Raw genomic sequence first — 55,750 nt, forward strand, 5'->3', positions numbered from 1 at the left:
CACCAAGCTGGGCGCCTTCGAGGCCGTGCTGAGCAAGACCCTGGAGGCGGTCGGCCGCGGCCGCCAGAAGCTGCACGGCCGGATCGCCAGCGACGCCCTCGGCGAGCACATGGCCGCCCAGGACGCGGCCGGCCCGGGCGCCCGGCACACCAGCGACGCCGACTACCTGGCCGGCCTCGCGGAGCTGGCCGACCCCGAGCCCGTGTCGATCCCGGCGCAGCAGCAGGCCGTCCCGCCGCAGCCGCAGCACCAGCCCGACCCGTACGGCTACCAGCAGCCCGCCCAGGACCCGTACGGCTACCAGCAGCCGGTCCAGGACCCCTACGCGTACCAGCAGCCGCAGGCCGACCCCTACGCCTACCAGCAGCAGTACGGCTACGAGCAGCCGCAGCACCAGCCCCAGCAGCCCCACCCGCACGCGCAGCCCCAGGCCGCCTCGCTCGACGAGACCAGCTTCTTCGACACGAGCATGATCGACCTGGAGCAGCTTCGCCGTTACGAGCAGGGTCACGGGTGACCGGATTGGGCTGTGAGCGAAGCGTCCAGTATCCTGGCTGTTCGGTCGCGCTATGTCCGCGATCAGTGCTGCCCACGTCAGGGCGGCCCTCCACCTCGTGAACGATCCGAAAGCAGGAAGAGCCCTGAGCACGCGCCTCGACCATCGCAACCCCCTCGTGTTCGACACGCACGAGCTGGGGCGGCGTCCTGGTGCCATGCAGCGGATCTCCCGCACGGTCGACGCCCCGGTCGACCTCGGCATCGCCGGGGTCGTCGCGGTGCCCGAGGGCGCTCCGGTGGAGATCGAGCTCCGTCTCGAGTCGGTCATGGAAGGGGTGCTTGTCACAGGCACCGCCCGTGCATCGGCCGAGGGGGAGTGCGTAAGGTGTCTGGAGCCCGTCGAGCTTGATGTCGACGCGGACTTCCAGGAGATGTTCTCGTACCCCGACTCCGACGACCGGGGCCGCTCGAAGGCGGCCGCGGACGACGAAGCCGAGGACGACGAGGACATGATCCCCCTCGAGGACGGCATGTTCGACCTCGAGCCCGTGCTGCGTGATGCGGTGGTGCTCGCACTGCCGATGCAGCCGGTGTGCCGGGAGGACTGTGCGGGTCTGTGCTCCGAGTGCGGAGCCAACCTGAACGACGACCCGGACCACCACCATGACGCCGTCGACGCACGTTGGGCGGCACTGCAGGGACTCGCCGGTTCGCTGGGAACCGACGAGAAGGACAACATGAGCGATGCCGCATCCGGTGTCGACGAGAAGCAGGAGAAGTAGCCGTGGCTGTTCCGAAGCGGAAGATGTCGCGCAGCAACACGCGCCACCGCCGGTCGCAGTGGAAGGCTGCGGTCCCCACCCTGGTTTCGTGTGAGCGTTGCCAGGAGCCGAAGCTGCAGCACATCGCGTGCCCGAGCTGCGGCACCTACAACAAGCGCCAGGTCCTCTCGGTCTGAGGGGCTGGTGAGAGGCACGATGTCTGACCACGTCAGTTCAGCCTCGTCCCACACGCTTCTGGAAGGGCGGCTCGGGTATCAGCTCGAGTCCGCCCTTCTGGTGCGTGCGCTCACCCATCGTTCCTTCGCGTACGAGAACGGCGGTCTGCCCACCAACGAGCGGCTGGAGTTCCTCGGGGACTCCGTGCTCGGCCTGGTGGTCACGGACACGCTGTACCGCACCCACCCCGACCTGCCCGAAGGCCAACTGGCCAAGCTGCGGGCCGCGGTGGTCAACTCGCGTGCGCTGGCGGAGGTGGGGCGCGGCCTCGACCTCGGCTCCTTCATCCGGCTCGGCCGGGGCGAGGAAGGCACGGGCGGCCGGGACAAGGCGTCCATCCTCGCCGACACCCTCGAAGCGGTGATCGGCGCGGTCTATCTCGACCAGGGCCTCGACGCGGCGTCCGAGCTGGTGCACCGGCTCTTCGACCCGCTGATCGAGAAGTCCTCGAACCTCGGTGCGGGCCTGGACTGGAAGACCAGTCTCCAGGAGCTGACCGCGGCCGAGGGTCTGGGCGTTCCGGAGTACCTCGTCAGCGAGGAGGGTCCGGACCACGAGAAGATCTTCACTGCTGCCGCCCGCGTCGGTGGTGTCTCGTACGGCACCGGCACCGGCCGCAGCAAGAAGGAAGCGGAGCAGCAGGCGGCGGAATCCGCGTGGCGCGCGATTCGCGCGGCCGCGGACGAGCGCGTGGCGGCGGCGGCCCAGGCCGCCGTCGAGAACGCGGTCGAGAACGCCGTCGCGGGTGACGGGGAAGAGGTCGCCGACCCCTCTTCCGCCAAGGACCAGGCCACGGCCTGACCCTTCGCTTCCCGGTGCCCCCGCCCTCTCCAGGGACGGGGGCACCGTCATGTCCGGGGCGCGGCGGGCGGAGGTAGGCTGCGAGCATCATCCGTCCCGGGCGTCATCCGCCCAGAGAAGCCGCCGGAGGAGTCACGTGCCCGAGCTGCCCGAGGTCGAGGTCGTACGACGCGGTCTCGAGCGATGGGTCGCGGGGCGGACCGTCGCCGAGGTCGAGGTCCTGCACCCGCGGGCCGTGCGCCGTCACCCCGAGGGCGCGGCGGACTTCGCCGCCCGGCTCAAGGGGCAGCGGTTCGGGGTGGCGCGGCGGCGCGGCAAGTACCTGTGGCTGCCGCTGGCCGACGCCGGCGCCTCCGTGCTCGGCCACCTCGGCATGAGCGGCCAGCTCCTCGTGCAGCCCGAGGGCGCGGCCGACGAGAAGCACCTGCGGATCCGGATCCGCTTCGGTGACGCCGCGGGCACCGAGCTGCGCTTCGTGGACCAGCGGACCTTCGGCGGGCTCTCCCTGCACGACACGGCGCCGGAGAGCACCGACGGGCTCCCGGACGTCATCGCGCACATCGCCCGCGACCCGCTCGACCCGGCCTTCGACGACGCCGCCTTCCAGGCCGCGCTGCGCCTGCGCCGTACGACGATCAAGCGGGCGCTGCTCGACCAGTCGCTGATCAGCGGCGTCGGCAACATCTACGCCGACGAGGCGCTGTGGCGGGCGCGGCTGCACTACGACCGGCCGACGGCCGCGCTGCCCCGGCCGCGCTCGGCCGAGCTGCTCGGGCACGTGCGGGACGTGATGAACGCGGCGCTGGCGGCCGGCGGCACCAGCTTCGACTCCCTGTACGTCAACGTGAACGGCGAGTCGGGGTACTTCGACCGCTCGCTCGACGCCTACGGGCGGGAGGGCGAGCCCTGCCGCCGCTGCGGCACGCCGATGCGCCGGCGCCCCTGGATGAACCGCTCCAGCTACTTCTGCCCGCGCTGCCAGCGCCCGCCGCGCGCCACCGCCGGAGGAGTGGCGCTGCCGGTCTGACGGGCGGCGGTGGGGGGAGCGGGCCGAGGAGTGCTCACGGCGCCACGGGCGCGGCGCGCTCCGCGTCCGCCTCGCGGGCGGCGTCGTACGCCTCCCGGGCCGCGAGGACCTGGTCCATGCGGCCCTCGACCAGGTGGATCAGGCCGAGAAGCCGCTCGGCGACCTCCTCGCCCAGCGGCGTGAGCCGGTAGTCCACGCGCGGGGGATTGGTGGGCTGGGCCTCGCGGTGCACGAGGCCGTCGCGCTCCAGCGCGTGCAGCGTCTGCGACAGCATCTTCTCGCTCACGCCGTCGACCCTGCGCCGCAGCTCGTTGAAGCGGAACGAGCCTTCGTGGAGCGCGCCCAGGGTGAGGCTGCCCCACCGGCCGGTCACGTGTTCCAGCGTGCCGCGCGAGGGACATGCCTTGGCGAACACGTTGTAGGCGAGGTCGTCGGTCATGCCCTCCACCATACTCCCGGACAGCGCTGCGCACGGGGTAGCGCTAACCAACAGGTTGCACTTTCTAAAAGTTAGTGCTCTACTTCTGGACGTTCCCCCTGCCGATTCATCGCACCGCCGAGGAGTCCTTCCATGACCACGCCCGTCGTCTCCATCGCGTACCACTCCGGCTACGGCCACACCGCCGTCCTGGCCGAGGCCGTCCGGGACGGGGCCGCCGACGCGGGCGCCACCGTCCACCTGATCAAGGTCGACGAGATCACCGACGCCCAGTGGGAGCTCCTCGACGCCTCGGACGCGATCGTCTTCGGCTCGCCGACCTACATGGGCACCGCGTCCGGCGCCTTCCACCAGTTCGCCGAGGCCACCTCGAAGCGCTGGTTCGCCGACGCCTGGCTCGACAAGCTGGCCGCCGGCTTCACGAACTCCGGCTCCAAGAGCGGCGACAAGCTGCACACCCTCCAGTTCTTCCAGACCCTGGCCGGCCAGCACGGCATGACCTGGGTGAACCTCGGCCTGAAGCCGGGCTGGAACCACAGCGCGGGCTCCGAGAACGACATCAACCGGCTCGGCTTCTTCTCCGGCGCCGGCGCGCAGACGCCCAGCGACCTGGGCCCCGAGGCCGTCCACAAGGCCGACATCGCCACCGCCGAGCACCTCGGGCGCCGCGTCGCCGAGACCGCCCGCACGTTCGCACGCGGCAAGGCCGCCGTCTGACCCTCGGTTACGCGGAAGGGCCCCGTCACCGGTGCGGTGACGGGACCCTTCCGCGGAGCGTGAGGAGGAGGACGCGGGGAGGCTCTAGAAGCCGAAGTCCTGGGTCCACCACGGGCCGCCGTCGGCGAAGTGAACGCCCACGCCCAGCTCCTTGTAGTCGCAGTTCAGGATGTTGGCGCGGTGGCCGTCGCTCGCCATCCAGGACTTCATCACCGCGACCGCGTCGACCTGCCCGCGGGCGATGTTCTCGGCGCCCAGGTTGGTGATGCCGGCCTTCGCGGCCCTGCTCCACGGGGTGGCGCCGTCGGGGTCGATGTGGTGGAAGAAGTCCCGGGCGGCCATGTCCGCGCTGAAGGCACCGGCCAGCGCCGCGAGCCCGGCGTCGGAGCGGACCGGGGCGCAGCCCACCTGGGCGCGCTCGACGTTCACCAGCCGCACGACCTCCGCCTCGGCGGCGGTCGCCCGGCCGGCCAGGGAGCGGGTGACGGCGGAGGGCGAGGAGACGGGGGCCTCGACGGCCGGAGCCCGGGTCGGGCGGGCCGTCCTCGTGGGCTCGGACTCCGGCGTCTTCGTGGTCTTCGTGACCTCGGGGGCCGGCTTCGAGGAGGGTGCGGACGAGGGCTTCGCCTTCGTCGCGGAGGGCTTCGGCACCGGCTTCGTCGAAGGGGTCGCCGACGGCTTGGCCGACGGGGGCGGCGGCGTGGCCCTGCCGGCTCCGGAGGGGGTGCCGTCGCCCGTACGGGCCGGGTCCGCCGAGGAGCCGCCCTGCGTCGTCAGACTCGGAGCCTGCTGCGCCTCCGTGCGCTGGCCGCCGGTGCCCGTGCTCCCGATCGTGAACGTGTCGCCGCCGGGCAGCAGACCCGAGGCGACCGCCATCGCGCCGACCGCGACCGCCGCGGAGACGCCGAGCAGTCCGGTGCGCACGGGTGCGCCGCGTCGTGCGCCGCGATGACGTCCCATCTCCTCCGCCTCCCTGACGGCCTCGACCGCGCCGGCCGGCCGGGGCCGACGGGAACCGCGATCTTTGCTGAACTTTGCTTCTGTGGATGCTGTCGAGCGGGGCGGGGCCATACGGGTGAGCCCCGTTCCGTCGGGACTGTACGCCATGACACGCCGGGCCGACGTGCCCCTTTCGTAATTCGCCCGTTAGCGTGCAGCCATGAGCGACGACGTACGGATGACCGCCTGGGTGCGCGGCCGGGTACAGGGAGTGGGCTTCCGCTGGTTCACCAGGGCAAACGCACTGGAGATCGGCGGCCTGGTCGGCTTCGCCCTGAACCTCGACGACGGCCGGGTCCAGGTCGTGGCCGAGGGGCCGAGTGAGAATTGCCACCGTCTGCTGGACTGGCTCCGCTCCGGCGACACGCCCGGCCGCGTCGACGGCGTCACTGAGATCTGGGACACCCCGCGCGGCATCTACGACACCTTCTCCATTCGCTGACGATCTTCCCGGCCGCGCTCCGCCCGGTGACCGGAACCGGCCTCGGGCGGACGTTCGACGAACGGTTCGCGAAGGGGAAAAAGCCTGGTGATTGCCAAGAAGCACTTGCCGTGCCAGGCTGCGCGAGGAAGGATGATCTCCAGAGCCCCTCGGGCACCGAGTTGCGAGGCGCCGCCGCCCTGCGTAGGGCCGTGGACCCCCCGGTGACCCGCCGATGCGGGGCGTGATCGTGTTGACCGTCAAACTTTTTGGTGAGACTCTGGAAGCCCCGCGCACCTTAGCTGTTCGAGCGTGAGAACGGGCACGACAGAAGAGCACGGTCGAGCATCGCGGGTGCGAAATCCCTCACGACCCAACCGCATCGGTCGGTCACTCATTGTGGAGGACCATCCATCATGGCAAAGGCGCTTCTCGGTTACGTCGGCGGCTCCGACCCGCGACTCCTCGCCGAGATGCGACGGCTTCAGCAGCGCGTCCAGGACCTCGAGTCCGAGCTGACTCGGATCCAGTCCGAGAACGACGCGCTGACCGCCGCCGCTCACCAGGGAGAGTCGCTGCTCGACAGCATCGATCTCGACGTCACCAAGGCGGAGCCTGCGCTCACCTGAGGTCTCGGCCGAGACCTCGGCCCCGAAAGGACAGAGGTGTCCCCGAGGGGTTCAGGTGAGAAACTCATTCGCCGACACAGTCAGCCAGGCGCTGGCTGGATATGCAAGGGACGCTTCGGCGTCCCTTCTTTCTTGCCCCCCGTCCGACCCTCCTTGGGGGAGGGTGTGCCCTGCGTCTTCACAGGTGAAACCCACGGCCCCGGGTAGAGTCCCCAGGCGTGCATCTCAAGGCCCTGACGCTCCGCGGTTTCAAGTCGTTCGCCTCCGCCACCACGCTGCGGTTCGAACCGGGGATCACCTGCGTCGTCGGCCCCAACGGCTCGGGCAAGTCCAACGTCGTGGACGCCCTGTCCTGGGTCATGGGAGAGCAGGGCGCGAAGTCGCTGCGCGGCGGCAAGATGGAGGACGTCATCTTCGCCGGCACGACCGGCCGGCCCCCGCTCGGCCGCGCCGAGGTCTCGCTGACCATCGACAACTCCGACGGCGCCCTCCCCATCGACTACGCCGAGGTCACCCTCACGCGGATCATGTTCCGCGGCGGCAGCAGCGAGTACCAGATCAACGGCGACACCTGCCGCCTGCTCGACATCCAGGACCTGCTGTCCGACTCCGGCATCGGCCGCGAGATGCACGTCATCGTCGGCCAGGGCCAGCTCGACTCCGTCCTGCACGCCGACCCGATGGGCCGCCGCGCCTTCATCGAGGAGGCCGCGGGCGTCCTCAAGCACCGCAAGCGCAAGGAGAAGGCGCTCCGGAAGCTGGACGCGATGCAGGCCAACCTGGCCCGCGTCCAGGACCTCACCGACGAGCTGCGCCGCCAGCTCAAGCCGCTCGGCCGGCAGGCCGCCGTCGCCCGCCGCGCCGCCGTCATCCAGGCCGACCTGCGCGACGCCCGGCTGCGCCTGCTCTCCGACGACCTCGTACGCCTCAAGGAGGCACTGAAGGCGGAGATCGCCGACGAGGCCGCGCTGCTCGCCCGCAAGGAGGCGACCGAGGCCGACCTCAGGGCGGCCCTCGCGAAGGAGGCCGCACTGGAGGACGAGGTCCGCCGCCTCGCCCCGCGCCTCCAGCGCGCCCAGGAGACCTGGTACGCGCTCTCGCAGCTCGCCGAGCGGGTGCGCGGCACGATCTCGCTCGCCGACGCGCGCGTGAAGAGCGCCGGCGACCGGCCCGTGGAGGAGCGGCGGGGCCGCGACCCCGAGGACATGGAACGCGAGGCCGCCCGCATCCGCGAGCAGGAGGCCGAACTGGAGGCGGCCCTGGAGGCCGCCGAGCGCGCCCTCGACGACACGGTCGCCCACCGCGCCGAACTGGAGCGCGCCCTCGCCGTCGAGGAACGCCGCCTCAAGGACGTCGCCCGCGCCATCGCCGACCGCCGCGAGGGCCTGGCCCGGCTGCACGGCCAGGTCAACGCCGCCCGCTCGCGCGCCGCCTCCGCCCAGGCCGAGATCGACCGCCTCGCCGCCGCCCGCGACGAGGCGCAGGAGCGGGCTGCCTCGGCGCAGGAGGAGTACGAGCGGCTGAAGGCGGAGGTCGACGGGCTCGACGCGGACGACACCGAACTGGCGGAGCGCCACGAGGCCGCCCGGCGGGAGCTCGCCGACGCCGAGACCGCGCTCACCGCCGCCCGCGACGCCGCCGGCGCCGCCGACCGCGCCCGCGCCGCCACCCGGGCCCGCCACGACGCCCTCGCCCTCGGCCTGCGCCGCAAGGACGGCACCGGCGCCCTCCTCACCGCCGGCCTCTCCGGCCTGCTCGGCCCGGCCGCCGAGCTGCTCACCGTCACCCCCGGCTACGAGGTCCCGCTCGCCGCCGCCCTCGGCGCCGCCGCCGACGCCCTCGCCATGACGGGCCCGGCCACCGCGGCCGAAGCCCTCCGCCTCCTCCGCAAACAGGACGCGGGCCGCGCCTCCCTCCTCCTGGCCGACGCCCCACCGGAGGCCGAGGCCCACGGCACCACCGGCTCCGGTGACACCCCCGGCTCCCCGGCCGGCGGACCCGTCGTGGTCGGTGCCGTCACCGTCGTGCCCGCCGTCGGCCTGGTCTCCGGGCCGGGCGAACTCATGGGCGCCGTACGGCGGTTGCTGCGGGACGTCGTCGTGGTCGGCACGCTCGACGAGGCGGTCGAGGTGGTGCGGGCGCGGCCCGGACTCACGGCGGTGACGGCCGAGGGGGACCTGCTCGGGGCGCACTTCGCGCAGGGCGGGTCGGCCGGGGCGCCCAGCCTCCTGGAGGTGCAGGCGTCCGTCGACGAGGCGGCGGCCGAGCTGGCCGGGCTGGAGGTGCGCTGCCGGGAGTCGGCGGCCGCGCAGGAGGAGGCCGCCGAGCGCCGGCGGGAGGCGGCGCGGCTGGTCGAGGAGCTGGGGGAGCGGCGCCGTACCGCCGAGCGGGAGAAGTCGGCCGTGGCCCAGCAGCTCGGCCGGCTCGCCGGGCAGGCGAGGGGCGCCGCCGGGGAGGCCGAGCGCACCGCCGCCGCCGCGGCCCGGGCCCAGGAGGCGCTGGAGAAGGCCCTGGTCGAGGCGGAGGAGCTCACCGAGCGGCTGCTCGTCGCCGAGGAGACCCCGGCCGACGAGGAGCCCGACACCTCCGTACGGGACCGGCTCGCCATCGACGGCTCCAACGCGCGCCAGACCGAGATGGAGGCCCGGCTCCAGGTCCGCACCCACGAGGAGCGGGTCAAGGGCCTGGCCGGACGGGCCGACTCCCTGGACCGGGCGGCCCGCGCCGAGCGCGAGGCCCGGGCGCGCGCCGAACAGCGCCGGGCGCGGCTGCGCCACGAGGCCGGGGTCGCCGCCGCCGTCGCCTCCGGCGCCCGCCAGCTCCTCGCCCACATCGAGCTGTCCCTGGTCCGCGCCGAGCGGGAACGCGCCCTCGCCGAAGCCGACAAGAGCGCCCGCGAGCAGGACCTGGCGGCCGCCCGCACCCGGGGCCGGGACCTGAAGGCCGAGCTCGACAAGCTCACCGACTCGGTCCACCGGGGCGAGGTCCTCGGGGCGGAGAAGCGCCTGCGGATCGAGCAGCTCGAGACCCGCGCGCTGGAGGAGCTCGGCGTGGAGCCGGCCACCCTCGTCGACGAGTACGGCCCCCATCAGCCCGTACCGCCGTCACCGCCCGCCGAGGGGGAGGAGCTTCCGGACGACCCGGAGCATCCGCGCAACCAGCCGCGCCCCTTCGTCCGTTCGGAGCAGGAGAAGCGTCTCAAGGCCGCCGAACGGGCCTACCAGCAGCTCGGCAAGGTCAATCCGCTCGCCCTGGAGGAGTTCGCGGCCCTGGAGGAGCGGCACCAGTTCCTCTCCGAGCAGCTCGAGGACCTGAAGAAGACCAGGGCCGACCTCCTTCAGGTCGTGAAGGAGGTGGATCTGCGGGTCGAGCAGGTCTTCACCGAGGCGTACCGGGACACGGCCCGCGAGTTCGAGGGCGTGTTCTCGCGGCTCTTCCCCGGCGGCGAGGGCCGACTGGTGCTCACCGACCCGGACGACATGCTCACCACCGGCGTCGACGTCGAGGCCCGCCCGCCGGGCAAGAAGGTCAAGCGGCTCTCGCTGCTGTCCGGCGGCGAGCGGTCGCTGACGGCGGTGGCGCTGCTGGTGTCGATCTTCAAGGCCCGGCCGAGCCCGTTCTACGTGATGGACGAGGTCGAGGCGGCGCTCGACGACACCAATCTGCAGCGGCTGATCCGGATCATGCAGGAGCTCCAGGAGTCCTCGCAACTCATCGTGATCACGCACCAGAAGCGGACCATGGAGGTCGCCGACGCGCTGTACGGCGTTTCCATGCAGGGCGACGGGGTATCGAAGGTCATCAGCCAGCGACTGCGCTGAGACATGTCACTTCAAGTTCTGAATGCAAGGTGCCATGCCGTGCGTTTCAAGTCATACGACATCCCCTCTTGACTTCGAAACCTGAAGGCATAGTCTCTGCAACGTTGCTTTTACCTTCAAGTGGTGGGCGGCGTGAAGTTGTGCGCCACTGGAAGGGCTCGCCCCCCACCGCACCGGCGACGCTGCCGGAGCCCCGAGGAGTCCCCGTGACCAGCACCGCGCAGGCGCCCACACCGCCTCCGTCCGAGGGCCGTTCGGCCCATCCGGACCACATCGGACACGTCATCTTCATCACGGCCTCGGCCGCGATGGGCGGCTTCCTCTTCGGCTACGACAGTTCCGTCATCAACGGCGCCGTCGAGGCCATCCGCGACCGCTACGACATCGGCTCGGGCACGCTCGCCCAGGTGATCGCCATCGCCCTGATCGGCTGCGCCATCGGCGCCGCCACCGCGGGCCGCATGGCGGACCGGATCGGCCGCATCCGCTGCATGCAGATCGCCGCCGTCCTCTTCACCATCAGCGCCGTCGGCTCCGCGCTGCCCTTCGCGCTGTGGGACCTGGCCTTCTGGCGGATCGTCGGCGGCTTCGCCATCGGCATGGCCTCCGTGATCGGCCCCGCCTACATCGCCGAGGTCGCCCCCGCCGCGTACCGCGGCCGCCTCGGCTCCTTCCAGCAGGCCGCCATCGTCATCGGCATCGCCATCTCCCAGTTGGTCAACTACGGCATCCTCCAGCTCGCCGACGGCGACCAGCGCGGCGAGATCGCCGGCCTGGAGGCATGGCAGTGGATGCTCGGCGTGATGGTCGTCCCCGCGCTCCTCTACGGCCTGCTCTCCTTCGCCATCCCCGAGTCCCCCCGCTTCCTGATCTCCGTCGGCCGCGTCGACAAGGCCAAGGAGGTGCTCGCTGAGGTCGAGGGCCACGGCGTCGACCTGGACCGCCGGGTCGCCGAGATCGACCAGGCCATGCGCCGCGAGCACAAGTCCACCTTCAAGGACCTGCTGGCCGCCGGCACCAAGTCCAAGCTGCTCCCCATCGTCTGGGTCGGCATCGGACTCTCCGTCTTCCAGCAGCTCGTCGGCATCAACGTCGCCTTCTACTACTCCGCGACGCTCTGGCAGTCCGTCGGCATCGACCCGTCGAGCTCCTTCCTCTACTCCTTCACCACGTCGATCATCAACATCATCGGCACCGTGATCGCGATGGTCCTGGTCGACCGGGTCGGCCGCCGGCCGCTCGCCCTCGTCGGCTCCGCCGGCATGGCCCTCGCCCTCGCCGTCGAGGCATGGGCCTTCTCCGCCGACCTCGTCGACGGCAAGCTGCCCGAGACCCAGGGCGTCGTGGCGCTCGTCGCCGCCCACGTCTTCGTGCTCTTCTTCGCCCTCTCGTGGGGTGTGGTCGTCTGGGTCTTCCTCGGCGAGATGTTCCCCAACCGCATCCGCGCCGCCGCCCTCGGCGTCGCCGCCTCCGCCCAGTGGATCGCCAACTGGGCCATCACCGCCAGCTTCCCGTCCCTCGCGGACTGGAACCTCTCCGGCACCTACGTGATCTACACGATCTTCGCCGTGCTCTCGATCCCCTTCGTGCTCAAGTTCGTGAAGGAGACCAAGGGCAAGGCGTTGGAGGAGATGGGCTAAACCCCGCTGCCCCGCTCCTCGGAACGCGAGACTGCCCCGGCCCCGGGCTCATGCCCGGAGCCGGGGCAGTACGACGTCACAGAACAGCCGCACGCTCCGCCACCCCTCCTCCACCGGCATCCCGCCGCACAGGGGATGCAGCACCAGACTGCCGAGCTCCCGCCCGAGCGCCACGCACTCCTCGGGCGTCACCACCCGGTACACGCCCTCCGCCCGCAGGTCCGCCACCGTCCGCGCGCCCGACCGCACCGCCGAGCGGATGTCCTTCGACTGCCAGGAGGCGTAGGTCCGCGCCTCGTGCAGGAAGTGCTCCCCGTACTCCGCCCAGGCCCGGTCCGGATCCTCCGACACATGCAGCAGCGGGGTCTTCCGGGCCGGCATCATCGTCCAGCCCTCCGTCCCGTACGCGGCGCACCGCTCCCGGTAGTACGCCTCGAGCTCCGGCAGGTGCGCGCTCGGGAAGAACGGCAGGCCGAGCCGGGCCGCCCGCCGGGCCGCCGCCCTCGACGAGCCGCCGACGAGCAGCAGCGGGTGCGGCCGGCTGACGGGCCGCGGGGTGACGCGTACCGTACGGCCCCGATACGGGAAGGGCTCGCCGGACCAGGCCGCGAGCAGGGTCTCCAGGAGCTCGTCCTGGAGCCGGCCGCGCCGCCCCCAGTCGACCCCGCGCTCCTCGTACTCCTCCGGCCGGTAGCCGATCCCCGCCACCGTCACCAGACGGCCCCCGCTCAGCAGGTCCAGGACCGCGATCTCCTCCGCGAGCCGCAGCGGGTCGTGCAGCGGGCCGATGATCGCCGAGACCGTCACCGCGATCGTCCTCGTCGCGCCGAAGACCGCGCCCGCGAAGACGAAGGGGGAGGGGAGCCAGTTGTTCGCCGCGCCGTGGTGCTCCTCGGTCTGCACCGTGTCCACGCCGTGGGCGTCGGCGTGGGCGGCCATCTCCAGGGCCGCCCGGTAGCGGGCCGAGAGGGAGGCGGGGTCGGCGTGCGGGTCGACGAGGTTGAAGCGGACGACGGTGAACGGCATGGGAAGTCCCCCTCCACGGATGCGTCGTGGAGGGGGACGTTAGCTGACGAGTCGTCAGATGGAAACGGTCTCGCGCGCCTCGGCGGGCTCACCGGCCACGGGCGCGGTGGCCGCACGGTCCCGCGGCAGCACCGCGTACAGCACCGCCGCCACCACGATCGTCGCCGCCCAGCCGAGCCCGTTCCGGCCGATCCACGAGGACGCCAGCGGCCCCGCGAACCAGTCGACCTTGGTGAAGAGCAGACCCGCCACCAGCGCCACGGCCCACGCGGTCATCGCCTGCCAGGCGAAACCGCCCCGGTACCAGTAGGCGCTGGTCCGGCCCGTGTCCATCAGCGCCTCGGCGTCGTACGACCTCCGGCGCAGCATGTCCACGCCGAAGACGCCGATCCACGCCGAGAACGCCACCGCGAGCAGCGTGAGGAAGGAGATGAACGAGCCGATGAAGCTGGTCGCCACCACCATCAGCAGGAAGCCGAAGACCAGACTGATCACCGCGTTCACGCTCACCGCCGCCGCCCGCGACACCTTGATGCCGAGCGTCTGCGCCGTGAACCCGGCCGAGTACATCGACATCGAGTTGATCAGCAGCATCCCGATCAGGGCGATCAGCAGATACGGCACCGAGATCCACGCCGGCAGCAGCTCACCGATGAAGGACACCGGGTCCTGCGCCGAGGCGAGATCCGGCGTGGACACCGCCATCACCGCGCCCATGAGCACCATGGGGAGCACGACGATCCCCGCGCCGCCGACCGTCGAGCCGACCACGGCCTTCGAGGAGGCGGTGCGCGGCAGATAGCGGGTGAAGTCGGGGCCCGACGGCACCCAACTGATGCCGCCCGCGGCGATCGTGCCGATGCCGGCCACCAGCATGGCCGTCGACCCGGCCGGCTTGGCGAAGACCGCCGACCAGTCGGTGTTCGCCACCAGATAGACCAGCACCAGCACCGAGAACGCGCCGAAGAGATACGTCGACCAGGTGCTGCACACCCGCAGCGCGTTGATCCCCAGCCCGGAGACCAGGAAGGTGCAGGAGACGAAGGCCAGCAGCGTCACCACGATGAGGAACGTGTTCGACTTCACGTCGAACAGCAGGTCGAGCACCGTGAGCACCGCGTAGGCGCCGGTGACCGCGTTGATGGTCTCCCAGCCCCAGCGGGCCACCCAGATCAGCGACCCGGGAAAAAGGTTTCCGCGCTGACCGAACACCGCCCGCGACAGCGCCATGCCGGGCGCGCCACCGCGCTTCCCGGCGATCGATATCAGCCCGACGATCCCGTACGACAGGACCGGCGCGGCCACCGCCACACACAGCACCTGCCAGAAGTTCAGGCCGTTGAAGACGATCAGACCGGCACCCATGGTGAGCAGCAGCACACTGATGTTGGCGGCCACCCAGGTCGGGAAGAGCTCGCGGACCCGGCCGGTCCGCTCGGCGTCGGGGACGGGTTCGAGGCCGCGGCTCTCCAGCGTGCCGCCGCTCGGCGCGCCTTCGGTCTCGGACGCGTGGGGCATAGGGGTACTCCGTTGTACAGATCGGGGGGAACCACCACTCTACGTGCTCCGCCTCCGGCGCCTTCGTGGCCGATACTGGAGCGGTTATGGAACTCATCCTTGCTGTAGTCATCGCTCTGGTCGTCGCGGTCGCCGTGACCAGCGGACTCGTGATCAGCGGTCGCAAGAAGAAGCAGCTACCGCCGGCCGAGCCGCCGTCCACCACGCCGACCATCACCGCTCCGCCCGCCGAACCGCACGTCGGCGACGAGGCGGAGACACCGCGGGAAGAACCACGCCGCACCGTCGAAGAGGTCGACCTCCCCGCCACCGAGGCCCCCGAGGCCCCGGTCGTCGTCGAGGAGCCGCCCGCCCCCGCGGCCCCCGCCATCGAGGTGCCCGAGCCCACCGCCGGCCGGCTCGTCCGGCTCCGGGCCCGCCTCGCCCGCTCCCAGAACTCGCTCGGCCAGGGGCTGCTCACGCTCCTGTCCCGCGAGCACCTCGACGAGGACACCTGGGAGGAGATCGAGGAGACCCTCCTCACCGCCGACGTCGGCGTCGCGCCCACCCAGGAGCTCGTCGAGCGGCTGCGCGAGCGCGTCAAGGTGCTCGGCACCCGCACCCCCGAGGAGCTCCGCGGCCTGCTCCGCGAGGAGCTCGTCGCCCTCCTCGGCCCCGACCTCGACCGCTCGGTGAAGACCGAGAGCCCCGAGGACGTCCCCGGCGTCGTCATGGTCGTCGGCGTCAACGGCACCGGCAAGACCACCACCACCGGCAAGCTGGCCCGCGTCCTGGTCGCCGACGGCAAGTCCGTCGTCCTCGGCGCCGCCGACACCTTCCGCGCCGCCGCCGCCGACCAGCTCCAGACCTGGGGCGAGCGGGTCGGCGCGCGCACCGTGCGCGGCCCCGAGGGCGGCGACCCGGCCTCCATCGCGTACGACGCGGTCAAGGAGGGCATCGCCGAGAAGGCCGACGTCGTCCTCATCGACACCGCCGGCCGCCTGCACACCAAGACCGGCCTCATGGACGAGCTCGGCAAGGTCAAGCGCGTCGTCGAGAAGCACGGTCCGCTCGACGAGGTCCTGCTCGTCCTCGACGCCACCACCGGCCAGAACGGCCTCATCCAGGCCCGGGTCTTCGCAGAGGTGGTCGACATCACCGGCATCGTCCTGACCAAGCTCGACGGCACCGCCAAGGGCGGCATCGTCATCGCCGTCCAGCGCGAGCTGGGCGTCCCGGTCAAGCTGATCGGCCTGGGCGAGGGCCCGGACGACCTGGCCCCCTTCGAGCCGGGCGCCTTCGTCGACGCCCTCATCGGCGACTGACACCCCGCGCGCCGAGCACGCACGAGAAGGGCCCCTGCCGCAGCTCAACGGCAGGGGCCCTTCTCCATGCGGCCGGCCCCGGTGCGGCCGGCCTCATGCGGCCGGTTGTCAGAAACGCGTCCGATGGCAGATGTACGCCAGCGTGCCGAGCAGCAGCCGGGCCTGCGGCGGCGCACCCGCCGTGTCGAGGGTCGGCGGCCGCAGCCAGCGGACCGGGCCGAGGCCGCCGAGGTCCGAGGGCGGCGCGGTGACGTGAGCGCCCGGGCCCAGACCGTGCAGATCGAGATCGGCGTCGTCCCAGCCCATCCGGTACAGCAGCCGCGGCAGCTCCGCCGCCGCGCCCGGCGCCACGAAGAACCACGCCCGCCCGGTCGGCGTCGCGCACACCGGCCCCAGCGGCAACCCCATCCGCTCCAGACGCACCAGCGCCCGCCGGCCCGCCGCCTCCGCGACCTCGATCACGTCGAAGGACCGGCCCACCGGCAGCAGGATCGCCGCCCCCGGGTATCGCGACCACGCCTTGGACGCCTCGCCGAGGCCCGCGCCCGCCGGAACCGGCTCGGCGAAGGCCAGCGGGTGCGCCCCCGGAGCCGTACAGGCCGCGTCGCCGCAGGAGCAGCGGCTGCCGGCCGCCCGCGCCCCCGGGACCACGTCCCAGCCCCACAGTCCCGTGTACTCGGCCACCGCTGTGCACTCCGTGGTGCGTACGCGGCGACGTGAGCCGGACCGCATCTCACGAATGCCGCCGATCGTGAAGCCCATGCCCCCTCCAACGGGTCGGACGCGCCGGTGGTTACGGACCGGAGATCCACCGCCACCCTCCGTGGCCGCCGCCTCGTCGCCGAGGCGCCCGGTCGTGCGGGTGGTGGTGCGCACCGCCGCGCGCGCCTCCTCGCGCTGCGATCCGCCGACCCCGTTCCGTCGCATGTCAAGTGAATCGCGTTCCGCGCGGGGCGAGTTCATTCGAAGGGGTGGCGAATGGTGGCGTTTCTTGAAACGCCATGCCCGGACGGGTGATCGTAGGATTACCTTCGGTACACGAACCCCGGGCCGAAGCGCACGCGTGGGTATGCCGGAGGCAACCCGGTTTTCCGTTCGAAGGAGGAGAAACGCCGGACGGACAGCGCGCGACACGGCATCCTGTCAGGGGTTCGCACGACGGCATCAGGTGGATGGGGGCGTTCCAGTGGGCGGCAACGGCGCAGACGGTACGACTGCCGGCAAGCGCCCCAACGAGCAGTTGGGCTCGTGGTTCGTGCGCAGCGGCTGGTCGAAGGGCGAGCTGGCGCGCCAGGTGAACCGCAGGGCACGCCAGATGGGCGCGCACCACATCTCCACGGACACCTCCCGGGTGCGCCGCTGGCTCGACGGCGAGCAGCCCCGCGAGCCCATCCCGCGCATCCTCTCCGAACTCTTCTCCGAGCGCTTCGGCTCCGTCGTCGCCGTCGAGGACCTCGGCCTGCGCACCGCCCACCAGTCGCCGTCCGTGTCCGGCGTCGACCTGCCCTGGGCGGGCCCGCAGACCGTCTCCCTGCTCAGCGAGTTCTCCCGCAGCGACCTGATGCTCGCCCGCCGCGGCTTCCTCGGCTCCTCGCTCGCCCTGGCCGCCGGGCCCGCCCTGATCGAACCGATGCAGCGCTGGCTCGTGCCCACCCCGGCCGGCGAGCCCGAGCGGCCCGACGGCGCGGCCGACGAGCGGCGCTCCCATCGGCTCTCCCCGGTCGAGCTCGACCTCCTCGAATCCACCACGGCGATGTTCCGCCAGTGGGACGCCCAGTGCGGTGGCGGACTGCGCCGCAAGGCCGTCGTCGGCCAGCTCCACGAGGTCACCGACCTCCTCCAGGAGCCCCAGCCCGCCGCCACCGCCCAGCGCCTGTTCCGCTGCGCCGCCGAACTGGCCGAGCTCGCCGGCTGGATGAGCTACGACGTGGGCCTCCAGCCCACCGCCCAGAAGTACTTCGTGCTCGCCCTGCACGCCGCCAAGGAGGCCGGCGACAAGCCCCTCGGCTCGTACATCCTCTCCTCCATGAGCCGCCAGATGATCCACCTCGGCCGGCCCGACGACGCCCTCGAACTCATCCACCTCGCCCAGTACGGCAGTCGCGACTGCGCCACCCCGCGCACCCAGGCCATGCTGTATGCGATGGAGGCCCGCGCCTACGCCAACATGGGCCAGCCCTCCAAGTGCAAGCGGGCCGTGCGCATGGCCGAGGACACCTTCGCCGACGTCGGCCTCGACGGCGAGCCCGAGCCCGACTGGATCCGCTTCTTCTCCGAGGCCGAGCTCAACGGCGAGAACTCCCACTCCTACCGCGACCTCGCCTACGTCGCCGGCCGCTCCCCGACCTACGCCTCGCTCGCCGAGCCCGTCATGGAACGGGCCGTCGCCCTCTTCGAGAAGGACCCCGAGCACCAGCGCAGCTACGCCCTCAACCTCATCGGCATGGCCACCGTCCACCTCCTCAAGCGGGAACCCGAGCAGTCGGTCGTCCTCGCCGAGAAGGCCCTCGGCGTCGCCCGCAGGGTCCGCTCCGAACGGGTCAACACCCGGCTGCGCAAGACGGTCGACACCGCCGCCCGCGACTTCGGCGACGTCGCCGAGGTCGTCCAGCTCACCGACCGGCTCACCTCGCTGCTCCCCGAGACGGCGGAGGCCGTCTGAGCGCGGCGGACACCCGGCGCCGGCCCACCGGCGCCACCCCACCGACTCCGGCCGCGCCGGCCGTCCCGTAAAGCCCGACTCGGCTCCCCCGCCGCACGGACAGACGGACGCCGGCGCGGCCGGGCCTTGTGCACGGACTCCCACGGCCCCCGGCCTCACCCCGACGGCCGTCGTCACCGCCCCGCGCCCGGCCCCGCGCACGGCCCCGGATGGTACCGCCGTGACCTTCCCGTGACCCCGCCGTTCACGGCCGCGTAACACGCCCCGCCCCTTCGTCACTGCGGCGAAACATCGAGCGGCATCGGCGGAAACCGCGCTGCGCGAATCTCTGGCGCATAACCGGCCACCCCTCATGGCCGAGCCGCTCTTCGGCCCCGCCCCCGCACAGGCCGTACCGACGACGAGGAGACGCCGATGGCAGCAGCCATCACGACCCTGGCAGCAGATGAGCCCACGCTCTCCGCAGCCAACACCGGGTTCATGCTCATCTGCTCCGCCCTGGTCATGCTGATGACCCCGGCCCTCGCCTTCTTCTACGGAGGCATGGTCCGCGTCAAGTCCACCCTCAACATGCTGATGATGAGCTTCATCAGCCTCGGGATCGTCACGATCCTGTGGGTGCTCTACGGCTTCAGCATCGCCTTCGGCACCGACACCGCCTCGCTCTTCGGCTGGTCCTCCGAATACGTCGGCCTCAGCGGCATCGGCATCACCGAACTCTGGGACGGCTACACCATCCCGGTGTACGTCTTCGCCGTCTTCCAGCTCATGTTCGCGATCATCACCCCGGCCCTCATCAGCGGCGCCCTCGCCGACCGCGTCAAGTTCACCGCCTGGGCCCTCTTCATCACCCTGTGGGCCACGGTCGTGTACTTCCCCGTCGCCCACTGGGTCTGGGGCACCGGCGGCTGGCTCTTCGAGATGGGCGTCATCGACTTCGCCGGCGGCACCGCCGTCCACATCAACGCCGGCGCCGCCGCCCTCGGCGTGATCCTCGTCATCGGCAAGCGCGTCGGCTTCAAGAAGGACCCGATGCGCCCGCACAGCCTCCCGCTGGTCATGCTCGGCGCCGGCCTGCTGTGGTTCGGCTGGTTCGGCTTCAACGCCGGCTCCTGGCTCGGCAACGACGACGGCGTCGGCGCCGTCATGTTCGTCAACACCCAGGTCGCCACCGCCGCCGCCATGCTCGCCTGGCTGATCTACGAGAAGCTCCGCCACGGCTCCTTCACCACCCTCGGCGCCGCCTCCGGCGCAGTCGCCGGCCTCGTCGCCATCACCCCCGCCGGCGGCTCCTGCTCCCCGCTCGGCGCGATCGCCATCGGCGCCGTCGCCGGCCTCGTCTGCGCCATGGCCGTCGGCCTCAAGTACAAGCTCGGCTACGACGACTCCCTCGACGTCATCGGCGTCCACCTCGTCGGCGGAGTCATCGGCTCCCTCCTCGTCGGCTTCTTCGCCACCGGCGGCGTCCAGTCCGACGCCAAGGGCCTCTTCTACGGCGGCGGCCTCGAACAGCTCGGCAAGCAGGCCATCGGAGTCTTCGCCGTCCTCGCCTACTCTCTGATCGCCTCCGCGATCCTCGCCCTGATCATCGACAAGACGATGGGGATGCGGGTCAGCGAGGACGACGAGGTCGCCGGCATCGACCAGGTCGAGCACGCCGAGACCGCATACGACTTCAGCGGGGCCGGCGGCGGCATCGCCGGACGCACCACCGCCGGCGCCGCACCCGCCCCCGCCCCGACGGAGAACAAGAAGGTGGACGCATGAAGCTCATCACCGCGGTCGTCAAGCCGCACCGGCTCGACGAGATCAAGGAAGCCCTCCAGGCATTCGGCGTCCACGGGCTCACCGTCACCGAGGCCAGCGGCTACGGACGCCAGCGCGGCCACACCGAGGTCTACCGCGGCGCCGAGTACACCGTCGACCTCGTCCCCAAGATCCGCATCGAGGTCCTCGTCGAGGACGACGACGCCGAACAGCTCATCGACGTCGTCGTCAAGGCCGCCCGCACCGGCAAGATCGGTGACGGAAAGGTGTGGAGCGTGCCGGTCGAGACCGCCGTACGCGTCCGCACCGGCGAACGCGGACCGGACGCGCTGTAGAGCACCGCACTGATAGGGAGCCGCTGGGTGACGAACCTCGACGTGACGACGGAAACGGAAGACTCGGGACCCAGCGGCTACGCGGCGGCCCGGCTGCGCCTTCTCACCGAGAAGGCGCGGTCCGGGCCGCCGCGCCGTACCGCCCTGGCCCGCCTCACCGACGACTGGCTCGCCGGCCTCTACCGGGCCGCCGGCGCGCCCCCCGGAACCGCGCTCGTCGCCGTCGGCGGCTACGGCCGCGGCGAACTCTCCCCGCGCAGCGACCTCGACCTGCTCCTCCTGCACGACGGCACCGCCGACGCCCGGACCGTCGCCGCCCTCGCCGACCGCCTCTGGTACCCCGTCTGGGACCTCGGCATCGCCCTCGACCACTCCGTCCGCACCACCGCCGAGGCCCGCAGGACCGCGGCCGAGGACCTCAAGGTCCAGCTCGGCCTGCTCGACGCCCGGCCCGTCGCCGGCGACCCCGCCCTCGCCACCGCCCTGCGCACCGCCGTCCTCGCCGACTGGCGCGACCAGGCCCCCCGCCGCCTCCCCGAGCTCGACGCTCTCTGCCGCGAACGCGCCGAACGCTCCGGCGAGCTCCAGTACCTCCTCGAACCCGACCTCAAGGAGGCCCGCGGCGGCCTGCGCGACGCCCAGGCCCTGCGCGCCGTCGCCGCCTCCTGGCTCGCCGACGCCCCCCGCGAAGGACTCGACGACGCCCGCCGCCGCCTCCTCGACGCCCGCGACGCCCTCCACCTCGCCACCGGCCGCGCCACCGACCGCCTCGCCCTCCAGGAACAGGACGCCGTCGCCGCCGAACTCGGCCTCCTCGACGCCGACACCCTGCTCCGCGAGGTCTACGAGGCCGCCCGCACCGTCTCGTACGCCTCCGACGTCACCTGGCGCGAGGTCAACCGCGTCCTCAAGGCCCGCTCCGCCCGGCCCCGGCTGCGCGGCCTGCTCGGCGGCCGGAACGGGGGCCGCTCCGGCGGCACGAAACCGGCCGTCGCGCGCACCCCGCTCGCCGAAGGCGTCGTCGAGATGGACGGCGAGGCCGTCCTCGCCCTCAGCGCCCGCCCCGAACGCGACCCCGTCCTCCCGCTCCGGGCCGCCGCGGCCGCCGCCCAGGCCGGCCTCCCCCTGTCCCTGCACGCCGTACGCCGCCTCGCCGCCACCGCCAAACCGCTGCCCGTGCCCTGGCCCGCCGAGGCCCGCGAGGAACTCGTCACCCTCCTCGGCGCCGGCGAGACCACCGTCCCCGTCTGGGAGGCCCTGGAGGCCGAAGGACTCGTCACCCGGCTGCTGCCCGACTGGGAACGGGTCCGCTGCCGCCCCCAGCGCAACCCCGTCCACACCTGGACCGTCGACCGGCACCTCGTCGAGACCGCCGTCCGCGCCGCCTCCCTCACCCGCCGGGTCCACCGCCCCGACCTGCTGCTCGTCGCCGCCCTCCTGCACGACATCGGCAAGGGCTGGCCCGGCGACCACTCCGTCGCCGGCGAGACCATCGCCCGCGACCTCGCCACCCGGATCGGCTTCGACGGCGCCGACGTCGCCGTCATCGCCACCGTCGTCCGCCACCACCTCCTCCTCGTCGAGACCGCCACCCGCCGCGACCTCGACGACCCCGCCACCGTCCGGACCGTCGCCGCCGCCGTCGGCACCCTCGGCGCCCTGGAGCTCCTGCACGCCCTCACCGAGGCCGACGCCCTCGCCACCGGCCCGGCCGCCTGGTCCTCCTGGCGCGCCTCCCTCGTCGCCGACCTCGTCAAACGCGTCGCCGGCGTGCTCGCCGGAGAGGAGCCGCCGGACCCCGAGGCCGCCGCGCCCAGCGCCGAACAGGAACGGCTCGCCGTCGAGGCGCTGCGCACCGGCGAACCCGTCCTCACCCTGCACGCCCACGAGCCGGTGTCCCCGGACTCCGAGGAGCCCGAGCCGGTCGGCGTCGAACTCCTCGTCGCCCTCCCCGAGCGGCCCGGCGTCCTGCCCGCCGTCGCCGGCGTCCTCGCCCTGCACCGCCTCACCGTCCGCGCCGCCGAGCTGCGCGCCGTCGCCCTCCCGAGCGCACTCGGCCGCGGCCCCGTCCTCGTCCTCGACTGGCGGGTCGCCGCCGAGTACGGCACGCTCCCCGAGGCCCACCGGCTGCGCGCCGACCTCGTCCGCGCCCTCGACGGCTCCCTCGACGTCCCCGCCCGCCTCGCCGAACGCGACGCCGCCTACCCCAGGCGGCGCGGCGTACAGGCCCCGCCGCCCCGCGTCACGGTCGCCCCGGCGGCCTCCCGCCACGCGACCGTCATCGAGGTCCGCGCCCAGGACGCCCCGGGCCTGCTGCACCGCATCGGCCGCGCCCTGGAGGGCGCCGACGTGCGGGTGCGCAGCGCCCACGTCTCGACCCTGGGCGCGAACGCGGTCGACACCCTGTACGTGACCCGGCCGGACGGCTCCCCCCTGTCGGACGAGGAGGCGGTGGACGTGGCGAAGGTGGTGGAGGGGGCGCTGGGGTGAGGGCGTGACCCCGGGAATTCCGCCCTCGCCGGTGATCCAGGACCGGCGAGGACGGCTCCGCCGCCGGGCCGGATACCCTGGGTGGCGACCATCCGCCCCGACCCGAGGATCGCGACCACCGTGTTCGATACGCTTTCCGACCGCCTCAGCGCGACTTTCCAGTCCCTCCGGGGCAAAGGCCGCCTTTCCGAGCAGGACATCGACAGCGCGGCCAGGGAAATCCGTATCGCCCTCCTCGAGGCCGACGTCGCCCTGCCCGTCGTGCGCGCGTTCATCTCGCGCGTCAAGGAGCGGTCCCTCGGTACCGAGGTCTCCAAGGCGCTGAATCCCAGCCAGCAGGTCATCAAGATCGTCAACGAGGAGCTCATCTCCATCCTCGGTGGCGAGACGCGGCGCCTGCGGTTCGCCAAGACCCCCCCGACCGTGATCATGCTGGCCGGTCTCCAGGGTGCCGGTAAGACCACCCTGGCCGGAAAGCTCGGTCTCTGGCTCAAGGGCCAGGGCCACTCCCCGCTGCTCGTCGCCTGTGACCTCCAGCGCCCCAACGCCGTCAACCAGCTCTCGGTCGTCGCCGACCGCGCGGGCGTGGCGTTCTACGGCCCGCAGCCGGGCAACGGCGTCGGCGACCCGGTCCAGGTCGCGAAGGACTCGATCGAGTACGCCCGCACCAAGCTGTACGACGTCGTGATCGTCGACACCGCCGGCCGCCTCGGCATCGACCAGGAGCTGATGCAGCAGGCCGCGGACATCCGCGACGCCACGTCGCCCGACGAGATCCTCTTCGTCGTCGACGCCATGATCGGTCAGGACGCGGTCAACACCGCCGAGGCGTTCCGTGACGGCGTCGGCTTCGACGGCGTCGTGCTCTCCAAGCTCGACGGCGACGCCCGCGGTGGTGCCGCGCTCTCCATCGCGCACGTCACCGGCAAGCAGATCATGTTCGCCTCCAACGGCGAGAAGCTGGACGACTTCGACGCGTTCCACCCGGACCGCATGGCGTCCCGCATCCTCGGCATGGGCGACATCCTCTCCCTCATCGAGAAGGCCGAGCAGACCTTCAGCCAGGAAGAGGCCGCCAAGATGGCCTCCAAGCTGGCGTCCAAGAAGGGCCAGGAGTTCACGCTCGACGACTTCCTGGCGCAGATGGAGCAGGTCCGCAAGATGGGCTCCATCAGCAAGCTCCTCGGGATGCTGCCCGGCATGGCGCAGATGAAGGACCAGATCGCCAACATCGACGAGCGCGACGTCGACCGCACGGCCGCCATCATCAAGTCGATGACCCCGGCCGAGCGCCAGGACCCGACGATCATCAACGGCTCCCGCCGCGCCCGTATCGCCCGTGGTTCCGGTGTCGAGGTCAGCGCCGTCAAGGGCCTGGTCGAGCGCTTCTTCGAGGCGCGCAAGATGATGTCGCGCATGGCGCAGGGCGGTGGCATGCCGGGGATGCCGGGCATCCCGGGCATGGGTGGCGGCCCCGGCCGGCAGAAGAAGCAGATCAAGCAGGCCAAGGGCAAGCGCAAGAGCGGCAACCCGATGAAGCGGAAGGCCGAGGAGCAGGCCGCGCAGGCGAAGCGGGAGCAGGCGCAGGCCGGCGGCGCGTTCGGGCTGCCGGGCGCGGGCCAGGGGCCGGCCGACTTCGAGCTTCCGGACGAGTTCAAGAAGTTCATGGGCTGACAGATGAGCTGACGGATGAGCTGACGGATGGGCGGACCGAGGGCCGACCCGTCGGCAGCCGGTACGCGGAGGGGCCCGGGGCGGTACGAAACCGCCGCGGGCCCCTTTTCGTACGGTCGGCCCATCCGTAATGCCGGGAATGTGAGGTTCTTCGATACTGGGGCCATTGCCACCCCGAGGAGAACCCGTGGCCAACCCCGTACCCCCGCGCGACCGGACCGACCAGCCCTGGCGCTCGGAAGGGGCGCCGCCGCCCACGCCGGCGAAGAAGAAGATGCCCGGCGGCTGGGGCGGTCTCATCCTCGCCGCGCTCGCCGTCTACCTCATCACCAACCTCGTCCTGTCGTTCTTCAACGAGGGCGACGGGCCGACGATCTCGTACACCGAGTTCGACAGACAGGTCGCCGCCGGCAACGTCACCAAGATCTACTCCAAGGGCGACGCCATCCAGGGCCAGCTCAAGAACAAGCAGCCCGTCCCCGACGGCGAGGGCGACTACACCAAGTTCACCACCCAGCGGCCCGCCTTCGCCGACGACGACCTGTGGGCCGAGCTGACCAAGCAGAAGGTCGTCGTCACCGCCGAGCCGGTGGTCCAGGAACGCAGCTTCCTGTCCAACCTGCTGCTCTCCCTCGCCCCGATGCTGCTGCTCGTCCTGCTGTGGGTGTTCATCGCCCGCCGGATGAGCGCCGGCATGGGCGGAGCCGGCGGGATGCTGGGCCGCAAGGCCCCGCCCAAGCCGGTCGAGCTGGAGAGCGGCAAGCGCACCACCTTCGAGGACGTCGCCGGCATCGACGAGGTCGAGGGCGAGCTCAACGACGTCGTCGACTTCCTGAAGAACCCCGGCGCCTACCGCGAACTCGGCGCCAAGATGCCGCGCGGCGTGCTGCTCGCCGGCCCGCCCGGAACGGGCAAGACGCTGCTCGCCCGGGCGGTGGCGGGGGAGGCGGGCGTGCCGTTCTTCTCCGCCTCGGCCTCCGAGTTCATCGAGATGATCGTCGGCGTGGGCGCCTCACGCGTGCGCGAGCTGTTCGCCGAGGCGCGCAAGGTCGCCCCCGCGATCATCTTCATCGACGAGATCGACACCATCGGGCGGGCCCGCGGAGCCGGCGCCGGCATGGGCGGCCACGACGAGCGCGAGCAGACCCTGAACCAGATCCTCACCGAGATGGACGGCTTCACCGGCTCCGAGGGCGTCATCGTCCTCGCCGCCACCAACCGGGCGGACGTCCTCGACCCCGCCCTCACCCGGCCCGGCCGCTTCGACCGGATCGTGCACGTCAACCCGCCCGACCGCGGCGGCCGCGAAGCCATCCTGCGCATCCACACGCGCGGGATCCCCCTCGCCGAGGACGTCGACCTCGGACACGTCGCCAAGACCACGCCCGGCATGACCGGTGCCGAACTCGCCAACCTCGCCAACGAGGCCGCCCTCCTCGCCGTGAAGCGCCGGCAGAAGGCGGTCACCCGGTCCGACATCTCCGACGCGTTGGAGAAGGTGCAACTCGGCGCCGAACGACCCCTGGTCATGCCGCCCGAGGAACGGCGGCGCACCGCGTACCACGAGAGCGGCCACGCCCTGCTCGGCATGCTCCAGCCCGGCGCCGACCCCGTCCGCAAGATCACCATTGTGCCGCGCGGCCGGGCCCTCGGCGTCACGCTCTCCACCCCGGAATCCGACAAGTACGCCTACACCGAGGAGTACCTGCGCGGCCGCATCATCGGGGCGCTCGGCGGCATGGCGGCCGAGGAGGTCGTCTTCGGCGTCGTCACCACCGGCGCCGAGAGCGACCTGGAACAGGTCACGAACATCGCCCGCGGCATGGCGGGCCGCTGGGGCATGAGCGAACGCGTCGGCCGCCTGACCGCGATCCCCTCCGACGCCCAGCAGGCGTACGGCCTCTCGGCCGCGCCCGCCACCCTCGACGCCGTCGACCACGAGATGCGCCGCATCGTCGAGGAGTGCTACGCCAGCGCCCTCCACCAACTCCGCACCCACCGCCCCCGCCTCGACGCCCTCGCGGCAGCCCTCCTGGAAAACGAAACCCTCGAAGAAGCCGCCGCCTACCGCGCGGCGGGCCTCCCACGCGAGGGTGAGGAGCGGGGTGGAGGGTCGGGGGCGGGGCCGGATGGCCCTGCGGATGAGGGTCCGGGGGCGGGCGGGCCGGTGCGTGGGGGATCGGGGGCAGGTGGGCCGACGGCTGCGGGTCCGGGGGCGGGCGGGCCTGCGGCGCCCGGTGCCGGCGGGCCTGCGCCTGCGGGGCCCGAGGCCGATGGGCCTACGGCGCCCGGCGCGAGGGCGTAGCCGTCGGCCGGGCATCGGGGCCCGCAGGGGCCCGTCCCGCAGTGAAGGGCCGGCCGTCGTGGGACCGGAGCGCGGTGGTGGCCGGCTGTCGTTGCCGGCCGCCGGCCTGCTGCTGCGGCGCGCGTCGCGGGAACGGCCGTCCCGCGTCGCGGAGCCCCTGTCGGGACGACGGCAGCCGGGCCCGGCCGCAGGCCGGCGCCATCGGCGCTCGGCAGCGGGCCCAGTCGACAGCCGGTCGCCGGAGCCCACGGCGCCGGGCGCCCCGGGGGCACCCCGCCCGCCACGGCATCCGGTTCGGGTCCGGGCCGTCAGGCGCGCGCCTCGGGGCACCCCGCCCGCCGGTCCGCGGCATCCGGGCCGGGGCCGGGCCGCCAGGCGCGCGGGGTGTCCATCCGGGCAACCCCGACGCCGTGCGTGGGGCTCGGCCCCGCCGGGCCCGCGGAGGCGCCTCGCAGGCAACTCGCCCGCCGGCCCACGGCAGGTCAGGTCCGGGTCATCGGGCGCGCGGGCGCCCACCCCGGCAACCCCGACGCCGTGCGTGGAGCCCGGCCGCGGCGGACTGCCGGGCCGCCCCGGTTACGGCACCCGGGCGATGACGTAGCGGAAGACGTTCGGCATCCACACCGTGCCGTCGGGGCGGACGTACGGTTCCAGGGCCTCCAGGAGCTCCTTCTCCACCTGGTCGGGGTCCGTGGCGCGGACGGCCGCGTCGAACTCGCCGGTGGAGAGCAGGCCCCGCACCGCGCTGCCCGGGTTCGCGTAGCCGAAGGGGCACGCCACCCGGCCAGAGCCGTCGGGGCGCAGGCCCGCGGCGAGGACGGCGCCGTCCAGGTCTTCGCGCGGCGCCGGGCCCCAGCCCGTCAGGCGGGCCGCGACCCGCAGCACGGACGTCGTCGCACACCGCTCCGGCGGTCCCCAGCCGGCCAGCACGATCGCCGCGCCCCGCTGAGCCGATCGGGTGAGGAGGGCCGGCTCCGAGTCGAGCGCGGCCGTCCCGTGGAAGGCCGTGATCACGTCGTATGGGCCGTGCTCCGGCACATGCGTCGTGCCGGTGCCCAGCACCGCCTCCGGCAGCCGCTCGCGGGCCAGCGCCACGCGCGCGTGGTCCCGGTCGACGCCGGCCACCCGCGCGCCCCGCCCCGCCGCCATCAGCAGCGCGAGGCCGGAGCCGCAGCCGAGGCCGAGCACCCGTGACCCGGCGCCCACGCCGAGCCGGTCGTACACCGCCTCGTAGAGCGGCACGAGCATGCGTTCCTGGATCTCGGCCCAGTCGCGCGCGGGGTGGTACGGGACGAGCGTAGGTGTCATGGAAAGCGCCCCAATCCGTGCCTGGACGACAACCCCCCGTAGCCAGGGAACTGCGCATCCGCGCGCCCGTCCAGTGCTCGGGCCGGACGACTCCGGGCCGATTCGCGCCGGAGCCGCCGGGGCCGCTCCCGCTCCGTCGATATCCGGCCGGAGAAGGGGGCCGGTGCCCGAGTTCGGGCAGACACCCGGTACTGTCCGTTCCACCGCCGTCCCGGCGCGCGTGAGTCACCCGCACGCCGGGGCGTATGCGCCGCTACGCACCACCTCCGGTCGCATCCGTACCGACTGACGGGTACGTGCAAAATATTTGAGTTGCCCCGGAATGGAACCCGGAAGGGATCCGGCTCGTTGTACCCGACGTGAGCACGACACCACCTGTTCTCGCCGCAGAGCTGGCACAGGCGTGGGCCGACATTCAGCGGCACCACCCCGAGCTGCCGGACCTTGCCGCGCCCGAGTCCCTGATCGGAGAGTCCTCGTCCGCCTGCGGCGCCGAACTCTCCTTCGAGCGACTGCTCCACGAGGCAGTCCACGGCATCGCCGCCGCCCGAGGAGTGCGGGACACCTCGCGCGCCGGCCGCTACCACAACCGCAGATTCCTGGCGATCGCCGAGGAGCTGGGCCTGGACCATCCCGAGGAGCCGCACGCCAGCAGCGGCTTCTCCCTGGTCACCCTCAACGCGGAGGCCCGGCGGCGCTACCGCCCCACCATCGAGCGGCTCCAGCGCGCCCTCAAGGCGCACACGGTCGCGACCGCCGCCGACACCAAGCGCTCCTTCCGCGGACCGGCCGCCCGGCACGGCTCCTCGGGCGGCGGCGTGCGGGTCAAGGCCGTCTGCGACTGCGGGCGCAACGTCCGCGTGGTCCCCTCCGTGCTGGCCCAGGCACCGATCGTCTGCGGCGGCTGCGGCAAGCCGTTCCGCATCCCGGAGACGGTGGGCGCCGCGAGCTGACCGCGCGGCGTGTGGCACAATGGCTAGCTGTACTCGACAGTCGCACAGGACCCCTCTCTCCTCCGACTGACGCGTCCATCGGGCACCCGAGTACCGCAACCCCACGTGGCATCTCAAGTGCCCAACCACGTCAAGACCAGGAGACACCACTCCAGTGGCAGTCAAGATCAAGCTCAAGCGCCTCGGCAAGATCCGCCAGCCGCACTACCGCATCGTCGTCGCCGACTCCCGCACCCGCCGGGACGGTCGTGCGATCGAGGAGATCGGCCTCTACCACCCGACGTACAACCCGTCGAAGATCGAGGTCGACTCCGAGCGTGCGCAGTACTGGCTGTCCGTCGGCGCCCAGCCGACCGAGCCGGTTCTCGCCATCCTGAAGCTCACCGGCGACTGGCAGAAGCACAAGGGCCTCCCCGCCCCGGAGAAGCCCCTGCTCGCCCCGGCGACCAAGGAAGCCAAGCGCGCCACCTTCGACGAGTTCGCCAAGGCGCTCGAGGGTGACGACACCAAGGGTGAGGCCATCACCCCGAAGGCCAAGAAGGCCGACAAGAAGTCGGACGAGGCCGCTGAGGCCGAGTCCACCGAGTCGACCGAGGCCTGACCATGCTCGAGGAGGCTCTCGAGCACCTCGTGAAGGGCATCGTCGACAACCCCGACGACGTGCAGGTCGCCTCGCGCAACCTGCGCCGCGGTCGCGTACTCGAGGTCCGGGTCCACCCGGACGACCTCGGCAAGGTGATCGGCCGTAACGGTCGCACCGCGCGTGCGCTGCGGACCGTCGTGGGCGCCATCGGCGGTCGTGGCATCCGTGTCGACCTCGTCGACGTGGACCAGGTCCGCTGAAGTTTGACACCGGCACGGGCCGGGGAGGGCTGACCGCCCACCCCGGCCCGTTGCCGTACGACAGGAGAGATCACCAGTGCAGTTGGTAGTCGCACGGATCGGCCGCGCCCACGGCATCAAGGGCGAGGTCACCGTCGAGGTGCGGACCGACGAGCCCGAGCTGCGACTCGGACCCGGCGCCGTCCTGCACACCGACCCGGCCTCCGCCGGGCCGCTCACCATCGAGACCGGCCGGGTGCACAGCGGCCGGCTGCTGCTCCGCTTCGAGGGCGTCAAGGACCGCACCGCCGCCGAGGCCCTGCGCAACACCCTCCTCATCGCCGACGTCGACCCCGACGAGCTGCCCGAGGAGGAGGACGAGTACTACGACCACCAGCTCGTGGACCTCGACGTCGTCCTCGCCGACGGCACCGAGATCGGCGTGATCTCCGAGATCTCCCACCTGCCGTCCCAGGACCTCTTCATCGTGGAGCGGCCCGACGGCTCCGAGGTGATGATCCCGTTCGTCTCGGAGATCGTCACCGAGATCGACCTGGAGAACCAGCGCGCCGTCATCGCCCCGCCGCCGGGCCTGATCGACGACAGCGAGGCCGTCGTCGCCTCCGCGCGCGACGCCGGCGCCGAGGCTTCCGAGCCCGCCGCTGCCGGGGATGCCGACGGCGAGGACGACGTCCAGAAGGACGTCCCCTGATGCGCCTCGACGTCGTCACGATCTTCCCCGAGTACCTCGAACCGCTGAACGTCTCGCTCGTCGGCAAGGCCCGCGCCCGCGGACGCCTCGACGTCCACGTCCACGACCTGCGCGACTGGACCTACGACCGGCACAACACCGTCGACGACACCCCGTACGGCGGCGGACCCGGCATGGTCATGAAGACCGAGCCCTGGGGCGACGCGCTCGACCAGGTCCTCGCCGACGGCTACGAGGCCGGCGCCCACGGCCCGGCCCTCGTCGTCCCCACCCCCAGCGGCCGCCCCTTCACCCAGGAGCTGGCCGTCGAGCTCTCCGAGCGGCCCTGGCTGGTCTTCACCCCCGCCCGCTACGAGGGCATCGACCGGCGCGTCATGGACGAGTACGCCACCCGGATGCCGGTCTACGAGGTCTCCATCGGCGACTACGTCCTGGCCGGGGGAGAGGCCGCCGTCCTCGTCGTCACCGAGGCCGTCGCCCGCCTCCTGCCCGGCGTCCTCGGCAACGCCGAGTCGCACCGGGACGACTCCTTCGCTCCCGGCGCCATGGCCAACCTCCTCGAAGGCCCCGTCTACACCAAGCCGCCCGAGTGGCGCGGCCGCACCATCCCCAACGTCCTCCTCAGCGGACACCACGGGAAGATCGCGCGCTGGCGGCGGGACGAGGCGTTCCGGCGCACCGCCGCCAACCGCCCCGACCTCATCGAGCGCTGCGACCCCGCCGCGTTCGACAAGAAGGACCGGGAGATCCTCTCCATGCTGGGCTGGGCCCCCGAGCCCGGTGGCCGATTTTGGCGCAGGCCGGAGAGCGTGGAAGAATAGGCCGCTGTCGTACGTCCGGCGCGCGCCCCTGCCACAGGGGGGACGACGCCCGCCAAGACGGACGGCGCTCACCCACCATTCGTACGTTCCGCTGATGACCTGTGGCATCAGCGAGGAAAGAGACCTCCATGGCCTCCCTGCTCGACCAGGTCAACGCCGGTTCGCTGCGCTCCGACGTCCCGGCCTTCCGCCCCGGCGACACCGTGAACGTCCACGTTCGCGTCATCGAGGGCAACCGCTCCCGTATCCAGCAGTTCAAGGGTGTCGTCATCCGCCGTCAGGGCTCGGGCGTCTCCGAGACCTTCACGGTCCGCAAGGTCTCCTTCTCCGTCGGCGTCGAGCGCACCTTCCCGGTGAACAGCCCGATCTTCGAGAAGATCGAGCTCGTCTCCCGCGGTGACGTCCGTCGCGCCAAGCTCTACTACCTGCGTGAGCTGCGCGGCAAGGCTGCCAAGATCAAGGAGAAGCGCGACAACTGAGCTCCGGCCCACAGGGTGGCGGGATAGGCTCTGCCCCCGATGGACACCGAAGCACAGCACACGGAGCGCGATCGCTCCTCCGACGAGGAGGAGCGGTCGCGCTCCGCGCGCGTTTCCGGGCCGAACGCGGGCACGGCCGCGGGCATGGCCGCGGGCCCGGAGGCGGATGAGGCCACGGACGCCGCCGCCGCCGACGCCGGGCGAGGCGGCGATGGCAGCGAGGGGGACGACGGTGACGCCGCGTCCTCCGGGGCCCTCACCTGGCGCCGTACGGGTCTCATCGGCGGCGCCTGCATGGTCTTCCTGCTGCTGTTCAGCCACTTCGTGCTCCAGCCCTTCCTGATCCCGAGCGGCTCCATGGAGCCCACCCTCCGGGTCGGGGACCGGATCCTGGTCAACAAGTTGGCGTACCGTTTCGGCGACGAGCCGCACCGCGGTGACGTCGTCGTCTTCGACGGCACCGGGTCCTTCGTCCAGGAACAGCCCGAGGGCAACCCCGTCACCGGCCTGCTGCGCGGCGCCGCGGCGGCCCTCGGCCTCGCCGAGCCCGACGAGACCGACTTCGTCAAGCGGGTCGTCGGCACCGGCGGCGACCGCGTGATCTGCTGCGACAAGGACGGCCGCATCACCGTCAACGGCGTGCCCGTGCCCGAGACGTACGTGCTGCTGGGCGACCGGCCCTCGGACGTGCCCTTCGACATCGTCGTGCCGGACGGCACCCTATGGGTGATGGGCGACCACCGCAGCCAGTCCAGCGACTCCCGCGACCACCTCGGCCGGCCCGGCGGCGGCATGGTGCCGGTCGACAAGGTCATCGGGCGCGCCGACTGGATCGGCTGGCCCGTCGACCGCTGGTCCACCGTCCCCGCCACCGACGCCTTCGACGCCGTACCGGAACGGTCGACCGGCGGCCATGGCGGTCACGGCGGTCACGGCGGCCATGGGTAGGCGGGGCAAGGCCCCCGCGGGCCGGCGGGGCGGCGAGCACCGGCCGGACGACGAGGGCCGCACGCCGCCGGGGCGGGCCGAACGGCGCAGGCTCGCCCGCAGGGTCAAGCGGCGCCGTCGGCGCTCCGCCGTCACGGAGATCCCCCTCCTCCTCACCGTCGCCGTCCTCATCGCCCTGGTCCTGAAGACCTTCCTGGTGCAGGCGTTCGTCATCCCGTCGGGCTCGATGGAGCAGACCATCCGGATCGACGACCGGGTGCTCGTCGACAAGCTGACGCCCTGGTTCGGGGCCACCCCGCAGCGCGGTGACGTCGTCGTCTTCAAGGACCCGGGCAACTGGCTCCAGGAGGAGGCCGAGCCGTCCGCCGACGACCCGGTGGGCGTCAAGCAGCTCAAGCAGGCCCTGACCTTCATCGGTCTGCTGCCCTCGGCCGACGAGCGGGACCTGATCAAGCGCGTGGTGGCGGTCGGCGGGGACACCGTGAAGTGCTGCGGCAAGGACGGCAGGCTCACCGTCAACGGCGTACCGCTGGACGAACCGTATCTGCACCCCGGGAACGAGCCGTCGACCATCCCCTTCGAGGTGAAGGTGCCGCAGGGACGGATCTTCGTCCTCGGCGACCACCGGTCCGACTCGGCCGACTCGCGGTTCCACCTCGACGAGAAGCACCACGGCACCGTCGCCGAGGACCAGGTGGTGGGGCGGGCCGTCGTCATCGCCTGGCCGGTGGATCACTGGCGGCGCCTGGAGGAGCGGTCGACCTTCGCGTCCGTGCCGGACGGCGGCGCGGGCGCGGTGCACGCGGCCGAGGCACGGGGTGTGTCGCATAGTGTGTCCCAGCGGAACATGAACGGATTGCCCCGACTCCCGACCCCTGCGGAACTTCTGCTCGTTATGGGAGTGATGGGCCTGTCCCTGTTCTGGGACGGGCGAGCGCACGGATTGAGGAGTGGATGTGGGGGATTTGGCCGTCGGCGCACGGTCCGGACACGGCGAGCCCGAGAAGAGGCCCGAGCGGCCCGCACCGGCGGTGGCCATGACGGATGACTCCCCGAGCCGTCCGGACCCCGACCCCGATCCGCGCTCCGACCAGCGCCCGGGCCAGGGCCCCGACCAGGGCCAGGGCTTCGAGGCGGGTTCCGGCACGGCCGGCGGCACAGCGGCCGGCGGGGACGGGGACGGGGACGGTGGTGAGGACACCACCGGGCGGGACGGCCGAGAGCCGCGCCCGCAGCGTTCCTTCTGGAAGGAACTGCCCCTCCTCATCGGCATCGCGCTCGTCCTGGCGCTGCTGATCAAGACCTTCCTGGTGCAGGCGTTCTCCATCCCCTCCGACTCGATGATGAACACGCTGCAGCGCGGCGACCGGGTCCTCGTCGACAAGCTGACCCCGTGGTTCGGCTCCGAGCCGCAGCGCGGCGAGGTCGTCGTCTTCCACGACCCGGGCGGCTGGCTGGAGGAGAGCAAGGCGCCCGAGCCCAACGTGCTGCAGAAGGTCCTCAGCTTCATCGGCCTGATGCCGTCCGCGGAGGAGAAGGACCTGATCAAGCGGGTCATCGCGGTCGGCGGCGACACCGTCTCCTGCAAGGAGGGCGGCAAGGTCGTCGTCAACGGCAAGGAGCTGGACGAGAGCGCCTACCTCCACCCCGGCTCGGTGCCCTGCGACCCGCCCTTCGGCCCGGTCAAGGTCCCCGACGGCCGCATCTGGGTCATGGGCGACAACCGGCAGAACTCGCTCGACTCGCGCTTCCACATGGAGCTCCCGGGCGGCGGCACCGTCGCCGAGGACGAGGTCGTCGGCCGCGCCGTCGTCATCGCCTGGCCGGTGACCCGCTGGGCCACCCTGCCGGTTCCGGACACCTTCGACCAGCCCGGCCTCAGCCAGGCGCTGGCCGTCGCCCCCGGCGCCGCCGGATTCGCCGCAGCTCTTCCGCTGGTGCTGTGGCGACGGAGGCGGCGCACCGCTCGCGAGACGGTCACGGTCGCCCGTACCGCGCAGTAGGGACCCGCGGGTAGGGTGCCGTCCCGGACCGTCGCACGGACGGCCCGCGGATCTCCCGATCCACCCGTCCTCCGAGGTGAGGTGCCCATGAGCGTCGGCACGAGTGTCACACCCCGTACGAAAGGCGGCCACGGCCGCCTCGGCAGCGTTCTGTCGGGGCTGGTCGTGGCCGTCGGCTGTGTGCTCTTCCTCGGCGGCTTCGTCGTCGGCGCCGTGCTCTACCAGCCGTTCTCCGTGCCCACCGACTCGATGACACCGACCCTCGACGTCGGCTCCAAGGTCCTCGCCCAGCGCGTCGACGGCGCCGAGGTGAAGCGCGGCGACATCGTCGTCTTCGAGGACCCGCTGTGGGGCGACGTGACCATGGTCAAGCGGGTCGTCGCCGTCGGCGGCGACACCGTCGCCTGCTGCGACGCCGACGGCCGTCTCACCCTCGACGGCAAGCCGGTCGAAGAACCGTATCTGCCGGCCGGCAAGCCCGCCTCCGGGCAGAAGTTCTCCGTCACCGTGCCCGACGGGAAGCTCTTCCTGCTCGGCGACGAGCGGCACACCTCGATGGACTCCCGCGCCCACCTCCAGGAGGCCGGACAGGGCACGGTGCCGCGCTCTGCGGTCGTCGCCCGCGTGGACGCCGTCGCCTGGCCCGCCAAGGGAGTCCTGGAGCGGCCCGCGCCGTTCGCCGCACTGCCCGGCGGCGTCTCGCACCCCGGCCCGATCGGGCCCCTCTTCTACGCGATCGCCGCCGGGTGTGTACTGATCCTGGCCGGAGCGGCGTACGGGCCGCTGGCCCGGGCGCTCGGCCGGAAGAGGCCCGCGGCGACGACCACGGGGACGGGCGGGGGCAAGGTGGGCGCATGAGCGAGGCGAATGAGGCGTACGAGACGCACGAGGCGCGCGAGGCGGTTGCCGGCGGCGAGGGGCGTGAGGTCCGCGAGGACCGTCCGGACCGTGCGGCGGCGCTGGTCGCGGTCGGCACGGAGGGCGAGGCCCCGGCCCCGCGGCGGGTGGCGCGGGTCGTCCTGCTCGACCCCGACGACCGCGTCCTGCTCCTCCACGGTTACGAGCCCGACGACCCCGCCCAGACCTGGTGGTTCACACCCGGCGGCGGCCTGGAGGGGGAGGAGACCCGCGAGGAGGCCGCGCTCCGCGAGCTCGCCGAGGAGACCGGCATCACCGACGTCGAGCTCGGGCCGGTGCTGTGGCAGCGCTACTGCTCGTTCCCCTTCGACGGGCGCCGCTGGGACCAGGACGAGTGGTACTACCTGGCCCGCACCACCCAGACCGCCACCGCTCCCGCGGGCCTCACCGAACTGGAGAGCCGCAGCGTCGCGGGGCTGAGATGGTGGACCTCCGCCGAACTGTCGGCGGCCCGTGAGACGGTGTACCCCAACAGACTCGCCGAGCTGCTCCGCACGCTGCTCGACGAAGGACCTCCGAGCACGCCGCTCGTTCTGGCCCCGGAAATCGTTTAGGGGCCCGGGCGACTGGCGCACAATAGGGGGACGCACGGCTGAAGGGGAACATGCCATGAGCGCCGAGGACCTCGAGAAGTACGAGACCGAGATGGAGCTGAAGCTCTACCGGGAGTACCGCGATGTCGTCGGGCTGTTCAAATACGTGATCGAGACCGAGCGGCGCTTCTACCTCACCAACGACTACGAGATGCAGGTGCACTCGGTTCAGGGCGAGGTCTTCTTCGAGGTCTCCATGGCCGACGCCTGGGTCTGGGACATGTACCGGCCCGCCCGCTTCGTGAAGCAGGTCCGTGTCCTCACGTTCAAGGACGTGAATATCGAGGAGCTCAACAAGAGCGATCTGGAGCTTCCGGGTAGCTGAGCCCGCTGCCGCAAACCACCCGGAAGGGTGACGCGGTTTTCCACAGCGGACCACTCGTCCACAGCCCCGCACACGCAGCGTAGTCGCCTGTCACATTCGGTACCGGAGGTGGTACCGAATGAACGACCCGACAGCCACGACAGCCACGACAGCAACCACAGACCCGACCGCCACGGCAGACGCGACAGCGGCGACAGTCCCGACCACCGCACGCGGAGCCCTCGGGCGGTACGGAGAAGAGCTCGCCGCCCGCCGGCTCACCGCGACCGGACTGCACATCCTCGCCAGGAACTGGCGGTGCGGCCGCACCGGAGAGATCGACATCGTCGCCCGCGACGGCGACACCCTCGTCGTCTGCGAGGTCAAGACCCGCCGCGAGGGCCCCTTCGAGCACCCCATGGCCGCCGTCACCCCACGCAAGGCCGAGCGGCTGCGGCACCTCGCCGCCTGCTGGCTCGCCCGGCACGGCGGCCCACCCGCCGGCGGCGTCCGCATCGACCTCGTCGGCGTCGTCCTGCCCCGCCGCGGCGCCCCCGTCGTCACCCATGCCCAGGGGGTGGCGTGATGGGATTCGCCCGCACCTGCTCCGTCGCCCTCGTCGGCGTCGAAGGCGTCGTCGTCGAGGTCCAGGCCGACCTCGAAGCCGGAGTCGCCGCCTTCACCCTGGTCGGACTCCCCGACAAGAGCCTCACCGAGAGCCGCGACCGCGTCCGCGCCGCCATCGTCAACTCCGACGCCGAATGGCCCCAGAAGAAACTCACCGTCGGCCTCAGCCCCGCCTCCGTCCCCAAGGGCGGCAGCGGATTCGACCTGGCCGTCGCCGCCGCCGTACTCGGCGCCGCCGAACGCATCGACCCCCGCACCATCGCCGACCTCGTCCTCATCGGCGAACTCGGCCTCGACGGCCGCGTCCGCCCCGTCCGAGGCGTCCTGCCCGCCGTCCTCGCCGCCGCCGACGCCGGATACCGCCAGGTCGTCGTCCCCGAACAGACCGCCGGCGAAGCCGCCCTCGTCCCCGGCATCTCCGTCCTCGGCGTCCGCAGCCTCCGCCAACTCATCGCCGTCCTCGCCGACGAACCCGTCCCCGAGGAAGAACCCCGCGAGGAAGGCCGCCCCGACCCCATGCTCGCCGGCCTCCTCGTCCCCGGCGCCGGCGTCGGCACCGGACTCGCCGCCGACCCCGCCGACGGACCCGACCTCGCCGACGTCGCCGGACAGCACACCGCCCGCCGCGCCCTGGAGATCGCCGCCGCCGGCAGCCACCACCTGCTGCTCTCCGGCCCACCCGGCGCCGGCAAGACCATGCTCGCCGAACGACTCCCCGGCATCCTCCCGCCCCTCACCCGCCAGGAATCCCTCGAAGTCACCGCCGTCCACTCCGTCGCCGGCATCCTCCCGCCCGGCGAACCCCTCGTCCACCGCCCTCCCTACTGCGCGCCCCACCACTCCGCCACCATGCAGTCCCTCGTCGGCGGCGGCAACGGACTGCCCCGCCCCGGCGCCGTCTCCCTCGCCCACCGCGGCGTGCTCTTCCTCGACAGAACGTGCAAAACAAGTGGGTCGGGGCTGGCGACTTGACGAAGTGAGGGCCCGGCCAGGAGCACCTGGCCGGGCCCTCGTTCCCGCTGCCCGTGTCTCGCCGAAGATGCACGGACAGTGGGAGCTATGGGGAGGCAGTCCCTCCGGTTGGTATACCGAAGCGGACTCTACTCAAGAAGCGACCGTTTGGGTACTGACCCAAGATCGTCTGCGACTCACCGTTGGCGAGGTGCCAGCGCGACGAACACCCCTGCCTGAATCAGTCCTCGAACGCCGCAGGGTCCTCGGTGAGCGCCTTGCCGAAGCCCGCCGAACCGCCGGCCTCTCGCAAGATCAGGTTGCCGATCGCATCGGCATGGAGCGGCGCAGCATCCAGCGCTACGAGCGTGGGGAACGAGACCCCCGCTTCAGCGACCTCGTACTCATCGCCGACGCGATCGGCGTACCGCTCGCCGAGCTGGTGCGGTAGCCCCGGCCGGGGGGCGGCCAGCCGGGGCTACTTGCTCAGGCCGGCGGCTTCGGGACTACGAAGCCCCGCGCCGGCCTGGGCCCGCTCCGGTCAGGATCCTGCGGCGGACACTGCGCGCGCCGCATGGCGGCGACCAGCTCCGCGTACCGCGGGTCGATCCACTCGGTCATGTGGGCCTCCTTCCTGACCGGCAGCCTACGGGCACGGCTACTTGGGCTTCTTCGGGATGAGGACGATCGGCCCGGAGTCGTCCGAGTGCTGGCACGACGCCGCCACCGGCACCAGCGAGTCCTCCGGGCCGCGCCACAGGTCCATGTCGACCTCGTACCCGGCGGCCTCCATCGCGGTGATCGTGCGGCGGATGCTGGCCTCGCTGCGGCGCGCGGGGTCGGGGCGCTCGGGGGTGTGGTGGAGGAACCCGCCACCGAGCGCGCTGCACAGGTTGTAGTACAGGCTGGTGTGGAGGATGAGGGCGTGCCAGCCCTCGTCGACCACGCGGGACGGCACCAGGCCGGTGCCCGGCTGGGTGGCGGCCGTGGCGAGGAACGCGAGGGCCTGCTCCAGGATCCGGCTGGCCATGCCGGGTTCCATGCCGGGGTTGTTGTCGAGGATCGTTGCGCGGACGTCGTTGAACTGGCTGTCGCTGAGCAGGGCTCGCGGGTTGACGGGGGCTACGACGCCAGCGTGGTTGGGCGGCGGCGGCTTCGTCGGTCCGTTCTTGCAGGCCATAGGGTCCTCCTGATGGATGTCCGATGGTGCATGAACCCGCCCACGGGCGGGAGTCAGTGGGTGATGCCGAAGGCGAGGTACGCCAGGACCGCGGCGACAGCGAGGCAGTACAGGGCCTGCCGCTGAAAGTCGCTCACGGGGCATCTGTCCGAACCGGCGGGAGCTCGGTGCGGCCGACGAACCGGGCCCGCTGTGCGCTGCGGCGCTCGCCGAGCGCGTCCAGCATGTCCCGGGCGGCGTAGGCAAGGAGCCGGGCGTAGGAGTGGTTTCCGAGCGGCTCGTCCGCCGGGCCCTGGTCTCGGAGCCGGGCCCACGTCTTCAGGGCCTCGGAGCCGCGCTCGGGCCGCTGGTCGGCGGGGATGCGTTCGATGAAGGGGGCCAGCGTGATGCAGTGCTGAATCAGCCGGTCGGTCAGCTTGGCCAGGGCCTCGGCGCCGGGCAGGGTCAGGACCGTGCTCCGCGCGCGGGCGATGTCCAGGCGGGCGGCCTCGGCGATGTGGTCCTCGACAACGTCCGCGACCTGGAGAACCAGCGGGCCGAGCGGCACCTCGATCGTGTGCTCGGGTGGTCTGTCGTGCTGCGGCTGCTCGTCCATGCCCGCTCCCTACCGTCGTCGTGACTGCGGCATCAACGACGGTAGGGGCGGTGCAAGGGGTCAGAGGGGGGAAATCTCCCCCCTTCGTTCAGGCGGCCAGCAGACCGACTCGAGCGGCGAGTTCGGACGCGCGGCGCCGGCGGCCGGCGACCCGGGATTCGGTCTCCTCGAGGATGATGGCGCGGGCGTACCCGTTGTAGCGGATCGTCTCCGGCGCCGCCTCGTACGCCTGGGCCAGCGTCGCGATCGCGACGTCCGGCTGCCCGTCGAGCTGATAGCCGCGGGCCTGCTCAATACGGTGCCGGGCCCGCCGCGGCCGGGACGGAATCGTGTCCGCGTCCGCTCGAGCGGCCTGCCGCACCGACTCGCGGCCGGAGTGCAGCTCCACCGCCACAGTGACGGCGTGAGCGCCCATGATGGCCTGCGAGAAGGACGTGACCGGGTGGTAGTACGTCTCGGGCAGGCGCGCGGCCATCAACTGGGCCGTGTCCCAATATCGCCATGCGTCGGCGGTGTCGCCGCGGCGGGCCGCGGTGTAGCCAGCTTCGAAGGTGAGGGCGCCGGTGATGGCGAGGACGTCGTCGGTGGCGTCGGGCAGTATCGGCTCGAGGTAGGCGAGCGCCTCGAGGTTGACCGCGTCGGCAGCGTCGTAGTGGGACGGGCCGGAGTCCCGGTGCGCCTGGGCGAGGAGCCAGGCGGAGACGCCGATCGTGTGCGGGTCGTCGGACTGCTGCGCGGCGACCATGCTCCGCTCGGCCACACGCCACAGCAGACTTGCGTCCGGCTGGTACGCGAGGAAGAACTGGCTGAGGCTGTACACCTCGGCGAGGACGGCCTGCGCCGCACGCCACTCGGCCGGCGCCTCGGCCTGCTTCACCGCCAACTGCGCATCCCGGATCAGGTCCGGCAGCAAGGCGCCGATGACCTCACGGTGATTCGGGGCGGAATGCCGGGCCTTCCACGCTCGAGCGAGGCGCGCGGCAATGTGCTCCGGGGACGGCGCCCGCTGCGTCGTGGTGAGGCCGAAGGAGTCGACGGCCGCGCGGACGGCGGCGAGGCGGGGGTGGCCGGGGCCGGTGAAGAGGTCGACGTGCATGTCGGGGCGTCCTGTGAGGTCTGCGAGGTCACGCACGCGGAGGGCCTCGGCGATTCGGTAGACGGTCTCGAGGCCGGGCGCCTGGGTGCGGCCCCGCTCGAGGTCCTTCACCCACGCCTCGGACATGCCCAGGAGGCCGGCGAGGACTTCGCGGGTCATGCCGCGGCGCTGGCGGAGGATCTGCATGCGCTGCCCGAAAGCCATCGGGTTGGCGTACGGGTCCGGGGTAGCATCAGGTGACACGGCCTTGCCCCTTCTCTGGTCAGACTCGACACCTGCCAGCGTAGAGGGCAAGGCCCTTCTCGTGTGATCGAGAACGCACGAAAACGCCCCCTCCCGCGCCGTAGCGCGGGAGGGGGCGTCTTCACTTCACCAGCACGCTGAACAACCAGCCGCACGCCGGCGCCGCCACCGCACCGACACCGACCGCCGACCAGGCGACCTTCTCCACCGCCGACAGCCGGTCCCCATGCGTGGCCGTGGCCTTCGCGTCCGCCTCCAGGGCGTCCACCCGCTTCTCCAGGCCCTTCAGCTCCGAGCTCTGCTCGTCGAGCGCGCGATCGGTCTGGTCGGAGCGCTGCACTAGGAGCGCGAGGGAGCCGTCGACGCGAGCGAAGCCGGCCTCCAGCGCGCCACGCAGCCGCTCCAGCTCGACCGCCACCTGCGTGGACTCCGCCGGCGTCACGGGCGCTGCCTGGGCACCCAGCCGACGGTGGACTGGTCACCCACCCACGTGCCCACCGCAGCCTTCAGCACGGACAGGCCCGCGGGGATCGCGGCGATCGCGGCGGCCTTCACGGCGCCGAGGCTGGTGAGGTCGAAGCCGTCGGCGAGGAGCAGGCCGAGGAAGGCGACGGCGTAGGTGCCGACCGTGCGCTCGATGGTGTCGAGGATGAGACGAGACATGAGGGGCTCCGTTCAGGGGGTGATGGTGAAGCCGCGCTTCGCGGCCAGCTTCTTCAGGGATTCGGCGCCGGGGATGCCGTCGGCGTCCGCGCCCTTGTAGCCACAGCGCCGCTGCCACGCCGCGTACGCCGCGACGGTGGCGGTGCCGAAGTGCCCGTCGGCGACGTCCCGGGCGAGCAGGCCCTCGGCCACCAGGGCGGTCTCGACGGTCTTCACGCCGTAGTAGGAGACCGGCGTGCCCCGCTTCGGCGGGTCGGCCTTGGCGGCGGCCACCAGCTTCGACAGGTCCACGACCGGCTTCGGGCCGGGCCCAGGCGCTGGCTTCGGAGGAGGCGTCGCGGCCTTGGGCCGCGGGGCGCCACGCTTGACCCAGTCGTACAGGGCGTCACCGGGGCAGGAGGTCGGGTGCCCGTCGCGGTGGCCGCCGATCCACGTGCCGGCCCGGCCGTGGTCGCGGAGGTGCTCGATCGCGTCGCGGAGGCCGTGCAGCATGGCGTCGGTGGGCTTGACCAGGCCCTTGTTGCCGAGGAGCGCGCAGACCGCGTAGTCCTGCCGGTTGAGGGTGGCGGTGCCGTTGGCGCCGGTCCGGCGGTGCACGCCACGGCCCTCGTAGACGTCGCCGTGCTCGCAGACGAGGTAGTTGTACGCGATGTCGACGTACTTCTCCTTGACGTTCGCGAGGTGGGAGGCGCGGATCTGTCGTACGTACGCCGCGCACTCGGCATGCGGGCGCGAGGTGTACTCGGTGCCGAGGTAGTGCACCTTCACGCCGCGGGTGGAGCCGATGTAGTCGGCAGGGCTGGTCGCGGGGGCGCCCCACTGCGGGCGCCGGATGATCGCCATGGCGACCTCCAGACATGAGAAAGGCCCCGGCCATAGCGGCGCGGGGCAGACAGGGAGAGCGAGGTCAGGCGGGTATCTCGCGCCAGAGGGCCTGGTAGAGCTCGTTCGTCATCTCGGCGTGGAAGCCGCGATACGCGCCAGAGCCGCCGGCCACGACCCAGTTGCCGACCGCGACCGCGCGGGGGGACCCGCAGTAGAGGAGGACGAGCTGGGTTCCGTCGTCGCTGGCGAGGTCGGCCGAGCCGTTCAGCCAGTCGACGATGTCCTGGCCGTTGGTGCCGTTGTACTGCATGGACTCGTAGCGGGGAACGACGAAGGGCATGGTGCTCCGATCGGGGGGTTAGCCGAGACCTTCGAGGATGATGCAGCGGTAGTCGTACGTGGCCGTGCTCGCCGTGTTGACGCGATGCTGGGTCGTGACCGTGAGGGTCTCGCCGGGGACGAGGCCGGTGAGCATGTCGCGGATCATCTGGGGCTGGTTGGAGCCGGTCGCCGCGACGATCACGCCCTCGGCGTCCGACGGCGAGTACACGGTGCCGGACGACGAGCCGACGGCCAAATAGCTCGTGATGCCGTTGTTCGTGGGGTTGCGGCCGGTCGCGCGGATCGTGATGTCGACCGCGCCCGAGGCGGGCACGATCACCGACGTGGCGAGCGCCCCACCGCTCAGGTTGCCGTAGGTGGTGGAGGTGGTGGTGCGGCCGGCCGTGGTGTCCTTCACGATCGACTGGTACTTGTTCAGACGGGCCGGGGTGATCCGCATGCCCGCGAGCCAGAACGACACGAGGCGGCCTCCTACAGGGCGAGATGGGCAGGTTGGGCGAGCTGGATCGGGGCGCCAGCGGTGTGCGCCTTGACGACGCCGTTGACCGCCCGGATGACGGTGGCGGTCTGGGAGCTGGTCGTACCCGTGATCGCGGTGACGGTGACGACCTCGCCGCCGACCGTCCAGTCGAAGGGGAACTCCGTTGGGTAGGCGGCCGAGTTGATCCAGCGGGCGCCGGCCGACGTCACCGACCAGGAGGTGTCGTCCGCGTCCACGCCGACGGCCAGCGTGCAGCCGTCGGTGTCCGCGCGGCCGAGCTCCGGATCGTCAACGACGCCGACCGTCCACGGACCCGCAGGCGAACAGGTGAGAGTGACGTCCCACGTGTGGGTGCGGATGTCGTCGTCGATGCGCTGCACGATCAGGTCGACCGGGCCCGGCGGCATCCACGCGGGCGTGCCCGTGATCTGGATGCGGTCGCCAACCTGGAGAGCGGCCACCTGGGGGATGAGCTCGGGGCTCTTGTGGAGCATGATGTGGACGGTCGGGTAGCGGGCCTCGTCCCACGACGCCAGGTGCAGGCGCCATCCAGCGTGGATGGGGGCCTGCTCGTCGTTGTACAGCGGCAAGGTGACCGACTCGTCGTAGACGCCGATCTCGTCCGCCGTCAGGGGTCCCTCGTCGACGACCGCGATGCCGGAGGAGCCGCCGTCCCGGGTGACCTCGACGATGTTGCGCAAGTTCAGGTCGGACTCGGTCGGCTCGAACGGCGGCGCCAAGGCGCCGTAGTCGAGGACCAGCTTGGGGACCTGGTTCTCCATCGACGTCCGTGTCCGGTACACCAAGGCCGACCGCTCCGGGTCCTCGTAGAGGATCCCCCCGTCCACGTCCGCCGCGTCCTGCAGCAGATCCAGCAGCACGCCAGGCCGCTGCGGCCCGAGCTTCTCCGTGTCCCGGGTGGCGTCCCTGTCGGCGATCGTCACCGACACCGTTTCGGACTCCTCTGTGGCCAGACGCGTCAGCCGGTCCCGCGCCCGCTCGCCGTTGTAGCCGTGGTCGGCGAAGTCGTAGGCGGTGATCGCAGTCGCCAGGGACGTGAAAACGGCGATGTGGCCGAGGCGGAGCCCGGTGACCGTGCCGATCTGCGTGTCGATCTGGGACACCGTCCCGACCGTCCCGGCGTAAGTGCCACTGATCGCGCCAGACGAGCCGCTGACACCTGTCCACCGGATCTCCCAGTCGACGTTGCTGCCATCCTGGGTGGCGGAGAACGACAAGCGCTGCCAGGAGCCGTAGAGGTTCGATCCGGTGCCGAGACCGGAGTCCACGAGTAGCCCGCCTGTCGCGTCGTAGCCGTACAGGTGCGATGAGGAGGGCCCCTGCGTGATCCGCCAGCGGCGTACCGAGCCCGTCGACCGCCACGACAACCACTCCTGCTCCGAGGCTGGGGCCGTATCGGTGTTGTAAACCATGGTGACGGCCCAGGCGGTGGTCGACGAGGTCGGCCCGGGCACCGTGCCCCGGATCGTCGCGCCGGCGTCGACCGCAGGGAGAGCGGCCGAGCCCGCGAGACTGTCGTCCTGGTCGAAGGTGAAGCCGGTGACGCGGAGGGGACTGACGCGGGCGATCGGGGAGTACGCCTGCGTGGCGGTGGCGCCGTCCTCGCACGGCCAGTAGGCCAGGGGGCTGTACGAGGGGATACGCCGGCGTAGCGTCGAGTCCAGGGGCTTCTTTCCCTGCCCAAGACGGCGCAGGATCCCCGCCGTCTGAATCGGGGCCCGCTGATCGTGACCGGAGACGTGCCAGCGCGCCGGCCAGGTAGGGACGGAGTGCACGACGCGCGTGCGACGGTCGGTGATGGTGGCGCCGGCGGCAGTGGTCCAGGTGCGTCCGGCGCTGTCGACGAAGCTGGTGGCCCCGGGCGTCTGCCCGCTGAAGGCCGGGCTGGCCACTACGGTGCCGCCTATGCCGTTGCGGACCTCTGCGGCGTGGAAGCGGCGGCTGGTGGCGGTGAGGTTCACGCCTTGGATGTCGCCGATCTCCATCGGGGCGGTGGAGTTGAAGATGCTGGTGGTGCCGCCGGTGGTGACGAGCTGGTCCAGGTGTGTCCAGGGCCCGGCGATCGTCGGGGCGGTGTAGTAGGTGACGGTGTAGCCGCCGAGGCCGTTGTTGACGTCCAGGGTGGCGCGGACGGCCCCGCGCTGGTGAGGGCCGAAGGGCACCGAGACGGTGCCGAGCCATTCGACGATGTTGGTGCCGTCGGCCGACCACGTCAGCCGCGGCTGCCCTCCCGAGCCGATCGAGAGGCGCCACGACCGCTGGCCAGCCGCTGCGTGCTTGCCGATGAGCTCTAGGCCGAAGTTGGCCGCGGTCCACGTTTCAGGCTCGACGTCCACGCGGATGTCGATGTCGCCGGTGATGTCGAGGGAGGCGTGGTCCGGTGTGGCAATGCGGCCGCCGGGGGTTGCGGTCGTGGTTTCGAGGACCGTCTCACCGGCGGTGGTGCTGATGCGGATGGGTGTGTTGCGGGGCAGCAGCCCAAAGTAGGGCGAGTACGGGTTGCGATTCGAGAACCGCCCGGCTGGGCTGAGGAGAGTAAGCGCCCCGGATCCCGGGTCCACGGTTCGGCCCTCGTCGTAGCGGCCGCAGGACAACTGGACCCCGGTGGCCTGGACGACGTAGTCGGTCACGTCGGTCCAGGCTCCGGCGATCTGGAGCTCGACGCGGGCGTCGGGAACCGGCACAGCTACCTCCTACCTCTGGCCGAAGGCCACTTGCACGTTGCCCCGGCCGGAGACCTGGACGATGTCGGTGATGACGTCCTTCAGGCCCGGGCCCCGGAGCTCGATGACGACCGGCTGCGGCGCCCCACCGCCGCCATGCGGCCCACCGGCGGTGGCCATCGGGCCCACCGCCATCCCCGGCAGGGCCGTGGTGATCCCGGCGAGCTGCCGCTGAAGCGCCGGCACCTGGGCGGCGATACCGCGCTGGAAGCCCGCGATCACCGACCGGCCGGCCGGGGTGAGCAGCTTCGCGTCCTTCTCCGGCGGTCCCTTCAGGTCGGGGATCATGCTGGTGATGCCGCCGAGGGTGGACCGCAGTGACCCGATCATGGACTGGATACCGGAGATGAAGCCGCGCAGCAGGGATTGGCCGGCGCCGTAGAGCGTGCCCGCCAGTCCGCCGAGCGCACCGCGCGCCCGTCCGGGGAGGCCACGGATCGCTCCGACCGCCATGTCCAGGCCGCGGCGGACCGCGCCCAGCATCCGGCTGGCGGCCGAGGTCGCCATGCCGGTGACCGCTGCGGGGAGCCCGGCGAGCGCGCGGGCCGACTTCCCGGGCAGGGACGCGAACCAGCGGACGATGGCGTTGACCAGGTCAGGGACGATGCTGTGGCCAACGAGGACGTCGTAGAGCCACTGAAATGCGCCGACGATCTTCTGTACGAAGCCGCGGATGGTGCCGTACAGCTCCGCCGTTCCGTGGATGAAGTAGCCGAGGCCGACCAGCGTCCACTCGATCAGCTTGCCGAGATCCCGCAGGGCATCGCCCAAGTTCTTCGGCTGCTTCCCGATGATCTCGAACATCCTGCCGAGGCCCGACCCGATGTGGCCGAGCATGTCCCGCAGGCCCTCGAAAACGGGCTCACTGCTCTTGAGCGCCGACGTGATGCCGGGCAGGAGGTTCTGGACCAGCTTGGTCAGGCCGTCGGTCAGCGGCTTCACCAGCGGCGCAGCGGCCGCGAACATCTGCTGCAGGGACGGCCCGAGGTCGACGACGGCGGCCTTCACGTCTTCCAGGGCGCGCAGCATCGGCGACTTCATCGGCCAGGCGGCCTCACGGAACACGCGCTTGGCGGTCTCCGCCAGGGAGGAAGCGGCCTTCTTGACCTCCGGCTCGTCCTTCAGGAGCGCCGCGCCCAGGCCGACTACTCCGATACCAGCGACCGAGATCACCAGACCGCCGAGGGCCGTCACCAGCAGCGGGCCGACCGTCGCGATGATGCCCGCGACGATGGCCGCCCCTATCGCCCCGACGTACGGGTTTGAGGACACCGACTGCGTGACCCGCTGGAGCCCGGACATGCCCGTCTCCACAGCCGTCCCGATGCCCGCCCGGATCGCGGACCCGATCCGCGACAGCATCCGCATCGCGAACCCGCTGCCGGCATCGTTGCCGATGCTGCCCGTGTCGCTGCGCAGCTCGCTGCGGAGGTTGCGCATACGGGACCGGACGTTCAGGATGAGGCGGCGCAGCCCCGCGTTGGAGCCGTTGGCCAGGCCGTCAGCGACGAGCTGGGCCATCACGCGAGTCTCATCGACGAAGCGCCCGTTCAAGGTCCGGAGGCGCCCGTTGACGTCGCGCTGGAAGCCGGCCAAGCGCAGGTCAGCTTCGGAGATGCCGTGTCGGAGTCCGTGGTCGTCCGCACGGATCAGGGCGACGAGTTCGCCCACGTTGAGGGCCATGGCGTCTCCTCTCGTGGGTCAGGCGCCGTGCAGCGCGAAGCGGATCTGGTCGGGGTCGTCGATGATCGCGATCTCGTCACCGGCCACCCGCAGGAACGCCGACTTCGCCGACAGGCCGCTCACGAGGGCGTAGAAGCGGCGGCGGGTCAGGCGCGCGATCTCGTGCGGGCCGAGCCGGTATTCGCGCTGGAAGTCGGCTTCGATCGCCCACCAGTACTTGCGGATGGCGACTTCGAGGCGGCTCGGCGCTGGGCCCGGTTCGGGGCTTTTCCCTCAGCGGCCTCCGCGGCCACGACCGCGTCGTACGCCTCCCGGAAGGACACCGGGGAGCCGGCGGCGTGGGCGGAGCCCCACGCGAGCGCCGTCTTCAGCTCCATGAGGCCCATGCCCGCGGCGATCCACTGGTCGAGCACGCCGTCACCGAAGAGCAGGGCGACCATCTCGTGGACCGCCTCGTCGGACGCGTCGTCCTCGATGGCCTTGAGGCGCTGCTCCATGACGAGCGGGATGTCCGTGGGGACGCGGACCGTGACACCGCGGATGACCTCGGTGCCCGTGCCGGTGACCTCGGTCCAGAAGGCGTCCCAGGACTCGTTCTTGCGCGCGGTCATGCCTTGACCGCCGTGGTGGTCGGGCCGGAGCGGGTCACGGTGACGGCCCAGGACTTGGGGTCGTTGTTGCCGCCGCCCTGCGTGCCGAGCTGGAACGACGCCTTGGCCCATACGGTCCAGTTGGTGTCGCCGGGAGCGGCGTACCGGAAGCCGGTGTGCGAGTTGGCGCCCAGCCGGGACGACTGCGCCTCGGCGAGCGCCTGTGCGGGATCCAGGGCCCCGGTAGACGGGTCCTTGAGGCGGAAACCCTCCAGGGTCAGCGCCATGCCTTCCTGCATGACCTGGTGCTCCGCACGGCCCTCGGAGCCGAAGGTGGTGGTGTCGGTCGTCTCGTATTCCGGTTCGAGGCTGAAGGTGTTGATGCCGCCCTCGCCCGTGCCGCCCTGGGCGGTGCGGAAAGCCACCCAGGTTCCGGGCGTGTTGTAGTCCTCGATCTCGAACTCGCAGTCGCGAGCGGAGTACTTCTGCGCTGCCATGTCTCCTCCAGGGCATGACGAAGAACCCGCCGCCGGAGGGGCGCGGGCAGTGCTGGTGGGGTGTGTCAGGGGCGGTGCATGGTCGGTTGCCGGATCTCCATCCGGAAGTTCACGACGTGCTCGTGCCGGCCGCTAGCGTCGACGCCGAGCGATCCAGGGGCGGCCTGGATGGCGACCGACAGGATCAGGTTGGTGCCATCCGGCAGGACGACGGGGCCCAAGCCGTGCAGGTGGGAGCGGATCGCGGCGCACCGGCGACGGGAGACCCGCGGGTCGGTGGTGCCGCGCACCCGGACCTGCACGCGCGGCTCGTCGTACGGCAGCAGCGAGTCGGACTCGGTCCGGTCGTCGTAGATCGACAGGGCGACGGCCTCGTCAGGGCCGGAGGGCATGGTCTCGATGAAGCAGTCCCCGGTGACTCCGCTCTCGTCGTAGGTGACGAGGCCGCGCTCTTCGAGGTAGCGGGCGAGGCCGTCGAGGAGTTCGGGCTCAGCGGCCACGGAACCACCTCCGGAGGTCGACCTGCATCATTCGCAGCACAACGTCCCGTTCCCGGTTCATCGGGATCTCCAGGTACTTCGCGCTCCTGCCCGGCAGGTGCTTCCAGCTCAATTCTTCGTGCTGGCGGCGGGCGTAGACCGTGTCGTACGTGACGGCGCCGTTGAGGCCGTCACGCACGACACGGCCGGAGCGCTCCAGGGTCCCCTCTTCGAGTGGGACGAGCTTGCGGGACTCGTTCAGGACATGCTCCAGGCCACGCTGAAGACCTTGGGCGGCAAGCCGGCGGCCGCGGGCGGTCCACTGGCGGCGGGCGTTGCCGGGGGTGAAGCGGGTGTACTGGGGGCTCACAGCAGATGCACCTCCACGTGGTCCGGGGTCGGCATGCCGCCGCCCGAGCGTTCCAGGCGGGCGATCACCCGAGTCACCCGGCCGTCCGGCAGTGTCACCCGCGACTCGGCCGGGCAGACCAGGCCCGGCCGGGCGTAGAACGTGCTGCTGGAGGTGACCTCCTGGCCCGTGGGGTCCCGTACGACGCGGGTCTGCTGGTCCAGAAAGCACCGCACCGTTGTCGCCGTGCCGTAGCTGGGGCCGTACGCGCTCGCGCCCGCGTACGGCTCCACCACCACCTCATGGCCGAGCATGAAGGCCGGCAGGGGCGTCAGCATGTCGTCACCGCCCCGACCCAGAGGATGTCCGGCGTGAGGTCCGACGAGCGGACCGCGTCCCACACGGCCGGGGCGATCTGCCGACCTGGCGCTTCGTCGCCGCTGGTCGCGGTGACCGACCGGGACAGCTTGGCCGTCCCGATCTCCACACTGCCCCAGCCGACCCCGGCCGCGCCGGTGACGTCGCCGACCTCGACACCCCACTCGACCTGTGCGCACGTCGCCTCGGCGAAGGCGGCGGCCACTAGGCTGTTGGTGGGCAGGCCGTCGTCGTCGACGTCATACCGGCACAGCCGGAACACCTGCGCGTCGAGGAACTTCGAGGCTCGGCGGAGGCGGACGTCGATGTCGGTCGGCGCCGCCTCCCCGGTGTACTCGGTGTACTGCGAGCTGGTGGCGTAGACACGCGCCACAGCCACCACCTCCCTCAGGCGGACGCGCCGACGATGACGATGTCGTACGAGACCGAGCTGCCGGCACCCGAGTTGGCGACCTTCAGCAAGTCCCCCGTGCCAGCCGTGACGGCCCAGGCGGTCGCCTGCGCAGCTCCGGAGATGGCGGCGAAGGTGTCGCCGGGCCGGAGCGTGATCGTGCCCGTCGCGTTAAACAGCGTGGCCCAGGCGTTGCTGGTGGCCGCGCCGATGACGACGTTGTTCGTGTTCGTCGACGCAGCGGAGACGAAGATTCCCTTGATCCGGGCGAAGGTGATTGCTTGCCCGTAGACGTCGGTGAGGACGCCGGCCAGGTCGAGATCCTCCGTCGCCGACGCCGCGAGCGTGCGCGTGTCGGCGAAGCGGAGGTCGGCCTTTCCGGCGGTCGTGCCGGACTCCAGGTGCACCCCGCGCCGCCACGACAGCGGATCGGAAGGCGTCGACAGGTCCGCCGTCTTCGTCAGCGTCGCCGAGACGGAGATCCCGAGATCACTCGTCAGAGCCATCGTCGCCTCCGTACAGCTCGACGAGGTCCGCCTTGGTCATGCCCTCGGCGTCCTCGGGGTCGGCGCCCTGGGCGACGGCCCAGCCGACCCACTCCGCCTTCGGAGCGTTCTTAGCGGGCGCCTCGGTGGGCGTGGCGGGCACGCTGTCGTCTGCCTGCTCGACGTACGGGGTGCCGTCCTCGTTGACGCGGCGGAGCAGGCCCTTGGTGAGCCGGTCCGCGATCGGCTCGGGCAGCGGCAGATCCATCGCGTGGACCCCGCCCCCTTCCCCGAGGAGGTAGATCGTCTCGGCCATGTCAGGTGTTCCTCGGGACGCGGAAGGCGGTCATGGTCATCGCGACCGAGGTCTCAACGATCAGCGAGCCGTCGGACTGGAGGAAACGGCCCGACTCGAACGGCCCGATCCACTGGGTGGCGCCGTTCGCGACCGTCACGGCGAGGTTGCCCTGACCGGCCGCGGCGGCCAGCGGCAGGGCCCCGGCGAGCACCGTCGCCGTGCCGGACCCGCCCGAGGCGTTGGACAGGCGGAGCATCGTGAGCTCCGGGCGCGCGGCCGAGACCTGGCCACCGTTCCCGGCGCCCGAGGACACCGCGGTGCCGGCCGGATCGGCCAGGCTGGAGTTGGGGACGAGGGCGCTGTAGGCGACAGCAGTGCGAGGCATGGGTCAGCTCCGATCAGGTCTGGGAGGCCAGCGCGGTGGCGATGGCGTCGGGGCGGATGACCTTGGCGCCGTACAGCGCGAGGCCCTTGATGGCGTCGGAGAACGACGACTCGGGGCGGTACGCCTCGGTCTTGTTGATCTGCTCGGCGAAGGACACTGCGGCGTTCGTGCCGGCCTGCACGACATAGTCGTCGCCGGTCGGGTTCGGGGCGTTGTTCGACACGAGGATGTCGAAGCCGGCGGCGCGGCCGACCAGGCCGTTGCGCAGGCCCTCGCTGGTGCCGGAGGCGTCGACGCGGATGAACCGGTCGTCGCGCAGGGCGCGGCCGTGGAGCCACGGCGGGATGACGCAGTAGCGGCCGGTGGCGGGGACGTTGGCCTCGTCGAGCTTGACCTTCAGCGGGACGAGGATGCTGTCGTAGAACGCGGTGGGCGTGCCGGTGGGGACGGCGACGGTGCCGAGCTGGTTCGCCGCCTGGGCCTGGGTGTAGAGGCTGGCGACGTACTGGTCGACCACGTCGGCGAGCGCGTACGCGGCCTCGCTGAGCGCCTGGGGCATGACGTCGCCCTTGGCCTGGCGGGCGTCGACGTCGTCGACCTTGAACGCGAAGTACTTGCACTGGTCGACGACCAGGGTGCGCTGCGCGTCGGTCAGCTCCTCAGGCGTGATCGTGGTCGAGTTCGGCACGTAGGTACCGATCGTCGGCCGGCTGATCGAGGTGATGCGGACGATGTCGCCGGCCTCGCGGATCTCGCCCTCGTAGTCGCGGTTGACGATGCCGGGGCCGGCGTAGATGAGGGACTTGCGCAGGGCGACGAGGAGCCTGGCGGACCAGATCTCCGGGCGGAAGCGGGTGATGGCCACGGTGGGCCCTCCTTATGTGGTGTCAGCCGCCGAGGAGGTTGCGGAGCAGGCCCTTGTCCTGGGCCTCCACGATCTGCTCGGGCGTCATGCGAGAGAGGTCGTCCTCGGTGAGTTGCCGAGGGTCGTTGCCGCCTCCACCAGAGAGGTCAGCGCCACCGCGCGCCGGGCCGGCCGGGGCTGCGGAGAGGGAAGGGTTGGCGGCGAGGGCCGCCTTGGCCGCGGCCACCAGGGCTGCGGAGTCGGTGGGGTCGATGTCCTTGATCGAGTCGAGGAAGGACACGGAGTCGCGGAGCGCGCCGGGGTTGGCGCCGTGCTCGGACGCGGTCTCGTAGAGGGCGGCGCGCAGGAGCGCGTCACGGCGCTCGGACTGCGCGGCAGTGAGGCTGGCCTGGAGCTGCTCGGCGTCGGGCTTGTCGCCGAGCTGGATGCCGGCGGCCTTGAGCTGGTCCATGAGGCTGGTGAAGCGGGCTTCCTGGGCTTGCTCGGACTCGCGGAGCTTGGTGCGCCACTGGGCGGCTTCCTTGCGGAGGCCGTCGACGTACGCGGCGTCGTACATCCGCGGCTGCTGTCCGGACGGGTCTCCGGACGGTCCGGACGGCTGTCCGCCCTGTTCAGCGGCGGCCGGGGCGGTGGGTGCCGGATCGGATCCGGAGGCGGCGCCGTCCCCTCCGTCGGCATAGAAGACCGGGGAGAAAGGGGCGCGGCCGTAGGGGTGGGCCCAGCCGGGCGTGTGGGCGCGGGTGAGGGAGCGAGCATGCATGGGATGCCCTCCTGGGGCGAATCGGCCCGCACCAGGCGGGCTGTGAACTAAGTTGCGCTCATGGCTATTTCGAACGCTGAACAGCAGCTCCGGGGCGAGGCCCGTACGGCCCTCCTGGAACAGATCAAGAAGTTGGCGGCCGAGTACGAAGACCCCGCCGCCCTGCTGCGACTGCCGAGGCGTACGCCCTGGTCTCGCAGGACCGAGCCGTCGGATCGGGTCGGGCCGTCGGCCTCTAGCGGGCGGAGCTGATCTGCTCCCGCGCGGGCTTTCTTCGCAGGTCGGGGTGCGCGGCCACGTGACTGCGCATCTCGGCCTGCCACTTCCGGACGAAGGCCCCGGCACGACGCCGGGCCTGCTCGTCCATGGCGGCCGCCTGAACACGCTTCCAACGGCGAATGTGCCGCTCGATTTCCCGCTGCCGCTGCGTGTCCTCGTACGACGTGCCTGGTGTCGCGTGGTGCGGCGGCCGGGTGGTCACCCCAGGTAGGAAGGCGCCCAGGGAGTGCCTGCAGTTCGGGTGGAAGAGCCCCGATCCTCTGGCTTCCGCCAGGGACCCGGCCACGTGCACCGCGACCGTCCTGCGGCCGTCCGCGTGCGGCTCGCGCACCGTGTGCGGGCCTGATGTGCTGCCGAGGGCGAGCACCTCGCCCTCCCAGGGGCGGCACAGGGGGCATTCCAGCGGTGCGTCGGAGACGATGACAAGGCCGACGCGGATCTCGGCGAGGGCGTCGATGTGTCCCTCGATGGCTGCACGTGCCGTCACGCTGCGCACGGCCATCTCTGCGTAGCTGGCCATGTCCCACCGGCGGCCTGCCGAGTCGACGAAGCCGGTGACGCCCTGCTGCGCGAACTGGTCCAACGCCCGCTGGCTGGCCTGCCGGCGGGTCATGCCGGTCAGGAGCTGGGTGCCGGAGGCCCGGCCGACGATCCGCCGGTAGATGTCGACCACAGCGCGGGTGATCCGGGCGTACATAGGCCGGGTGTCGTGCGCCATCGAGGCGGCGAGCCGGTCGACCGCGGGCGCCCCGGGCAGGGTGTTGCGGGCGACGAGTTCCCGGCCGATGTCCAGCGCCCCCAGCTCGGCTACGGCGGCCTGGCGGCCGCGGTTGTAGGCGGTCACCAGGGCGTGGCGTACGGTGCCGGTGGTGTCGGTCTGGAGGGCGTCCGCGACCTGCTCGACGGCGGCCCGGAGGTTGCCGATCGACGCGAGTTTGAGCTCGGCCCACCTGGGGCTGTCGATGTCTGCCTCCAGGGCGGCCGCGAGCAGCTCCAGGAGGGCCGTCTCGGCGTCCCGGTACAGGGCGCCTACCTCATGGGCGAGATCCTCCGCCATCGCTGGGGAAACCGGCATCGCTCGGGCCCTCCGCTCCGGTCAGTGTCGGGTCGGCGACCAGCCGGCCGGTCTCTTCGAGGATCCGGTCGACCTCTGCTTCGACGTCTGCGTCCTCCCAGTCCGGGTGCAGCATCCGTACGAGGGTGTCGCGGGACGCGGCCTCGGCGCGGTTCAGGAACTCGGCCGTCTCGGCGAGGGTCTTGGGGTCCTCGCTGATGGAGTCGCCGAACTCGATCGTCGGCGGGCCCACCGTCACGCCTGTGCTGTATACGGCCTTGTCGATGGCAAGGAGCGTCTCCACGGCCTCGACGAGCGCGGGCCGCCAGTACACGATCTTCCGGTTGCGGGTCGTGAACGACATCCGGTTCCGTGACACGACCTCCGTCGCGGTGACCGCGGCGTCGCCCTGCTCGCCGAAGGTCTGGGCGGAGTAGCCGGCCGAGCGGAGGATCTGCTCCAGGAGATCCTGCGCGGTGTCGCGGTGCTCGGTGACCCGAATATCAAACTGCACTGCCTCGATCGTGGCGCCGTCGCCGGCGCGGGGCAGCAGGTTCAGCGGAGAGTAGACCCGCCGG

62 protein-coding genes and 1 pseudogene (2 of these 63 cut by a window edge) are annotated in these 55,750 nt (G+C 71.9%); 33 read left to right on the plus strand and 30 right to left on the minus strand.

The genetic code is table 11. The features are described 5' to 3' along the window. The 5 genes from ABZ135_RS21785 to mutM form a co-directional block, all read left to right on the plus strand. On the plus strand, positions 1-517 hold the end of the coding sequence (locus ABZ135_RS21785) for an ATP synthase F0 subunit B (RefSeq protein WP_356697871.1). 539 nt of this gene lie to the left of the window's left edge; 517 of the gene's 1,056 nt are visible here — the last part of the coding sequence; its start codon lies off the left edge, out of view; the stop codon is at positions 515-517. 157 nt (positions 518-674) lie between these two features. Then, positions 675-1,280, plus strand: coding sequence for a DUF177 domain-containing protein (locus ABZ135_RS21790; RefSeq protein ID WP_356697872.1), 606 nt, complete (start codon positions 675-677; stop codon positions 1,278-1,280). A 2-nt stretch (positions 1,281-1,282) separates the two neighbouring features. Continuing rightward, positions 1,283-1,456: a 50S ribosomal protein L32 gene (gene rpmF / locus ABZ135_RS21795; protein ID WP_015036448.1), complete on the plus strand. Its 174-nt coding sequence runs from the start codon at positions 1,283-1,285 to the stop codon at positions 1,454-1,456. A 19-nt stretch (positions 1,457-1,475) separates the two neighbouring features. Further along, a complete protein-coding gene (gene rnc, locus ABZ135_RS21800; protein WP_356697873.1) occupies positions 1,476-2,297 on the plus strand; it encodes a ribonuclease III in 822 nt (273 codons plus the stop codon). 136 nt (positions 2,298-2,433) lie between these two features. Beyond that, entirely contained in the window at positions 2,434-3,324 is an 891-nt protein-coding gene (gene mutM / locus ABZ135_RS21805) for a bifunctional DNA-formamidopyrimidine glycosylase/DNA-(apurinic or apyrimidinic site) lyase (protein WP_356697874.1), read from the plus strand. A 34-nt stretch (positions 3,325-3,358) separates the two neighbouring features. Here the strand turns inward: mutM and ABZ135_RS21810 are convergent, their stop codons facing one another. Beyond that, positions 3,359-3,763, minus strand: coding sequence for a helix-turn-helix domain-containing protein (locus ABZ135_RS21810; RefSeq protein ID WP_356697875.1), 405 nt, complete (start codon positions 3,761-3,763; stop codon positions 3,359-3,361). 132 nt (positions 3,764-3,895) lie between these two features. Between ABZ135_RS21810 and ABZ135_RS21815 the strand changes: the two genes are divergently transcribed. Further along, the gene (locus ABZ135_RS21815) at positions 3,896-4,480 is read left to right on the plus strand and encodes a flavodoxin family protein (RefSeq protein WP_356697876.1); all 585 of its coding nucleotides are present in this window, start codon (positions 3,896-3,898) and stop codon (positions 4,478-4,480) included. Between the two features lie 84 nt (positions 4,481-4,564). On the opposite strand, the gene ABZ135_RS21820 is transcribed toward ABZ135_RS21815, so the two are convergent. Further along, on the minus strand, positions 4,565-5,440 hold the full coding sequence (locus tag ABZ135_RS21820) for a CAP domain-containing protein (RefSeq protein WP_356697877.1): 876 nt from the start codon (positions 5,438-5,440) through the stop codon (positions 4,565-4,567). 199 nt (positions 5,441-5,639) lie between these two features. Here ABZ135_RS21820 and ABZ135_RS21825 point away from each other — a divergent pair, with 199 nt between their 5' ends. From ABZ135_RS21825 to ABZ135_RS21840, 4 genes are all read left to right on the plus strand, one after another. Further along, complete coding sequence (locus ABZ135_RS21825) at positions 5,640-5,921, plus strand: acylphosphatase (RefSeq protein ID WP_356697878.1); 282 nt, start codon at positions 5,640-5,642, stop codon at positions 5,919-5,921. A 395-nt stretch (positions 5,922-6,316) separates the two neighbouring features. Then, positions 6,317-6,529 carry a hypothetical protein gene (locus ABZ135_RS21830; protein ID WP_356697879.1) on the plus strand — a complete coding sequence of 71 codons (213 nt, stop codon included), beginning with the start codon at positions 6,317-6,319 and terminating at the stop codon, positions 6,527-6,529. Between the two features lie 218 nt (positions 6,530-6,747). Continuing rightward, positions 6,748-10,350, plus strand: coding sequence for a chromosome segregation protein SMC (gene smc / locus ABZ135_RS21835; RefSeq protein ID WP_356697880.1), 3,603 nt, complete (start codon positions 6,748-6,750; stop codon positions 10,348-10,350). 206 nt (positions 10,351-10,556) lie between these two features. Next, positions 10,557-11,990: a sugar porter family MFS transporter gene (locus ABZ135_RS21840; protein WP_356697881.1), complete on the plus strand. Its 1,434-nt coding sequence runs from the start codon at positions 10,557-10,559 to the stop codon at positions 11,988-11,990. A gap of 48 nt (positions 11,991-12,038) precedes the next feature. Here ABZ135_RS21840 and ABZ135_RS21845 read toward each other — a convergent pair whose 3' ends face one another. After that, entirely contained in the window at positions 12,039-13,016 is a 978-nt protein-coding gene (locus tag ABZ135_RS21845) for an LLM class flavin-dependent oxidoreductase (RefSeq protein WP_356697882.1), read from the minus strand. A 54-nt stretch (positions 13,017-13,070) separates the two neighbouring features. Continuing rightward, positions 13,071-14,534: a cytosine permease gene (locus ABZ135_RS21850; RefSeq protein WP_356697883.1), complete on the minus strand. Its 1,464-nt coding sequence runs from the start codon at positions 14,532-14,534 to the stop codon at positions 13,071-13,073. An 86-nt stretch (positions 14,535-14,620) separates the two neighbouring features. Between ABZ135_RS21850 and ftsY the strand changes: the two genes are divergently transcribed. After that, positions 14,621-15,838, plus strand: coding sequence for a signal recognition particle-docking protein FtsY (gene ftsY, locus ABZ135_RS21855; RefSeq protein ID WP_356697884.1), 1,218 nt, complete (start codon positions 14,621-14,623; stop codon positions 15,836-15,838). Positions 15,839-15,946: 108 nt separating this feature from the next. Here ftsY and ABZ135_RS21860 read toward each other — a convergent pair whose 3' ends face one another. Then, on the minus strand, positions 15,947-16,600 hold the full coding sequence (locus tag ABZ135_RS21860; protein WP_356697885.1) for a bifunctional DNA primase/polymerase: 654 nt from the start codon (positions 16,598-16,600) through the stop codon (positions 15,947-15,949). Positions 16,601-17,024: 424 nt separating this feature from the next. On the opposite strand from ABZ135_RS21860, the gene ABZ135_RS21865 reads away from it, so the two are divergent. The 6 genes from ABZ135_RS21865 (at position 17,025) to ftsH (ending at position 27,071) form a co-directional block, all read left to right on the plus strand. Further along, positions 17,025-18,500 carry a hypothetical protein gene (locus ABZ135_RS21865; RefSeq protein WP_356697886.1) on the plus strand — a complete coding sequence of 492 codons (1,476 nt, stop codon included), beginning with the start codon at positions 17,025-17,027 and terminating at the stop codon, positions 18,498-18,500. A gap of 414 nt (positions 18,501-18,914) precedes the next feature. After that, complete coding sequence (locus ABZ135_RS21870) at positions 18,915-20,267, plus strand: ammonium transporter (RefSeq protein ID WP_356697887.1); 1,353 nt, start codon at positions 18,915-18,917, stop codon at positions 20,265-20,267. Next, complete coding sequence (locus ABZ135_RS21875; protein ID WP_004924863.1) at positions 20,264-20,602, plus strand: P-II family nitrogen regulator; 339 nt, start codon at positions 20,264-20,266, stop codon at positions 20,600-20,602. The genes ABZ135_RS21870 and ABZ135_RS21875 overlap by 4 nt, the downstream gene beginning before the upstream one ends. Positions 20,603-20,629: 27 nt before the next feature. Then, on the plus strand, positions 20,630-23,092 hold the full coding sequence (locus ABZ135_RS21880; RefSeq protein WP_356697888.1) for a [protein-PII] uridylyltransferase: 2,463 nt from the start codon (positions 20,630-20,632) through the stop codon (positions 23,090-23,092). A 120-nt stretch (positions 23,093-23,212) separates the two neighbouring features. Then, positions 23,213-24,766 (plus strand): signal recognition particle protein, encoded by a 1,554-nt coding sequence (gene ffh / locus ABZ135_RS21885; protein ID WP_356697889.1) that lies wholly within the window; start codon positions 23,213-23,215, stop codon positions 24,764-24,766. 187 nt (positions 24,767-24,953) lie between these two features. After that, entirely contained in the window at positions 24,954-27,071 is a 2,118-nt protein-coding gene (ftsH, locus tag ABZ135_RS21890; RefSeq protein WP_356697890.1) for an ATP-dependent zinc metalloprotease FtsH, read from the plus strand. Between the two features lie 576 nt (positions 27,072-27,647). On the opposite strand, the gene ABZ135_RS21895 is transcribed toward ftsH, so the two are convergent. Beyond that, the gene (locus ABZ135_RS21895; protein WP_356697891.1) at positions 27,648-28,379 is read right to left on the minus strand and encodes a methyltransferase domain-containing protein; all 732 of its coding nucleotides are present in this window, start codon (positions 28,377-28,379) and stop codon (positions 27,648-27,650) included. Between the two features lie 359 nt (positions 28,380-28,738). Here ABZ135_RS21895 and ABZ135_RS21900 point away from each other — a divergent pair, with 359 nt between their 5' ends. From ABZ135_RS21900 to ABZ135_RS21970, 15 genes and pseudogenes are all read left to right on the plus strand, one after another. Next, the gene (locus tag ABZ135_RS21900) at positions 28,739-29,332 is read left to right on the plus strand and encodes a hypothetical protein (RefSeq protein ID WP_345485364.1); all 594 of its coding nucleotides are present in this window, start codon (positions 28,739-28,741) and stop codon (positions 29,330-29,332) included. Positions 29,333-29,486: 154 nt separating this feature from the next. Further along, on the plus strand, positions 29,487-29,933 hold the full coding sequence (gene rpsP, locus ABZ135_RS21905) for a 30S ribosomal protein S16 (protein WP_356697892.1): 447 nt from the start codon (positions 29,487-29,489) through the stop codon (positions 29,931-29,933). A 2-nt stretch (positions 29,934-29,935) separates the two neighbouring features. Continuing rightward, the gene (locus tag ABZ135_RS21910; protein WP_005311361.1) at positions 29,936-30,175 is read left to right on the plus strand and encodes an RNA-binding protein; all 240 of its coding nucleotides are present in this window, start codon (positions 29,936-29,938) and stop codon (positions 30,173-30,175) included. Positions 30,176-30,251: 76 nt separating this feature from the next. Beyond that, positions 30,252-30,866 carry a ribosome maturation factor RimM gene (gene rimM / locus ABZ135_RS21915; RefSeq protein ID WP_356697893.1) on the plus strand — a complete coding sequence of 205 codons (615 nt, stop codon included), beginning with the start codon at positions 30,252-30,254 and terminating at the stop codon, positions 30,864-30,866. After that, positions 30,866-31,687 (plus strand): tRNA (guanosine(37)-N1)-methyltransferase TrmD, encoded by an 822-nt coding sequence (gene trmD, locus ABZ135_RS21920; protein ID WP_356697894.1) that lies wholly within the window; start codon positions 30,866-30,868, stop codon positions 31,685-31,687. Before rimM ends, trmD begins: the two co-directional genes overlap by 1 nt. Before the next feature lie 128 nt (positions 31,688-31,815). Continuing rightward, a complete protein-coding gene (gene rplS, locus ABZ135_RS21925) occupies positions 31,816-32,166 on the plus strand; it encodes a 50S ribosomal protein L19 (RefSeq protein ID WP_356697895.1) in 351 nt (116 codons plus the stop codon). A gap of 39 nt (positions 32,167-32,205) precedes the next feature. Continuing rightward, the gene (gene lepB, locus ABZ135_RS21930) at positions 32,206-33,114 is read left to right on the plus strand and encodes a signal peptidase I (RefSeq protein ID WP_356697896.1); all 909 of its coding nucleotides are present in this window, start codon (positions 32,206-32,208) and stop codon (positions 33,112-33,114) included. After that, complete coding sequence (lepB, locus tag ABZ135_RS21935) at positions 33,107-34,162, plus strand: signal peptidase I (RefSeq protein WP_356697941.1); 1,056 nt, start codon at positions 33,107-33,109, stop codon at positions 34,160-34,162. The genes lepB (ABZ135_RS21930) and lepB (ABZ135_RS21935) overlap by 8 nt, the downstream gene beginning before the upstream one ends. Next, entirely contained in the window at positions 34,071-35,117 is a 1,047-nt protein-coding gene (gene lepB / locus ABZ135_RS21940) for a signal peptidase I (RefSeq protein ID WP_356697897.1), read from the plus strand. Before lepB (ABZ135_RS21935) ends, lepB (ABZ135_RS21940) begins: the two co-directional genes overlap by 92 nt. A gap of 87 nt (positions 35,118-35,204) precedes the next feature. Next, entirely contained in the window at positions 35,205-35,975 is a 771-nt protein-coding gene (gene lepB / locus ABZ135_RS21945) for a signal peptidase I (RefSeq protein ID WP_356697898.1), read from the plus strand. Between the two features lie 101 nt (positions 35,976-36,076). Next, the gene (locus ABZ135_RS21950; RefSeq protein WP_356697942.1) at positions 36,077-36,589 is read left to right on the plus strand and encodes an NUDIX hydrolase; all 513 of its coding nucleotides are present in this window, start codon (positions 36,077-36,079) and stop codon (positions 36,587-36,589) included. Between the two features lie 55 nt (positions 36,590-36,644). Further along, positions 36,645-36,953, plus strand: a complete 309-nt coding sequence (locus tag ABZ135_RS21955; RefSeq protein ID WP_005311352.1) for a DUF2469 domain-containing protein — start codon at positions 36,645-36,647, stop codon at positions 36,951-36,953. Between the two features lie 118 nt (positions 36,954-37,071). Next, the gene (locus ABZ135_RS21960; protein WP_356697899.1) at positions 37,072-37,518 is read left to right on the plus strand and encodes a YraN family protein; all 447 of its coding nucleotides are present in this window, start codon (positions 37,072-37,074) and stop codon (positions 37,516-37,518) included. Next, positions 37,518-38,492: pseudogene (locus ABZ135_RS21965) on the plus strand (ATP-binding protein); the annotation flags it as partial. The gene ABZ135_RS21960 and the pseudogene ABZ135_RS21965, both read left to right, overlap by 1 nt. A gap of 106 nt (positions 38,493-38,598) precedes the next feature. Next, a complete protein-coding gene (locus tag ABZ135_RS21970; protein WP_356697900.1) occupies positions 38,599-38,961 on the plus strand; it encodes a helix-turn-helix transcriptional regulator in 363 nt (120 codons plus the stop codon). 35 nt (positions 38,962-38,996) lie between these two features. Here the strand turns inward: ABZ135_RS21970 and ABZ135_RS21975 are convergent, their stop codons facing one another. The 22 genes from ABZ135_RS21975 to ABZ135_RS22080 all read right to left on the minus strand — a co-directional run bounded on the left by ABZ135_RS21975 (position 38,997) and on the right by ABZ135_RS22080 (position 53,839). Continuing rightward, a complete protein-coding gene (locus ABZ135_RS21975) occupies positions 38,997-39,131 on the minus strand; it encodes a hypothetical protein (RefSeq protein ID WP_356697901.1) in 135 nt (44 codons plus the stop codon). Positions 39,132-39,168: 37 nt separating this feature from the next. Further along, positions 39,169-39,690 (minus strand): hypothetical protein, encoded by a 522-nt coding sequence (locus ABZ135_RS21980; protein WP_356697902.1) that lies wholly within the window; start codon positions 39,688-39,690, stop codon positions 39,169-39,171. Positions 39,691-39,823: 133 nt separating this feature from the next. Continuing rightward, a complete protein-coding gene (locus ABZ135_RS21985; RefSeq protein ID WP_356697903.1) occupies positions 39,824-40,285 on the minus strand; it encodes a DUF6415 family natural product biosynthesis protein in 462 nt (153 codons plus the stop codon). 88 nt (positions 40,286-40,373) lie between these two features. Next, on the minus strand, positions 40,374-41,624 hold the full coding sequence (locus ABZ135_RS21990) for a helix-turn-helix domain-containing protein (protein WP_356697904.1): 1,251 nt from the start codon (positions 41,622-41,624) through the stop codon (positions 40,374-40,376). Positions 41,625-41,745: 121 nt separating this feature from the next. After that, complete coding sequence (locus ABZ135_RS21995; RefSeq protein ID WP_356697905.1) at positions 41,746-42,066, minus strand: hypothetical protein; 321 nt, start codon at positions 42,064-42,066, stop codon at positions 41,746-41,748. Continuing rightward, the gene (locus ABZ135_RS22000; RefSeq protein ID WP_356697906.1) at positions 42,063-42,287 is read right to left on the minus strand and encodes a holin; all 225 of its coding nucleotides are present in this window, start codon (positions 42,285-42,287) and stop codon (positions 42,063-42,065) included. The genes ABZ135_RS21995 and ABZ135_RS22000 overlap by 4 nt, the downstream gene beginning before the upstream one ends. 12 nt (positions 42,288-42,299) lie before the next feature. Further along, complete coding sequence (locus ABZ135_RS22005; protein ID WP_356697907.1) at positions 42,300-43,130, minus strand: N-acetylmuramoyl-L-alanine amidase; 831 nt, start codon at positions 43,128-43,130, stop codon at positions 42,300-42,302. A gap of 64 nt (positions 43,131-43,194) precedes the next feature. Continuing rightward, on the minus strand, positions 43,195-43,452 hold the full coding sequence (locus tag ABZ135_RS22010) for a hypothetical protein (protein WP_356697908.1): 258 nt from the start codon (positions 43,450-43,452) through the stop codon (positions 43,195-43,197). 18 nt (positions 43,453-43,470) lie between these two features. Continuing rightward, positions 43,471-43,914, minus strand: a complete 444-nt coding sequence (locus ABZ135_RS22015; RefSeq protein ID WP_356697909.1) for a hypothetical protein — start codon at positions 43,912-43,914, stop codon at positions 43,471-43,473. A gap of 11 nt (positions 43,915-43,925) precedes the next feature. Next, a complete protein-coding gene (locus ABZ135_RS22020) occupies positions 43,926-46,640 on the minus strand; it encodes a hypothetical protein (protein ID WP_356697910.1) in 2,715 nt (904 codons plus the stop codon). A 9-nt stretch (positions 46,641-46,649) separates the two neighbouring features. Continuing rightward, positions 46,650-48,362 carry a hypothetical protein gene (locus ABZ135_RS22025; protein WP_356697911.1) on the minus strand — a complete coding sequence of 571 codons (1,713 nt, stop codon included), beginning with the start codon at positions 48,360-48,362 and terminating at the stop codon, positions 46,650-46,652. Positions 48,363-48,508: 146 nt separating this feature from the next. Then, entirely contained in the window at positions 48,509-48,973 is a 465-nt protein-coding gene (locus ABZ135_RS22030) for a hypothetical protein (protein WP_356697912.1), read from the minus strand. Next, entirely contained in the window at positions 48,970-49,449 is a 480-nt protein-coding gene (locus ABZ135_RS22035; RefSeq protein WP_356697913.1) for a hypothetical protein, read from the minus strand. Before ABZ135_RS22035 ends, ABZ135_RS22030 begins: the two co-directional genes overlap by 4 nt. Positions 49,450-49,514: 65 nt before the next feature. Beyond that, entirely contained in the window at positions 49,515-49,949 is a 435-nt protein-coding gene (locus ABZ135_RS22040) for a minor capsid protein (protein ID WP_356697914.1), read from the minus strand. Beyond that, positions 49,939-50,298, minus strand: coding sequence for a minor capsid protein (locus ABZ135_RS22045; RefSeq protein ID WP_356697915.1), 360 nt, complete (start codon positions 50,296-50,298; stop codon positions 49,939-49,941). Before ABZ135_RS22045 ends, ABZ135_RS22040 begins: the two co-directional genes overlap by 11 nt. Next, the gene (locus ABZ135_RS22050; protein ID WP_356697916.1) at positions 50,295-50,615 is read right to left on the minus strand and encodes a hypothetical protein; all 321 of its coding nucleotides are present in this window, start codon (positions 50,613-50,615) and stop codon (positions 50,295-50,297) included. Before ABZ135_RS22050 ends, ABZ135_RS22045 begins: the two co-directional genes overlap by 4 nt. After that, complete coding sequence (locus ABZ135_RS22055; RefSeq protein WP_356697917.1) at positions 50,609-51,028, minus strand: hypothetical protein; 420 nt, start codon at positions 51,026-51,028, stop codon at positions 50,609-50,611. The genes ABZ135_RS22050 and ABZ135_RS22055 overlap by 7 nt, the downstream gene beginning before the upstream one ends. A 14-nt stretch (positions 51,029-51,042) precedes the next feature. Then, complete coding sequence (locus ABZ135_RS22060) at positions 51,043-51,552, minus strand: hypothetical protein (RefSeq protein ID WP_356697918.1); 510 nt, start codon at positions 51,550-51,552, stop codon at positions 51,043-51,045. Further along, positions 51,536-51,847 (minus strand): hypothetical protein, encoded by a 312-nt coding sequence (locus ABZ135_RS22065; RefSeq protein ID WP_356697919.1) that lies wholly within the window; start codon positions 51,845-51,847, stop codon positions 51,536-51,538. The genes ABZ135_RS22060 and ABZ135_RS22065 overlap by 17 nt, the downstream gene beginning before the upstream one ends. Before the next feature lies 1 nt (position 51,848). Continuing rightward, positions 51,849-52,214 (minus strand): hypothetical protein, encoded by a 366-nt coding sequence (locus tag ABZ135_RS22070; protein WP_356697920.1) that lies wholly within the window; start codon positions 52,212-52,214, stop codon positions 51,849-51,851. A gap of 13 nt (positions 52,215-52,227) precedes the next feature. Next, positions 52,228-53,079, minus strand: a complete 852-nt coding sequence (locus ABZ135_RS22075; protein WP_356697921.1) for a P22 coat protein - protein 5 domain protein — start codon at positions 53,077-53,079, stop codon at positions 52,228-52,230. Between the two features lie 22 nt (positions 53,080-53,101). Continuing rightward, a complete protein-coding gene (locus tag ABZ135_RS22080) occupies positions 53,102-53,839 on the minus strand; it encodes a hypothetical protein (RefSeq protein ID WP_356697922.1) in 738 nt (245 codons plus the stop codon). Positions 53,840-53,899: 60 nt separating this feature from the next. Here ABZ135_RS22080 and ABZ135_RS22085 point away from each other — a divergent pair, with 60 nt between their 5' ends. Then, complete coding sequence (locus ABZ135_RS22085; RefSeq protein WP_356697923.1) at positions 53,900-54,091, plus strand: hypothetical protein; 192 nt, start codon at positions 53,900-53,902, stop codon at positions 54,089-54,091. Here ABZ135_RS22085 and ABZ135_RS22090 read toward each other — a convergent pair. Further along, a complete protein-coding gene (locus ABZ135_RS22090; RefSeq protein ID WP_356697924.1) occupies positions 54,075-55,193 on the minus strand; it encodes a phage minor capsid protein in 1,119 nt (372 codons plus the stop codon). The genes ABZ135_RS22085 and ABZ135_RS22090 overlap by 17 nt on opposite strands. After that, positions 55,153-55,750: the final stretch of a phage portal protein gene (locus ABZ135_RS22095; protein WP_356697925.1), read on the minus strand. Its footprint extends 980 nt past the window's final position; 598 of the gene's 1,578 nt are visible here — the last part of the coding sequence; its start codon lies off the right edge, out of view; the stop codon is at positions 55,153-55,155. The genes ABZ135_RS22090 and ABZ135_RS22095 overlap by 41 nt, the downstream gene beginning before the upstream one ends.

Origin of the sequence: Streptomyces sp. NPDC006339 (genome assembly GCF_040612775.1) — a bacterium.
Taxonomy (GTDB): Bacteria; Actinomycetota; Actinomycetes; order Streptomycetales; family Streptomycetaceae; genus Streptomyces.

Coding starts and splice junctions, on each gene's coding strand:
- ABZ135_RS22010 (WP_356697908.1), bottom strand. CDS start 43,452: ATGCCCTTCGTCGTTCCCCGCTACGAGTCCATGCAGTACAACGGCACC.
- ABZ135_RS21815 (WP_356697876.1), top strand. CDS start 3,896: ATGACCACGCCCGTCGTCTCCATCGCGTACCACTCCGGCTACGGCCAC.
- ABZ135_RS21895 (WP_356697891.1), bottom strand. CDS start 28,379: ATGACACCTACGCTCGTCCCGTACCACCCCGCGCGCGACTGGGCCGAG.
- ABZ135_RS21850 (WP_356697883.1), bottom strand. CDS start 14,534: ATGCCCCACGCGTCCGAGACCGAAGGCGCGCCGAGCGGCGGCACGCTG.
- trmD (WP_356697894.1), top strand. CDS start 30,866: ATGCGCCTCGACGTCGTCACGATCTTCCCCGAGTACCTCGAACCGCTG.
- ABZ135_RS21860 (WP_356697885.1), bottom strand. CDS start 16,600: ATGGGCTTCACGATCGGCGGCATTCGTGAGATGCGGTCCGGCTCACGT.
- ABZ135_RS22025 (WP_356697911.1), bottom strand. CDS start 48,362: ATGGCCCTCAACGTGGGCGAACTCGTCGCCCTGATCCGTGCGGACGAC.
- rnc (WP_356697873.1), top strand. CDS start 1,476: ATGTCTGACCACGTCAGTTCAGCCTCGTCCCACACGCTTCTGGAAGGG.
- ABZ135_RS22030 (WP_356697912.1), bottom strand. CDS start 48,973: ATGACCGCGCGCAAGAACGAGTCCTGGGACGCCTTCTGGACCGAGGTC.
- ABZ135_RS22090 (WP_356697924.1), bottom strand. CDS start 55,193: ATGCCGGTTTCCCCAGCGATGGCGGAGGATCTCGCCCATGAGGTAGGC.
- lepB (WP_356697941.1), top strand. CDS start 33,107: ATGGGTAGGCGGGGCAAGGCCCCCGCGGGCCGGCGGGGCGGCGAGCAC.
- ABZ135_RS21810 (WP_356697875.1), bottom strand. CDS start 3,763: ATGACCGACGACCTCGCCTACAACGTGTTCGCCAAGGCATGTCCCTCG.
- lepB (WP_356697898.1), top strand. CDS start 35,205: ATGAGCGTCGGCACGAGTGTCACACCCCGTACGAAAGGCGGCCACGGC.
- ABZ135_RS22085 (WP_356697923.1), top strand. CDS start 53,900: ATGGCTATTTCGAACGCTGAACAGCAGCTCCGGGGCGAGGCCCGTACG.
- ABZ135_RS22060 (WP_356697918.1), bottom strand. CDS start 51,552: ATGGCTCTGACGAGTGATCTCGGGATCTCCGTCTCGGCGACGCTGACG.
- ABZ135_RS21870 (WP_356697887.1), top strand. CDS start 18,915: ATGGCAGCAGCCATCACGACCCTGGCAGCAGATGAGCCCACGCTCTCC.
- ABZ135_RS21975 (WP_356697901.1), bottom strand. CDS start 39,131: ATGACCGAGTGGATCGACCCGCGGTACGCGGAGCTGGTCGCCGCCATG.
- ABZ135_RS21980 (WP_356697902.1), bottom strand. CDS start 39,690: ATGGCCTGCAAGAACGGACCGACGAAGCCGCCGCCGCCCAACCACGCT.
- ABZ135_RS21970 (WP_356697900.1), top strand. CDS start 38,599: ATGCACGGACAGTGGGAGCTATGGGGAGGCAGTCCCTCCGGTTGGTAT.
- ABZ135_RS21820 (WP_356697877.1), bottom strand. CDS start 5,440: ATGGGACGTCATCGCGGCGCACGACGCGGCGCACCCGTGCGCACCGGA.
- ABZ135_RS21875 (WP_004924863.1), top strand. CDS start 20,264: ATGAAGCTCATCACCGCGGTCGTCAAGCCGCACCGGCTCGACGAGATC.
- ABZ135_RS21845 (WP_356697882.1), bottom strand. CDS start 13,016: ATGCCGTTCACCGTCGTCCGCTTCAACCTCGTCGACCCGCACGCCGAC.
- ABZ135_RS21830 (WP_356697879.1), top strand. CDS start 6,317: ATGGCAAAGGCGCTTCTCGGTTACGTCGGCGGCTCCGACCCGCGACTC.
- ABZ135_RS22065 (WP_356697919.1), bottom strand. CDS start 51,847: ATGGCCGAGACGATCTACCTCCTCGGGGAAGGGGGCGGGGTCCACGCG.
- ABZ135_RS22035 (WP_356697913.1), bottom strand. CDS start 49,449: ATGGCAGCGCAGAAGTACTCCGCTCGCGACTGCGAGTTCGAGATCGAG.
- ABZ135_RS22080 (WP_356697922.1), bottom strand. CDS start 53,839: ATGCATGCTCGCTCCCTCACCCGCGCCCACACGCCCGGCTGGGCCCAC.
- ABZ135_RS21910 (WP_005311361.1), top strand. CDS start 29,936: ATGCTCGAGGAGGCTCTCGAGCACCTCGTGAAGGGCATCGTCGACAAC.
- ABZ135_RS21960 (WP_356697899.1), top strand. CDS start 37,072: ATGAACGACCCGACAGCCACGACAGCCACGACAGCAACCACAGACCCG.
- ABZ135_RS22050 (WP_356697916.1), bottom strand. CDS start 50,615: ATGCTGACGCCCCTGCCGGCCTTCATGCTCGGCCATGAGGTGGTGGTG.
- ABZ135_RS22070 (WP_356697920.1), bottom strand. CDS start 52,214: ATGCCTCGCACTGCTGTCGCCTACAGCGCCCTCGTCCCCAACTCCAGC.
- ABZ135_RS21985 (WP_356697903.1), bottom strand. CDS start 40,285: ATGGACGAGCAGCCGCAGCACGACAGACCACCCGAGCACACGATCGAG.
- ABZ135_RS21955 (WP_005311352.1), top strand. CDS start 36,645: ATGAGCGCCGAGGACCTCGAGAAGTACGAGACCGAGATGGAGCTGAAG.
- ABZ135_RS22000 (WP_356697906.1), bottom strand. CDS start 42,287: ATGTCTCGTCTCATCCTCGACACCATCGAGCGCACGGTCGGCACCTAC.
- ABZ135_RS21825 (WP_356697878.1), top strand. CDS start 5,640: ATGAGCGACGACGTACGGATGACCGCCTGGGTGCGCGGCCGGGTACAG.
- lepB (WP_356697896.1), top strand. CDS start 32,206: ATGGACACCGAAGCACAGCACACGGAGCGCGATCGCTCCTCCGACGAG.
- ftsY (WP_356697884.1), top strand. CDS start 14,621: ATGGAACTCATCCTTGCTGTAGTCATCGCTCTGGTCGTCGCGGTCGCC.
- ABZ135_RS22005 (WP_356697907.1), bottom strand. CDS start 43,130: ATGGCGATCATCCGGCGCCCGCAGTGGGGCGCCCCCGCGACCAGCCCT.
- rplS (WP_356697895.1), top strand. CDS start 31,816: ATGGCCTCCCTGCTCGACCAGGTCAACGCCGGTTCGCTGCGCTCCGAC.